The sequence below is a fragment of the Methanomassiliicoccus luminyensis B10 genome, from assembly GCF_000308215.1.
GTDB lineage: Archaea > Thermoplasmatota > Thermoplasmata > Methanomassiliicoccales > Methanomassiliicoccaceae > Methanomassiliicoccus > Methanomassiliicoccus luminyensis.
The window spans coordinates 1-57,671 of the sequence record NZ_CAJE01000017.1 but is presented as its reverse complement, the minus strand read 5'-3'; the positions used below and the strand labels follow the sequence as shown (position 1 = coordinate 57,671).

Here is a 57,671-nt window from a genome sequence, read left to right as displayed (position 1 = left end):
GGCTGTGGAGCTGTACGAGTGAGGCAAATGATCGAAGTGGAGCATCTGGACAAGGAGTTCGACCGGGGGTTCAGGGTGATCGAGGACCTGTCGTTCTCGGTGGGGAAGGGCGGCTCGCTCACCGTCATCGGCCCCTCGGGCTGCGGCAAGACCACCCTCCTGTACATCCTTTCCGGTCTCACCAAGCCCTCCGCCGGCAGGGTCACCGTGAACGGGGGGACGGTGGACGGCCCCTCCGAGGACGTGGCGTTCATCCTCCAGGACTTCGGCCTGCTGCCGTGGAAGACGGTGCGGGAGAACATCTGCCTGGGGATGAAGATACGCAAGGTGGCCGGGAGCGAGCAGAAGCTCCGCTCCGATGCGCTCATGCGCGAACTGGGCCTGGAGGAGCACCGGGATGATTACCCCGTCCGGCTCAGCGGGGGCGAGAGGCAGAGGGTCGCCATCGGCCGGGCGCTGGCATTGGAGCCGAAGATCCTCCTCATGGACGAGCCCTTCTCATCCCTTGATACGCTCAACCGGGAGAAGCTGCAGGACGCCCTGCTGGACATCCGCGGCCGGACCGGGCTGACCACCGTGATGGTCACTCACAGCATCGAGGAAGCGGTCTTCCTGGGGGACGACATCTTGGTGCTGGGCGGACGCCCCTGCTCCAGGAAGGCCCTGATCCCCAATCGCCGGGCGGGGACCAAGGGCTACCGGGAGGACGAGTCGTTCTTCTCCGCCTGCAAAGAGGTGCGGAGGGCGGTGGAAGCACTATGAACCGACAGAGGCTCCTGGGGTACATCCTATCGCTGGCCGTCTGCATCCTGGTGTGGAAGCTGGCCGCGGTGGTCATCGATTCCAACGTCCTGCCCGGGCCCGAAGAGACCTTCCTGGCGTTCTTCGACGCCGCCCAGACGGGGGCGTTCTGGTCCGACTTCTTGATAAGCACCTACAGGGTCGCGGTGAGCATAGCGGTCGCGTGGCTGCTGGCATTCCCCCTGGCCGTGTTCATCGGCTACCGGCGGAGGGTGGACCGGTACGTCAGCCCCCTGATCTTCCTGACCTACCCGATCCCCAAGATGGCCTTCCTGCCGGTGATCATACTCCTGTTCGGCCTGGACGACCTCTCCAAGATCATCCTCATCACCATCATAGTCTTCTTCCAGATACTGGTGACCACCAAGGAGGGGGTCAGCGGCATCGACCAGAAGTACATCGACTCGATGCGCTCGATGAACGCCAGCGAGGGGGACATCCTGAGGGAGGCGATAGTCCCCGCCGCCCTCCCCAGCAGCTTCACCGCACTGCGCATCGTCACCGGGACGGCGATATCGGTGCTGTTCTTCACCGAGTCGTTCGCCGGCTCCTCCGGCCTCGGCTACTTCATCGTGAACGCCTGGAACTGGGGGCAGTACACCCAGATCTACGTGGGCATCCTGGCCATGAGCCTCCTGGGCATCGTGTTGTACGAGGCCTTTACCTTCGCCGAGAGGAGGATGTGCCGGTGGAGGGAGGCGCCCGAGGAGGCCGCGGACAGCCCGCTCCTGGCCAAGGCCGCGACGTACGCCCGCATGATCAAGGTCAGTCATACCGTCTTCGCGCTGCCGTTCGGCCTGGCCGCCCTGGTGATCCTGGGCCGTGATCACGCCGTCACCTTCGAGATGGTGTTCTGGGCGATACTGGCCATCGTGGGCGCGAGGTCCGCGGCCATGGGCTTCAACCGCATAGCGGACGCGGCCATCGATGCCAGGAACCCCAGGACGAAGGAGCGGCACATCCCCTCCGGTTCGCTGACGACAAGAGAGGCGACCGCCTTCGTGGCGCTGTCCTCCTTCCTGTTCATCGGTTCGGCGGCGATGCTCTCATGGACCTGCTTCATATTGTCGTTCCCGGTGCTGGTCTTCCTGTTCGCGTACTCCTATGCCAAGCGCGTCACCTGGGCCAGCCACCTGATGCTGGGGCTGGCTATCGGCATGATGCCCCTGGGCGTCAGCATCGCTATCACCGGCGGGGCATCGCTGGAGGTGCTCGTGCTCAGCATGGGCCTGATGCTGTACATCGCCGGCTTCGACATCCTGTATTCCTGCCAGGACGTGGATTTCGACCGCAGGGAGGGGTTGTTCTCGATGCCCGCGAACCTCGGAGTGGACCGGGCGATGGCCATATCGTCCGCGCTCCACGCCGCGAGCGTACTATGCCTGGCCTCCCTCTATTGGCTGGTGCCGCTCAGCCCCGTCTACCTGGCGTTCACAGCCGCGATCGTGGTCCTGTTCGTCCTGGAGCATCGCCTGGTCCGGCCCGACGACCTCTCCAAGATCGACGTGGCCTTCTTCAACGTCAATAGCGTTATCTCTGTCCTGGTGTTCGCCTCCATATTGTTCGGGGTGGTGATGGCATGAGCGAGAGCGGCGATGTTGGAACGAACGGAGCGGCCATTGACAAGCGGCCGGAGACCATAGGGGGGCTGTTCGACGCCATCACCCCGACGTATGACAACCTGAACCGCATGATGTCGATGTCGGCGGACATCATGTGGAGGAAGCAGGGGCTCGACAGGCTGGACATCCAGAAAGGGGACGAGGTCCTGGACATCGCCACCGGCACCGGGGACATGGCCATCCAGGCCGCCGGGAGGACGGAGTGCTCCATCGTGGGCATCGACCTCTCCAAGAACATGATGCTGGAGGCCGAGAGGAAGTGGGGGCGGCAGAAGGTCAAGGGACGGTACTCCCTGGTGAAGGGCGACGCTCTGGCGATGCCCTTTCCCGACGGCACCTTCGACAAGGCCATGGTCGCGTACGGGATAAGGAACATGGTGGACATCGACAGGTTCGTGGGAGAGGTCCACCGGGTACTGCGCCCGGGCGGAAGGTTCCTGGTGCTCGAGCTCTCGGTGCCGGCGTGCAGGATCACCCGCCCGATATACCTCCTGTACCTGACCAGGATAATGCCGCTCATCGGGAGGTTCCAGTCCGGGAACCAGGCCGCTTACGAGTACTTGCGGGACTCCATCCTGACCTTCCCGGCTCCGGACGAGGTGGAGCGGCTCATGGAGCGCAAGGGCTTCAGGATCGTGAGCTCGGTGCCGCAGACGATGAACATCTGCCACCTGTACGTCATGGAGAAGGGCCGTGACAGCCGCGTTCCGTGACCTGAGGGACTTCCTCTCCCGCCTCGAGGCGGAGGGTGAGCTACTGCGTGTCAAGGCGGAGGTGTCCCCCGAGCTGGAGATAACGGAGATCACCGACCGCATGTCCAAGAGCCCCGGCGGCGGCAAGGCGCTGCTGTTCGAGAGGGTAGAGGGCAGCGGGTTCCCGGTCCTCACCAATGCCTTCGGGAGCGGGGAGAGAATGTCCATGGCCCTGGGGGCCCAGGACCTTGACGCGCTGGGTGCCAGGGTCTCGGGGCTTCTGGACATGAGGCCGCCCGCCACGTTCCGGCAGAAGGCCGCTCTCCTCCCGGAGCTGCTGTCCCTTTCGAAGTGCCTCCCCCGGGTGAGGAGGATGTCGCGGCCCCCCTGCCAGGAGGTCGTGCTGGAAGGGGACGACGTTGACCTCGGTCTGCTGCCGGCGCTGAAGTGCTGGCCCCAGGACGGCGGCAGGTTCATCACCCTGCCCGTGGTCTTCACCAAGAGCCTGGAAGGGAAGCGCAACGCGGGCATGTACCGCATGCAGCTGTTCGACCGCCGCACCACCGGGATGCATTGGCACGTGCACAAGGACGGGAGCCATTACTTCGACGGGTACAGGAGGGCGGGGAAAAGAATGGAAGTGGCGGTGGCCATCGGCACCGATCCCGCGGTCACCTACGCCGCCACCGCCCCCATGCCCCAGGGCCTCGACGAGATGCTCCTGGCCGGCTTCGTCCGCGGCTCGCCGGTCGACCTGGTGAAGTGCCGGACCGTCGACCTGGAGGTCCCGGCAACCGCCGAGTTCGTGCTCGAGGGATACGTCGACCCGGAGGAGCGGAGGACCGAGGGCCCCTTCGGCGACCATACTGGCTACTACTCGCTGCCGGGCGAGTACCCCGTATTCCACGTCACCGCTCTCACGCACCGCCGGGACGCCATCTACAGCGCCACCGTGGTCGGCCGTCCTCCCATGGAGGACTGCTACATGGCGAAGGCCACCGAGCGGGTGTTCCTCCCGCCGCTGCGCATGATCGTGCCGGAGATCGTCGACTACTGGATGCCCTGGGAGGGGGTGTTCCACAACATCGTGGTAGTAGCCATCAGGAAGGAGTACCCCATGCAGGCGAGAAAGGTCATGAGCTCGCTGTGGGGTAACGGCCAGATGAGCTTCGCCAAGATGATCGCGGTGGTGGACGACGCCTCCCTGCTCAGGGACAAGAAAAGGCTGCTCGCCCACCTCCTTGACGCCATGGACCCGTGGAGCGACCTGGTGGTGACGGAGGGAATGCTCGACGTCCTGGACCACTCCGCCCCCCATGCCCTGTACGGCGGCAAGCTGGGCATCGACGCGACGGCCCGGCTGGCAGGGGAGCCTCCCCGGGGGAAGAAGAGGTTCGGGCGCACCGGCTCCGGGGAGGAGACGATCGCTTCGCTCAGGGCCCTGGACCGGGGGTTCGTATCCTGCCGGGCCATCGCGCCCGGGTCAAGGAACCCCCTGCAGCTCATCGCCCTGAGGAAGGGAGGGCAGAGCACGAACCATTTCATCGGCAGGCTCGCCGAGGCCGGGAGGACCGCCGATCAGGGCGTGGTCGTCCTCTACGACGACATCGACCTCGCCGACGACTCCCTGGTCCTTTGGAGATCGTTCAACAACATCGACCCCCTGAGGGACATAAGGATCGGCGAGAGGAGCGTCATCGTGGACGCCACCAGGAAGGGGCCGGCCGATGGCTTCGCCCGGGAGTGGCCGGACGAGATCGAGATGTCCGCCGAAGTGAAGAAGAGAGTGGACCAGAGGGCCAAAGAGATCGGCCTTTGACCCCCCGCCCCGTACTTAAGAGGTCCCCGGGATCACGGTCGGTCCTTGGCATCGGCCGTGGGCGCCTCGCTCTCGATCCTGATGAGGTCGCCCTGCTTCGCGTTCTCGTACTCGGGCGCCCCCTCCTCCTTCCCCTGGATCTTCTTGAACAATATGCACAGCAGGAATATGCCGATGCTGCACAGAACGATGGCGCCGCCCGTGGCGACATCGTAGACGAATGAGGCCACCAGGCCCGCCACTACCGCCATGGCGCCGAGAACGACGCTGATGGCAACGGTCCCCCGGAACGACCTCGAGAGCTGCATCGCCGAGGAGGCGGGGATGATGATCAGGGCGGATACGAGGAGCGAGCCGACGATCTTGATCGACACCACCACGGTGAAAGCGAGCACGACGTTGAACGCCAGGTCGAGCCAGAACACCGGTATCCCGGACAGCCTGGCGCCCTGTTCGTCAAAGGTCATGTGCATCAGCTCCTTGAAGAACAGGAGCACGAACGCCAGCACGGCGAGGGACAGGCCGACGATCAGCGTGAGATCGCTGTTGGAGATGGTCAGGATGGAGCCGAACAGGTAAGAGAACAGGTCCACGCTGAAGCCGCCGCTGAGGCTCGCCAGCACTGAGCCCAGGCCGAGGCCGAAGGCGATCATGATGCCGATGGCCATCTCCGAGTACACGATCTTCTTGCGCTGCATGTAGGAGATGGCGAAGATGCCCACCAGCGACATCAGGAGGGCAGTGTCGAGAGGGTACACCGACATGAACAGGCCCAGGGCGATGCCGCCGAAGGAGAGGTGGGCGACCCCCTCGCCGATGAGCGCCGCCCGCCTCAGCACAATGAACACTCCCAACAAGGAGCACAGGGCGGCCGCGAACAGCCCGCCGATGAAGGCGCGCTGGAAGAAGGCGTACTCGAACATGTTGATAAGGTCGTTGATCTCCAGCATGTTCTCACCCATGGTTGTGGCCTACGCAGCCGTCGCGCTCGTGGTGGAACACGAAGGTGAAATGCTCGCCGTAGGCGTCCCTCATAGCCTGGTGAGGGTCCGTTCCCTCGGTGATCTCGGTGAACTCCAGCTTGCGGTTGACGATGGCCAGCTTATTGGCCTGGCACATCACGCTGGAGATGTCATGGGAGACGGTGATGACCGTCACTCCCCTTTCATCCCTCAGCTTCCGGAGCAGCTTGACGAAGCGGTCCTGGATGCCGACGTCCAGCCCGCTGGCCGCCTCATCGAGGATGATCAGCTCCGGCTCCCTGACCAGCGCCTTGGCGATGAAGATGCGCTGCTTCTGCCCGCCGGACAGCTCGCTGATCTTCTTCCCCCTCACATTGTCGATGCCGACCAGCTCCATGGCCTCGCGGACCGCCCTCTTGTCATCGGAGGAAAGCCTGCGCCCCAGCCTGTTGCGGGTGATGCACCCCAGGCGCACGATCTCCTCCACCGTGGCGGGGAACAGGGGATCGAACTGGATGGCGTGCTGCGAGACGTACCCGATCTTGTGGTGGTCCCTGAACTTCCCCAGCTCGGTACCGAACAGCTTCACCGAGCCGGAGGCGATCTTGACATTGCCGAGCATCGCGTTGAGGAGGGTCGTCTTCCCTCCTCCGTTGGGGCCGATGATGCCCAGCACATCCCCCTTCTCGACATCCAGCGACACCCCGTCGAGGGCGGTGTTGTTGCCGTACTTGACGACCAGGTCCCTGATCTCTACTACCTTTTCGACCATTCCGCTCACCACATGAAAAGGGGGATTTAAGTGCTTACTCCCAGGCCGGTCCGCAGCGCCTGCAGGTTCGCCCGCATTATCTCGAAGTAGTCCATGTCCGCGTGCGGTCCGGACCGCCCGTGTATGCCGTCGAGGATGAGCACCTCGGCGCCGGTGTCATGGGCCAGGCTCTCGATGGTAGTGTCCGAGTAGGTCGGCTCCCCGAAGATGTAGCCGATCCCGAGATCGTTGATGAGGTCTTCAAGCTCGGCCATGGCCTCAGGAGTAATGTCGCCCGTATCGGCGTATATGCCCATGACACTGTGCACGTTGAACCCGTACCTGGCGGCGAGGTAATTGAACCCCTCGTGAGTGGTCACGATATCGTCCTTGGTCCGATCGGCCAGGCCGTCCGCGAACTCCTGGTCCAAGGCGTCCAGCCGGGACTTGAGGTCCTCGGCGTTGGCCTCGTAGAAGTCGGCGTTGTCGGGGTCCGCCTCCACGAAGGCGGCCAGGATATTATCTACCTGCACCTTGGCGCTCCTTGGGTCGAGCCAGAAGTGGGGATCGTTGGGCCCGTGGTCGTGCTCCTCCTCTTCATGATCATGCTCTTCTCCCTCCTCGTGATCATGATCATGCCCCTCCATCAGGGACACGTTCTTGCTGGTGTCCACCACGACAACCTCCTTTTTAGTGGTCAGCTCAAGGAACTCATCCATCCACGGCTCGAAGCCCGCGCCGTTGTACACGAGGATATCGGCTTTGTCCACCTTCACCACGTCGGAGGGGCGCGGCTCCCATGAATGCGGCTCCGCGTTGTCGGGGATGAGCATGCTCACGTCAGCCTTGTCCTTCCCGATCTCGGAGGAAAAGTAGTACAGAGGATAGAACGTCGCCACCACCTGCATCTTGTCCGAGCTCTGTCCTGTGCTATAGTAGGCAAAAGCGAATCCGCCGGATAGTACCAGGGCACCGACGACGGCCAGTGCGATTATGGTGCGTGACTTCCTGTTTAAGGACATTCTCTCACTATGGCCATTAGATGATAATAATGGATATAGTCCTAACTATTAACAACGGCGTGAGCATACATAAATATGCTAATAACATTCACCTACCCATGCGAAATATGTCGATCGTCAGCGTCTCTCTGACCGACAAGAACCTTGAGGACCTTGACAAGCTCCAGAAGATGCTGGGGCTTGCCGGCAGGAGCGAGGCTATCAGGGTCTGCCTGAGGTCAGCCGAAGCGGAGATAAGGGAACGGGAGAAGCTGGAAGGCGCCATCGAGGGGATCGTCATCGCCGTGCACAAGTCCGGCGCGGGGCACGAGATGGACGAGGCCAGCCACCAGTACAGGAGCACCATACTTACTCAGGTGCACTCCCACCTGAAGAACGGCAAGTGCCTGGACGTGTTCCTGGTCAGCGGGGACGCCGGCGCCGTGAGGGACATGATGTCGGCCTTCCAGAAGAACGAGGGCCTCGAATACATCAAGTTCGTGCAGTCCTGAGGACGGACGGCCAGATCATATCAGGGCCTTCAGCGCTCCTGTCTCGCCGGGGAAGCCCCTGAGGAGCCGGTTCTTTTTCAGGTTCTCTTTGACGATCCACCGCACATCGGGGTCGTCCGCTCCCACCAGCTCGCGCAGGTAGCCGAACCCTTCTTCAGGGCATGCGCACACCGCTACGCTGAGGGAGTACCCGAGCGCCTGCCTCAGGGTCCTGAACCCTTCTGATCTCCGATGATCGGAAGCGAGCATGCGGGCGACGATCTTCCTGTGGATCTCCAAAGCCTCCGCGGCAGTGTTCGGGTCCTTCAGCAAAGCGGGCTCGGCCACTCCTGCGGCCGCCGCCCTCATGACCAGCCAGCGGTCCTCGGCGATCCAGCTGTCAAGCTCCTTCACTATCCTCGACCCCCGCTTCCCGATGATCCTCTGAAGGCCCATGGCCACGCCCTCCCGGGTCCTCCAGCGGGGGTCCTCCGCCTTCTCCCTCAGGCGGGCGAGCGCCTTCTGTTCATATCCTTCCTGCATCGAGCCTATCGCTCCGATGGCCACGGCCCCGCAGAACGGTATCAGCTCTTTGGGGTCGTTCACCGGCGCCTCGTCCGGGGACAGGGAGGACAAGCTGGAAGCGAGCTCCCACATCTTCCCCGGCTCCGTCCCGGAGAGCGTCCCCACCTCGTCGGCGAACGCATGGGCCAGTTCCAGGTTCCCCCGCGGGCCGGGGAGGCTGCTGTTCCTGGCCAGGTACTCGCGGGTCTTTCCATCGTCGGCGGTCCGGAGATATCCGGACAGCAGGTCCCTCACCTCTTTCGCGTAGCTTTCCTTCTTGCCCGTCGGCATCCCCCGGCACGGTACCATCATATGCCGTTCTTCTAGATTGGCATGGGGGCGGCGTCACCGCCTACCCTCGGATTATTCCGTTCCGACCTACCGGACGACCTACCAGTTATCTACCGCGGCATAATCTTTCACCTCGTGTCTCGCAAGATCACGTTCCCGACAGGGATAAGCACGACCTCCATCCACGCCGGGGAGGAACCGGACCCCGTGACCAAAGCATCCGCGCCGAACATCGTCATGTCCACTACATTCGTCACCGAAGCGAGCACCGGCTTCTCAGCGCGGGGCATGGAGGAGGACGCGGGCTGGGTGTACACCCGGTGGGGCAATCCTACCGTCCATCAGCTCGAGGTAAAGCTCGCCGCGCTGGAGAACGCCGAGGCCTCGGTGGCCCTCAGCAGCGGGATGGCGGCGATCTCCGCGCTGCTGTTCCACGTCCTCCGGGCGGGGGACCACGTCGTGGTGAGCGACGTGGCCTATGCCGCGCTGTCGGAGATGACCAACGATACGGTCCCCGGGCTGGGGATAGAGGTCACCAAGGTCGACACCTCCGACCTGGACGCGGTGAAAGGTGCGGTCAAGAAGAACACCAAGCTGATCTACATCGAGACTCCCTGCAATCCTCTCCTCCGCATCACCGATATCGCCGCGGTCGCCGACATCGCGCATAAGGCGGGAGCGAAACTGGCGGTCGATTCTACCTTCGCCACCCCCATCGCCACGCGCCCCCTCGACCTCGGCGCCGACTTCGTGGTCCATTCCCTGACCAAGTACCTGAGCGGCCACGGCGACGCCCTGGGAGGGGCGGTCCTCGGCCCCAAGGAAGAGCTGGCGCAGCTCCGCAGGACCGTCGGCATCCGCTTCGGCGCAGCTCTCAGCCCGTTCAACGCCTGGCTCATCATGCGGGGCCTTGCCACGTTCCCCCTGCGGATGAGGGCGCACCAGGAGAACGCGCTCCAGGTCGCCCGCTTCCTGGAGGGCCACTCCAAGGTAAAGAAGGTCATCTACCCCGGGCTGGAGAGCCACCCCCAGCATGAGCTGGCGAAGAGGCAGATGAAGAACTTCTCCGGCATGATCACGTTCCAGATGGAGGACGGCCCCGCCGCGGCGGAGGTCTTCGCCAGGGAACTGCAGATAATCCACTACGCCGTTTCGCTGGGACACCAGCGTTCCCTGCTGTTCTACCTGCCCACGGACGACATGCTGGAGACATCCTTCAGGCTCGACACTCCAGAGCAGCGGGAGTCCTGGGACCAGTACGCGGGGAAGGGCGTTTTCCGCTTCTCGGTGGGCCTGGAAGATCCCGAGGACATCATAAGGGACCTGGAGCTAGCACTGGAGAAATGCCCCGGCGGTCCATGATGCCGGACGAGTCGTCTGCATCCCCATGGCCGTGCCCCCTTCCCTGATTATCGGGGGGCGACGGGCCTGGTCCGGAAACCCGCCACTCCGATCAATGCGGCTCATTATCATCAAATATTAGAGTTAATAGTAAAATATTTACATACTTACTCAAATTACATCTTAGATGACGGGAGTAGCCCCCCGTCGTTTCATCGGTAAATGATGGCATCAACCATGGGGAGCGGCAGGGAGCAGGCAGCGGCGTGCCTCCCTGCGCCCTCCTTTTTTTCTGGCTTAATATGGTTTAGGGAACGGCCCCCGTTCACAGCCTGGAGAATGCCATGCCATAGAGAATGTCCCGCCAGAACAACAGGCCTGTCAGGCGCCCCTCCTCGTCCACCACGGGGACCCTGCTGATGCCCTTCTCCTTCATGATCCTGATCGCGGAGCTCAGGGGCGTGTCCCTGGTGACGGTGTGTACCGGTGAGGACATGACCTCGGATATCTTGAGGCTCATGAACTTGGCTTGATGTATCCGAGCGTGGCGGAGCAGGTCCCGCTCGGTGAAGATGCCCACCGGCCTCTCCTCTTCTCCTCTCTGTCCACCACTATGACGCTGCCACTGTCCCTCTCGACCATGAGATCAATGGCGGCGGTCACCGAGTCGTCGGGGGTTACCACCTCTTCCTTGGGGATCATGTAATCCTTTACCGTCTCGACCATGGTTCTCAGTAATGAAGTCGAGGCGGCCCGATAAAAAAGACGTCTACGCTGTATGTCGAAGGCGAAGTGAAGTAAAAAAGGACGAACGGGTCGCCCTGTTCGTCCTTTTCAAGGTTTGGCGTTCGTGCTCAGACCACTACATCGAGCATTCCCAGGATGCCGATGATCAGCGCTATCACTCCGATAATGGTCTGGAACCCTCCGAGCCACTTTCCGAACCTCTCCAGGTACTTGCCGAGCACAGGTATCATGTAGAAGACGCCGGTCAGCAAGATGATGCCTACCAGCGTAGCCACTATACCCTGCAGGGAAAAGAGATCTAGAATGCCAACGATCAGTGTTATGATGCCGATGATGATCTGGAACCCTCCGAGCCACTTGCCGGCCTTCTCCAGGTATTTTCCGATGCCGGGCAAAGCTCCGACGATCCCGACGCACAGCACCAGTCCACCGATCACATTCATTATTTCTACCAATTCGATTGCCATAGCAAATCTCCTTGGGTTTTCGTAACAAAATGTGGGATATTTAATAGCTATCATTTTTTTCTTACGCAAAATAATAGAATGACTGCGTTAAAACATTGATGGGAGCGACGATGCCGGTACTTTTGATCAGAGATTTAGGATATCCTAAATCTTAAATACGACGGAAGTCATCGCTGTTAGGAACCTTGCATGATCGTGATCGGCCGGATCGTGACAAGCATCCTGTCGACCATGAAATCTTATGTCTGGCAGGAGAAGGCGGCTTCGGGGACCCATGATATGATCCGCGATCGTGATGGCTTGGGCAGCAACGGACCATGTGCTGCGACCCTTGAGAAGGTCGCCCCGATCGTCGGGCCGATGAACGCACCATCCTGCGTACGGCCCCAGCCGCACCGGCGGCCATTGCCATTTCAAGAGGGTAGGTCATGAAACCAAGCGCACCATCGGAAGGGATGAACGGTCGGCATATCGCAGAGGTCGTTCTCGGCACTGAACCGGAATGCCGCCCCAGACGCCCAGGATGTCTGGCGACACGGAGGGCGGGAACATGGGTCTGATGAACATCTATGCCTACGCCCGCGACTCCAAGAAGCAAATGTGGATCTCGATCATTCTGCTCACCGCGGCGGTGGTCCTGGGCATTGTCCCGTATTTCCTGATCCAGGACATCATCGTGCGCTTCACCGGGGAGGGGGCGCTCGACCTGGCATACCTCGGCATAATCGCCGGAGCGGTCCTTGCCACCCTGGTCCTGAAAACGTACCTGCATCACAGGGGTCTTGCCGCGTCCCACCACCTGGCCTATGACACGCTCATGGGCATGCGGGAGAGGGTGGCCGACAAGATGATGAAAGTGTCCATGGGGACGGTGAACAAGCACGGCAGCGGCGGGCTGAAGAAGAACTTCGTTGAGAACATAGAGGACATGGAGCTCCTCCTGGCGCATGCTATGCCAGAGGGCATATCCAACATTATCACCATAGTTATCGTCACCGCGGTCCTGTTCATCCTGGACTGGCGCCTGGCCCTCGCGGCCATCGCGGTGTGGCTCATCGGCCTGGTCCCCGTCGTCCTCATGTTCAAGGACGGCATGAAAAGGATGGGGCCTTACTACCAGGCCTCCAAGGAGATGAACGAGAACATCGTCGAGTACATCTCCGGCATGGAGGTCATCAAGGTGTTCAACCAGACCACTACCTCCTTCAAGAAGTACACCGCCTCGGTCGAGAACTACAGGAAGAACACCCTGGATTGGTACAGGGTATCGTGGAACTACATGGTAGTGTACAGCATCATCCTGCCCTCGACCCTTCTGTTGCTGCTGCCCGCGGGCATGCTGTTCTATTCGGAAGGGACCCTCGCCCTCGGCACCCTGGTGCTGTGCATACTGCTCGCCATGAGCGTGGGAGCGCCGCTGACCCGGCTGGTGGAGTTCTTCCCCACCTTCCCCATTCTCCAGCAGAAGGCCCAGAAGATCGAGCAATTCTTCAGTGAGCCGGAGATCGAGAGCGGCAGGATCGCCAGCGTGCCGGAGGACCACACCGTCACCTTCGACAGGGTGACCTTCGCTTACGAGGACAAGGAGGTGGTAAAGGACGTCTCGTTCGTGGCGAAGGCGAACACGGTCACCGCCCTGGTGGGCGAGTCCGGAGCGGGCAAGTCCACCCTGGCCAAGCTTCTCGTCCGGTTCTGGGACGTCAAGAGCGGCGAGATCAGGATCGGCAGCATCAACATACGGGACCTTACCTTCGAGACGCTGATGAACTCGATCAGCTACGTGTCCCAGGACATCTTCCTGTTCAATACCACTATCAGGGAAAACATCCGCATGGGCAGGCCGGACGCCACTGACGAGGAGGTGCTGAAGATGGCCAAGATCGCGCAGTGCCACGACTTCATCATGGGAACGGAGCACGGATACGATACCGTGGTCGGGGACGCCGGGGACAAGCTGTCCGGGGGGCAGCGCCAGCGCATCGCCATCGCCCGGGCCATGCTCAAGAACTCGCCGATCGTCGTACTGGACGAGGCAACCTCGTTCACCGACCCGGAGAACGAGGACAAGATACAGGAGGCGTTGAACGGCCTGATCCGGGGGAGAACGCTGATAGTGATCGCCCACCGCCTGTCCACGGTCGCCGAGGCGGACAACATCATCCTGCTGGACGGCGGCAGGATATCCGCCCAGGGGACCCATGCCGAACTCCTTGCCATCTCGCCGACGTACCGGACGATGTGGCAGGCTCACGCCGAATCCATGGACTGGGACATCGCCGTCAAGGAGAGGAGCGGATCGACATGTTAGGCTTCATAAGAAGAATGCTAAAGTTGTCCGGTGAGCACGGGCGCAGGATAAAGATCGCTTTCGTCCTCAGCTTCTTCGAGAGCATGCTCACGTACGTTCCCGTATTCGCCTTCATCCTGGCGTTCACCAAGATCCTGGACGGCTCCCTGGTGGCTTCGGACGCATGGCTGATCGCCGAGATCATGGTGGGCGCCGTCATCGCAAGGTGCATCCTGAGGCGAGCCTTCGTGGTCCGGCAGAGCGGAGCGGGGTACGAGGTATGCGCCCGAGAGAGGATAAGCATCGGGGACCGCCTGAAGCGCTTCCCCATGAGCTATTTCACCGAGGGCAACATCGGCAACATCACCTCCGCCATCTCCATCGACCTGCTGTTCGTGGAGGAATACGGCATGGGGGCCATGGACAAGGTGGTCAACGGGTACATCGGCATAATCCTGGGATGTTTCATCCTGCTGATCATCGATTGGCGTGTTGCGCTCGTATCCATAGCAGTGTTCGCGGCGGCCATGTTCGTGCTGGGCAAGATCCAAAGGACCAACCAGGAACAGTCCGCGATAAGGCAGAGGCAGCAGGCCCGGCTCACTTCGGCGGTGCTCGAGTACGTTCAGGGGATCTCCGTCATAAAGTCCCTGAACATGTCGGGCGAGAGGGCCCAGGCCATCAAGCGCACTATCAAGGAAACGCGCGACCACGCCATCGACTTCGAGGAAAAGTACACCCCGCTGAGCACCATGTACCAGGTATGCTTCGCGGTCGGGGTGGGCCTGACCGTCCTGGCGACATCTGTTCTCTGCTTCAACGGGAGCCTGAACCTGTCCACGCTGCTCGTTCTGGTGATCTCCATATTCTACATCTACATGCCGGCCCAGGCCCTGGCGTCCCTGAGCGCCCAGATGAGGGTGATGGAGGCGGGGCTGGACCGGTACGAGGCGCTCAAGAAGGTCAGGATCATCGACGGGGACGGGAAGGACATAAAGTTGGACCGGTTCGACATCGAGTTCAAGGATGTTTCCTTCTCCTATGAGAACAACGAGACCCTGAGGGACGTCAGTTTCAAGGTCCCGGAGAGGAGCATGACCGCCCTGGTGGGGGCGTCCGGCTCCGGCAAGACCACCATCGCGAACCTCATCGTGAGGTTCTGGGACGTCCAGCAGGGCGAGGTGCTGGTGGGGGGCGTCAACGTTAAGAGGATGACCTGCGACAGCCTGCTCAAGAACATCAGCATGGTGTTCCAGAACGTGTACCTGTTCAACGATACCATCCTCAACAACATCAAGTTCGGCCGGTCCGACGCCACCTTCGAGGAGGTAGTGGCCGCGGCGAAGAAGGCGCGGTGCCACGACTTCATCATGGCTTTGGAGAAGGGGTACGACACGATGGTGGGGGAAGGCGGGGGCACCCTGTCAGGGGGCGAAAGGCAGCGCATCTCCATCGCCCGCGCGATCCTCAAGGACGCGCCGATAGTCCTGCTGGACGAGGCGACGGCCAGCGTCGATCCGGACAACGAGAAGCACATCCAGCAGGCCATCAACGAGCTGGTGAAGGACAAGACGCTGGTGGTCATCGCTCACCGGCTGTCCACAATCCGGAGCGCCGACCAGATACTGGTCATCGACGAGGGCAGGATCGTCCAAAGGGGCACCCACGCCGAGCTGGTAAAGCAGGGAGGCCAGTATGGCAATCTGTGGGAGAAGCGCCAGAAGGCCCGCGGATGGAAGATCTCGACGGGCCCGCCGGCCGGAGGGAACGGAATGCCTCCCTCTGCTAATGGCGGAAGAGCCGAGCCAGCCCTATCGCGGGCAAAGCAGGACGCGGCGAAGTGCGATCCCTGACGGCGGGGACCCGGGCCCCGTAAGCCCCGGTGGCCGAGCGGGGCCCGGAAGAGATCCTCGTGGACCGGTCAAAGCTTGAACCCAGGGACGTCGTCGAACAGCGCCCCGTACATCCTCGAGAACAGTGCGATGTACTCCTGGGCCTTCTCGGTGGTCCGGTAAGCCGTCCTGCCGTCCCGCTCCTCGGCATCGAGGTATCCCTTCGAGGTCAGGAAAGAAAGGTGCTGCTGCCCGATCTTCGAGTTCAGGTCGCAGCGGTTGATGATGTTGGTGAAGGTCCTGGGCTCGCGGCAGAATACCAGGACCTCCCAGTATATCTCGTAGGGGGTGCGGCGCCCCCTCATCTCAGTCGGCCTCCAGTTTCTTCTGGAGAGCATCCTCGATCTCCTCGGCCTCCTTCAGCCTGGCGTCCCAGGACCGGGAATATCTGGTGAAATAGCGGGCGACAAAGACGCTCGCCGCCCCCACACCCAAGAGGGCGATGCCGCCGAGCAGCGGAACGATGTTCTCTAAGGCGGCCCCGTCGGAAACGATCGAAGCCGCCGAGGCGAGCGTGGCGATGCCCCCTCCGATGGCGGCCAATGTCCCGGCCGCCGGTGTCAGCGTGGACATCCTGGAAATGATCGTCCGGTTGGAGCGGTAGTATGCCATCATCTCGATCATCAGGCCGGTGATGGTCTCTTCCCTGCGGTCCTCCTTTGTTCCCTCGTAGGCGGCCTTGAGGTCGCTGACTCCATCCATGACCTCGACCGTGTTGATCAGCCAGTAGAACCCTGCAGTGAAGATCCCCACGCCCAGGGCGGTGTAGAGGATGGGGAGCAACTGCAGGTCTCCCGAGAAGATGCTCTCTATCAGGTTGAGCGCGAGGCCAATTCCCAGCCCGAAGGTGATCCCGGCGATGCCGACGTTCACGATGGTGAGGCGGAAGAAGGTCTCCAGCTCCCGCTTGAACTTCATTTCCAAACCCGTTTCAGGCTCCATGGTTCTGAAAGATGATGTTCCGAGGGTATCTATCCCCGAGAAACTTAGTTACATATCCAAAGTAGCTGAGATCGTATCATCTTTTCAGGCGATGGGCTTATCGGGCGGTGGAGCAGCCTTGCGCGTTCCGATCCACATTGGGCCCAGGTGATGCGAATTCCGGCTTGGGGGTGAACGCCACCTCAGAGAACTGTGTGATCTGCGCGCCCGCTCCTTCCAAGGAGGACACCACCGCCTCTGAGATATTGCTCTTCAGCTCATCCGGTGAACCCCTGACCCTCGCGTTCAGAATGAGCCGCCCCTCTCCTTCGATATAGCGCCCCCCGCGCACTCCGTCGGTCTGCACGGAGCCAGCCACCATGCTCATCTTCACGCCCACGGTCTTCGATTCCATCAGGACCTTTACGTGGGCGGTCCTCTCGTCGCCGAACCGTTCTGCGACCGCCTTCATGACCGATGAGATGACGGAGTATGAGTCCAGCCTGCCGCCGCTGACAAAGTCCGCATGGGAATTGTACCAGCCGAGGGACGCCTTCTCCGCGGCGAACAGGCGGCCGTCCTGCGGCTTGCGCTCTTTGCTGCTGGTGAGGTCGGAAAGGACCATCTTGGCGATCTTGTCGAGGTTCTGTCCGCTGTGCGATGAGAACGCGATGATGTCGGCGCCGGGGTTCTTCGAACGAAGGATCCGCTCGATCCTCGCGAGCTCATCGGCATTCTCCAACCGGTCCGTTTTCGATACCAGGATGATCTCCGCTTCCTCCACCTGGTTCGTGGGAACACGGGCGCTGTCGTCCAGGTCGTAGATCGGTTTTCCGCGGGGCGGATCGGCAAGCCTGGTACCATCAACGACAACGAAGAAAGGGGCAACCTCGAACTGGTCGGGATATGCGTCCCTTATCTGCATGATGACGTTCGCGAGGATGTTCGTGGACGTGCCGATGGGCTCAGCGATTATCACGTCGGGCCTGCCAGTCTCCACAAGATCCTTGGCATGCGCTATGAACGTGGGGAGCTTGGTGCAGAAGCATCCCCCGCTCACGCCTCTGACATCGAAGCCGGCGTTCCTCACGAACTCTGTGTCCACCAAGACCTCGCCCTGATCATTGGTTATTATCGATACGGACAGGCCGTTCTCGGCGCTCAGCTTCCTTGCCAATGCCACCGCCAGGGTGGTCTTGCCCGCGCCCAGATATCCGCCTAGAACTACCAACTTGGATCGCTTCTCGTTACCTGCCTCCGTCCCGCGCTGCATGGTGATGCACCCGCTTGGTCCGATTTAAGGATACCTGACATAATCACTCGCTGAGCCTAGCGCTCTTTTGCGGGACCGGTCGAGCTCGGGCCACATCTTTCCATGATGCAGGGTGGATCCAGCGCTGTACGGACGAGAGATCATGACATTGCATGATGTGAGAATGCTGGTTTTGAGTTATAAACCAAATATTACAATCCCATGTAAAATATTAAATATTGCACTTTATACAGGGAGTCAGTCCGAATGGAATATGTGAGGATGATCTTGTGGAATTAGTGCTGAATAACAAGAAGATAGCCGCGCTTGTGGTGGTGTTCTTGCTGCTGGTCGCAGCCGTCACGTTCCTGGCGTGGCCGAAAGGTTCATCTGCAGTATACAGCGGCCCGTCCGTTGAAAACGACCTCGACACGATGACATGGGGGGACATATTCAAGGAGGCGCAGGGCCAGACGGTGAACCTGGCGTTCTACAGGGATACGTACAACGACCGGTTCTTCGATGAGATCCTCATCCCCCTGGCCGCCAAGTACGGTGTTACAGTGACCTACGGCGACGATCTGGGCTTCATCGGCGCGATGAACGACGCTCAGTCCGGCGGAGCACCCAAGTACGACATGTACTGGATGGGGGTCAGCGGGTACGATGCCTTTACCGGCCTGTGGTGGAACGAGGACTGGAAGAGAGCGATACCGAACGCGATCTTCCTCTCCGAGGGAACGGACAGCCAGGTCAGCTACTCGATCAGCGGCAACTCGACCGGATATGTCGGGAACGAGATCGAGTTCAGCGGCGGGCAGCTCATGCTCATGTACAACAGGGGCTGCGAGGACCCGGCCCTGGATTATAACGAGATGAAGCTGCAGAAAGGGACCACGGTCAAAACGATCACCCTTACGGAAGGTTCCGGCCCGGCGAACCTGGAGTGGGCCGGCATCGCGGACGGCGCGGCATATGCCATCGATGACGTCATGGCCCTCCTCAACAGCGACGCGGCCATTTCGGTGGTCTACGGCCTGCCCCATGACTATACCGAACTTTACAGCTGGATCAAGATATATCCCGGCCAGTTCACATACTGTGACACCAGGGGCGGGCACAACAGCTACTATATCGGGTATTCGTTCATGTATGGGGCCGCTTATGAGCTGGCCTGGGACGGGGAAAAGACCTCGTGGACCGCATGCACCGACCCCGCCGCGTACTACTACAGCCAGTACACCGATGGGGTCGATACTTCCGACCCATCTGCGGTCAAGGCCGCATACGCAAAATGGATCGACAAGCAGACCGAGGCGGTGGGGGATGGTGCGGAGGCCCTTCGGTCGGTCCTTGGGTACATGTTCATCTACCTCGACGAACTCGATGACTACACGTACAAGGTGGATGGGAGATCATGGTACGCAGAGTACACTAACGACATCTACAAGAAGTTGGTCGGGTACAACACGGACGACACCCGCATCAACGACGGCACCGTCCTTCTCTCGTTCACGGTCGTGGCATCGCAGGTCAACAGAGCCGCCGACATGTCCCTCGATGTCGGCATCTACTCCATGGACACCAGCGTCATGGAGCAGTATTGTTGGACCATCAACAACGACTCTAACTCCAAGGCGGGGTGCCTGGTCGTTGCCAATCTGCTCAATGATCCGTATGTCCAGGCCATGTGGTACAAGATAACGGGGGAGATCCCCAACATCGACCTCGACAAGTACCTCCAGTACATCGGCGGGGTGAACGGGCCCTACTACGAATCCCAGTATGAGCGGTACTTCGGCTTCATAGATGATTGGTCGTCGGACACCGCGCTCGTGGACCTGTTCGTGACGCCCGAGAGGCTTGCCGGGACCGCAGTGGATGCGAACCTGTCCAAGTTCTACATCACCCTGGGAGTGCTATGGGCTACGGCATTGGGCTACACCTGAGCACGAGCGGATGGAGCATGAAGGGGAACGCAAGAGGGGCGATCGCCGTAGCGCTGCCTCTTGCGTTCCTGCTTATTTTCTTTTTCCTCCCGCTGGCCCTCTCGGTCAAGAACAGCATGTACAACACGCATGCCGATTTCATAGGCCTGTCGACGTACGCCGAGGTCATCAGCGACCCTCACTTCCTGGATACTTTCCGCTACACCCTTGAGGTATCCGCGTTCTCCACCATCTTGGCCGTGGCCGCGGCGGTGGTGATCTCGATGGCCATAAGGGGCACCTTCGCCGGCAAGAAGCTGTCATTGTTCCTGTTCCAGATGAACGCGTCCATTCCGCACCTGTCGGTGGCGGCGATGATGCTGTTCCTGCTTTTGCCGTCCGGGTTCATGTCCAGCCTGGCTTATCAGCTGGGATTGATAGACACGTACGCGGCGTTCCCCACCATCGTTGGCGGGACCAGCGGCTCGGGGGTGATCATGTCATTCGCCTGGAAGTTCGCCCCCTTCATCGGCCTCTCCGTCCTGTCGGTGCTGCAGTCGGCGACCCCCGAATACGAGCAGCAGGCCGCCACCTTGGGCATGGGCCCTTGGGCGAGGTTCAGGCATATCGTCCTCCCCATGATAAGCCCCGCCATCATCTCGTCGTCGATCATCTGCTTCGCGTTCGCGTTCGGCTCCTACGAGGTCCCCCTGCTCCTGGGGCTCAACGACACCTTGGCCATCGAGTCGTACAACCTGTTCCGCAGCATCTACGGGATGGAGCACCTCGATCGGGCGTACGTGCTGTCGAACATCATAACCATGGTCACACTGGCCCTGACGATAGTGTACTTCTGGTTCGCGATTCCCAAGGGGAAAGGGAGGCGGACGGATTGAACCGGTACGCCAAAGGCGCGATCATCGTCATGATGACGGTGCTGGTCCTGGTCCCGATCTACCCCTTGATCGGATGGTCCTTCTCCAGCACATGGACCTTCCCCCGTCTGATGCCCAACAGCTTCACCGCCGACAGGTTCATTGCGGTCCTGACCACGGACACTTATGTTACGGCCATTTACAACAGCGTCGTCCTGGCGGTGACGGTGACACTGCTGTCATTGGCCTTGGGGTTCTATGCCGCCAAGACGCTCGGCATGAGGGATTTCAGGGGCAGGAGGGCGCTGGAGATACTGATGCTGCTCCCGGCGCTGGCGCCCGGCATCGCCATCCTGTACGGGGTCAGGGAGGTGTTCGTCAGCATGGGGCTGTACCTCTCGTGGGCCTCCGTGGTGATAGCCCAAACGGTGTTCACCCTGCCATACATCATAATGCTGCTGATACCTTTGTTCAGGAACTATGACGCCGACTATGAGCGCCAGGCCGCCACCTTGGGCATCAGCAAGCTGAACACGCTGATACACGTGACCCTGCCGTCCATAAGGTCCGGGCTGATCGTGGCGTGCATGTACACCTTCATGGTCTCCTGGTCGATGTTCCTGGTGGTCAATTTCCTTGCACCCGTGGGGTTCACGACCATAGCTACATTGCTGTTGCCGCTGATAGCCACCTGGTCAAGCAGCACCACGGTCGCCGTAATGACGCTATTGTTCATCCTGCCGGCCCTGTTCGTGTTCGTGCTCTCATCGAAGATGCTCGGCGATTCTGCCGAAATGGGGAGATACAATCCATGAGCTTCCTGGAATTGAAGGACATCTCGAAAAGGTACAAGAACGCACCGAGCGCAACGTTGGACGGGCTGGGCCTGTCCCTCCATGAGGGAGAGATCATGGTCATCCTGGGCCCCTCTGGCTGCGGGAAGTCCACTACACTCAAGATAATCGCGGGCCTGGAGGAGCAGGATTCCGGCTCGGTGCTCATCGACGGAGAGCGCATGGATGGCGTCAAGACGGAAAAGAGACCGATCGCCATGGTCTTCCAGAAGCCTTTGTTGTTCAGGCACATGACCGTCGGTCAGAACGTCGATCTCGCGCTCAGGGTCACCAGCAGGTACCGCAAGGAGGAGCTGGCGGCCAAGACCGCCGAGATGTTGAGGCTGGTGAAGCTTGAAGGGTTCGAGGATAGGAGGTCCACGGAGATATCGGGGGGACAGGAGCAGAGGGTATCGCTGGCCAGAGCGCTGATGACCAGCCCGAAGCTGCTGCTCCTCGATGAGCCCCTGAGCGCGCTGGATGCCGAGCTCAGGATAGAGATGCGCAAGAACATCCGGGAGATCTGCAAGAGCCTGAACCTGACCGTGCTGTTCGTCACCCATGATCAGCAGGAAGCGGTCTCCATCGCCGACCGCATAGGCCTTCTGATAGACGGAAAGATCGTCCAGTGCGGTGAGCCTGAGGAGTTCTATTGCCGGCCCGCTTCCGCCAAGGTCGCCAAATTCTTCGGTTGGAAGAACTTCATCCCGGCAAGGCAGGAGGGAACGTCCGTCACGTCATCCATCGGGACCTTCGACATCGAGGGCCTGCCGAACAGGACGGGCGACGCCATCCTCCTCATCCGGCCCGAGGGCCTGCTGTGCTCGGACCACGGGGCGTTCTCGGCGAAGGTGAGGTCCGTGTCATACCTGGGCGCAAGGTCCGAATACGTCATCGACCATAATGGGACGGACCTGAACATAGCCGTGTCAACCAGGTTCATCTATCAGCCCGGTGACGAGCTGAGGTTCGATCTCGATACAAAGATGATGTGGGCCGTGGAACCGGAGCCGGCCGCAGACAAGGTGACGGCCCCCGTCATCGAGAGCAGAGCGAGCGTCCTCGGTTCGTTCAAGGGCCTTATCTCCAGGAAGAGGTCGGTGGAGTGACATCGGGACAAACCTCCTGTGATCCAGGAGAGAGGCGCATTCGGGAAGTGAGCGGCACGACGAACGGGCAAGAGATAAAATTCCACGTCACCTGGCTCTGCGGAGGCGATTCCATGATGCTGACCCCCCGGACGAAGATCGCGGTCGACATGGCCCACGCCGCCGATGTCCTGAAGGACATCAGCAATAAGACCACCGAGATGCTCGTGCAGTTTGACTGGAAGGGCGTCCAGATAACGCTGTACAGGAGCGGCAGCATGCACTTCTACCATTTCATCGATGTGCCATTGGGGAAGCGGTACGCAGAAGAGATACTCGCGCACGTAAGAGGATGAACACCAGCGCCGAGAATGTTTGAGTATAAAATCAAAAATTGTTAATAGTTTTCAAATGTTGTACCCTCATTAGCCGGCCGCGGGACCGCCGCTGGCGCATCCCCCAGGATGCCCGGAGGAGGCTCTCTTGCAGAGATGGGCGGCACCGAATATCGGTGCCCTCTGCGGCGATGACGGCGATCGAGGAGGGGGACACATGAGCATCAATCCTGGTGGGCCAGCGGACCTGGGCGGCATTGTGGACAAGAAGGCGTACGAGATCATGATGAAGGGATATGGCAGGCAGCCCATGTCCAAGAAGGAGTGCTCCTTCCTGCTGGGGTTCCCCGATCATTCTTCCGAGGCCTATCTGGTGCGCATGCTCGCGAACGACCTGGTAAGGAAGGCCTCCGGCAACATGGGCATAATTGCGGCGCAGTTCGGGGTGATGGTAGGGCCGTGCCCCGGAAGGTGCAATTTCTGCAATTTCAACGCGGACTACACCAAGGCCAATAAGTTCGAGATGACCGACGATGAGCTCAGGGAGCGGCTCATCGGATTGGCCGAGTTCAATGACGTGTGCACCGTCCTTCTGATGTCCATGCACAAGTACGATCTCGACCGCCTTCTGGAGATGGTCCGGCTCACCAGGAGGACCATCCCGGAAGGGGTCAGGATCAGCGTGAACATCGGGGACACCGACTACGATTCCTGCGTGGAGCTGAAGCAGGCCGGAGTGGACGTGGGGTACCATGTCTGCAGATTGAGGGAAGGCACCGACACCTCGCTGAGGCCCCAGGACCGGCTTCAGACCATCCGGAATATGCAGAACGCGGGGATCGCGGTCTCGACCTGCTGCGAGCCGATAGGACCGGAGCACTCCGTCGAAGAGATCGTGGACAACTTCTTCCTCGGCGTGGAGATGGGATGCGTCAGCCTGGCGGTCATGAAGCGCGTCGCGGTGCCCGGAACGCCGCTGGCCCGCCACGGCATCATCACTGACGCTCGCCTTGCCCAAATGGCGGCGGTCTTCAGCCTGGCCACCGCCAGCTCCAGGAAGCTCCCCAGCGTCAATGTCCATGAGTCGTCGGTCCTGGGGTTCCTTTCCGGGGCCAACTTGCTGACCGCGGAATACGGCGGCAATCCCCGTGACGTCCTCGCCAAGACCGAAGCGGGAAGGGGGATGTCCACCGCGGCCTGCCGCAGGATGCTGTTCGAGGCGGGCTTTGACAAACTGCTCCGCGGGGACGGGAAAACCGTGAGGCTGGACATGGACTACCTCAGGGCGACGGGATCTATCTGACGAGGTTCCGGGGACGAACGGAGGGGGGGAACCGAGATGAACTCAAGGGAGCTGTTCAGAAGCCACATGATGTCGGAGGATGCCGGGAAGAGGCCGATCTTCCTGTTCGATCTTTCCCTGGGAATGGACGTGCTGAACGTCCCCACGCCCACGGTCTATCCCCAGGGGAGGCTGGACGGGGAGCTGGGGGGCAGGTCGATCCTGGCGCTCCAGAGGCATCTGGGCCACGACGCCGTGGTCGGGTCCTACCAGTCCATCGACTTCGCCGCGTTCGGGGGGAAGAAAGAATTCCCCGAGCGGGGGATACCATACGTCAGCAAGGCCCCCTTCGAGGACGCTACGTCGCTCTACAGGCACGACCCCTCGGAGATCGAAGGCTTCATGGGCGGCACCAAGGCATCGTTCTCGACCGTACGCAAGGGAGCGCCCGATGTCGCTCTGCTGATGAACATACCGGCGCCGATGAGCACCGCCGTTCCACTGAGGGGGTTGCAAACTTTCCTGATGGACCTGTACCTGGACCCCGGCCTCGCCCGCGACCTGATAAGGTTCGGCGGGGAGGTGTCGAAGATCACCATCGAAGGCGTCTCGGCGGAGACCGATCTGGACGCCGTGCTGCTCACGGCGGCCTTTGACAACATCGACCTCATCGGCCCTGACGCGCTGAGGTCGTTCTCCTTCGGCGAACTGAGGGGGTCGATGAGCAACATACGCAAGCTCGGCCTCCCCATCGTGTTCCATCCTCATTCGGTGTTCACCTCCGATGAGGCCGGCGCGCAGATACTGTCCGAGATGATCGGGATGGGCGTCGACTGCCTGTACTACGGGGAATCGAACGACCCTGGCAAGATGGTAAGCCTGATCGACGGCAAGTGCTCCATAATGGGCGGCATCGATACGTTCACGACCATCTGCCTGGGCCCGGACGACCGGGTGGCGAGGGACGTCAACGACTGTCTCGGCCATTTTGATGATGTAAGCTACATCTTCACCTGCTCCTGCTCCGTGGACAGGGGCTTGCCGCTGGGCCGCATGAAATTGATGGCCGATGCCGTGCGCAGCTACGTGCCTTAGAGAACTAAAGGCGCTTGGCATCGGCGCTCAGGGGGAAGCCCGATCTGCTCTCAGACCACCGTCTTGACGATCTCGGCAGAGCGCTTGCATATCTTGGGGCAGAACTTGGACAGGAGCTCCTTTTGGCGGGCCTCTGCCATGTCCTCCTGCTTCCGCAGGTCCAGTCCTCCGAGCAGCGCCGGGCACGTTATGTCCCCGAACTCTTCCGTGAACTCTTTCAGGAACTCTTCCTTCTTCGCCATGACCAGTCCCTTTTGGGCCGAGTCATTGGGCACGGTGTTCCCGTGAGCGTACCCGATAGCGAGGAACGCACCGGTGACGGCGCCGCAGATGCTTCCCTGCAGCATTCCCACTCCGAAGCACGAAGCGGTCTTTTTGGCCTGATCCTCGGTCATGCCGATGTCGTCCGCCACTTCCATGAGTGTGACCATCGCGCAATCAAAACCTTCCGTGAAACATCTGGCAATATCTTCTTCACTGCGCATTTTTATCCCTCGCGATGAAGGAACGACGTGTCCGTATTAAAAATGAGCGCCAAATGTAATATTGTAGTTGTGAATCGAACGGTAATAGGCGCTCTTGATGAAGATAGTTCAATATTTTAGGACCAGTTGCCGGCAGCTGCGGCACCTGTAGCCGAGCAGCTTCACATTGCCCAGCAGGTCCGGGCTCACGAGCTTCTCTTTCTCCGGCTTGCCGTCATGACCGCCTACCCATTTCGCCCCGCCGATGAAACTTTCTGCTATCAGCAGTCCAGGCTCCATTTCCTTGCCGCATGTGGGGCATTTCATCAGCTGCCTGATTTATTTCATGCGTATATATTATTAATATGGTCATGAGGGCACATCGCCGTAAGCTCCCTGGTCGGCAGGTCGTTCTGTAAGCCGGAATGACCTACTGAGGAAGGACCTTCAGCCGACGTTGGAGAGCTCACTTTGAATGAGAAGGTCCTGATTGAAAATGTACATTATAGTATGCATATAATTTCAATAGATGCGTTAATATGGGGAATTTGATTACAAATCTAGAAACCTTATATATCCACGTACTAGTTTTGATGAGATGATGTCATGAAGCGTCCAGAGTACGTATGCCACTTCAACGAAACGAGGATCGCCGGAGGCGGCTGATCATGCGCATCGGCATCGTCGCCTGCGAGATAATGAAGCGAGAGATAGAGAAGATCACCGCTGGTGACCCTGAGGTCGTTCACCGCGAGTATCTCGAGTGGGGCCTGCATGACTACCCCGACCAGCTGCGGTCAACGGTCATCGAAAAAGTGAACGCGTTGGAGGGTGAAGTGGACGTCGTGTTCCTCGGCTACGCGATCTGCAAGTCCCTCGACTCGATGCCGAAGGACATCAGGGTGCCGTTCGTCATGCTCCGCGAGGAGGACTGCATCGCCTCGATGCTCGGCCCGATAGAGTATGCCAAGGAACGCGCTGTTTGTCCGGGTACATGGTTCTCCACACCCGGCTGGGCAGAGCTTGGCATGGATGCGATCGTCAAGGACGATCAGATGCTCGGCCTTGAGGAGCAGGGGTTCACAAAGATCTACTTCGCCAAACTGCAGTTCGACGGCTACTCGCGATGCTTGGCGATCGACACCAGTGTCGGTGACTTCGAACGATATCACGCTTTGACCAAAGAGTTCGCTGACCAGCTAGAGCTGAAATGCGACGATCGCCAGGCCGATCTGGCGGCCATAAAAGGCGCGTGGCAGAATCTAAAAGAGAGAAGATGGCAACGCCCATCTGAAAAATGATGATCATCGGGCCCATTGCATCCCCAATCCCCTCAGACAATGGCGTGATGCTGAGCTCCTCTCGAGCGAAGCGGCCCGTACAGCACCCCATTGGTCCGCCGAACGCGCTCTCCGCTGACATAGCTGACCGTACTTCGGATTTTTCTGGGCGTTCTCCCGTTCAGCCTCATTCCGGCCCCATCTTCCCATGGATCACCTCATCGATACACTGGACAAGCCGCTTGTAGGCTTCCTTCCCTCTGCCGCTGAGCTTGATGCCGTCATGCCCGTTCGGCAGTTCTTCGATGATTACCAGGCCCTTGCTATCCATCCATTCGATTCTATCGCCCCAGGGAAGACGACGAAGCATTCAACCGCATTGATATTGTTCGCCCCATGACATGCGACGTTGTCGGTATGATGAAGCGGCCCGGCCTCATGCGTGGTGAGGCGCGCCGATGATGGGGTAGTGAAACTTCAGCAATGGCGCGCATTCTTCCGCAAGGTCCGAAAGGATAATTGTAAAACCATTAATCCCGGGACGTCAAATAGGGGGCTGTCCTTAATTCGGAAGGGAAGGAGGAACATCATGACCTACGCAACAATAAATCCCTACACCAATGAGCTTGTGAAGCAGTTTCCCGATGCGACGGACGAAGAGGTCGAACAGGCCATTGCCCAGGCCGACGCCGCATTCCGCTCCTGGCGCGAAAGCTCCTTTGCCGTACGCGCTGCGGTCATGAACAAGGCGGCCTCCCTACTGCGCGGGGCCAAGAACGATTATGCCAAGCTCCTTACCCTGGAGATGGGGAAGGTCACCGCCGAGGCGGAGGCGGAGGTCGAACTGTCGGCGCGGATCTTCGAATATTATGCGAAGAACGCCGAAACGCTGCTGCAGCCCGAAAAGCTGCCGGTGGACGATCCCGCGAAAGGTGAGTTCACGGTGGTCCATGAGCCGCTGGGCGTACTGCTGGCCGTCGAGCCGTGGAACTTCCCCTATTACCAGATCGCCCGCGTCATCGCGCCGCAGCTCTCCGCCGGCAACACCGTCCTGTTGAAGCACGCTTCCAACGTCCCCCAGAGCGCGGCCGCCTTTGAGAGGCTGATGCGCGAGGCGGGGCTTCCCGCGGGCGGTTTCAAGAACCTCTATGCGACCCGTGCGCAGGTCGAAAGGATCCTGAACGACCCCAGGGTCCACGGGGTCGCCTTCACCGGCGGGGAAGCGGCGGGCGCGGTCATCGCCGCTCAGGCCGCCAAAGCGCTGAAGAAATCGACCATGGAGCTGGGAGGCGCCGATGCCTTTGTAGTGCTGGCCGACGCAGACCTGGATAAGACGGTGAAGTGGGCGGTGTTCGGACGCCATTGGAACGGAGGGCAGGTCTGCTGCTCATCCAAGAGGATCATCGTGGTCGACGAGATCTACGATGACTTCATGGAACTGTACGAGAAGGGTGTGGCGGCCCTGCGGGCCGGCGATCCGTTCGACCCAGCTACCACGTTGCAGCCGCTTTCTTCGAAGAAGGCCGCCGACGATCTGAAGGGGCAGGTACGGCAGGCCGTGGAGCACGGGGCGAAGGCACGGGAGGTCGGGCCCAAGGTGCCGTCGAAGGGCGCGTTCTTCCAGCCGACCATCCTGACCGCGGTCGGACCGGACAATCCCGCCTACCGCTGGGAGTTCTTCGGCCCTGTTTCCATGATCTTCCGGGCCAAGGACGAAGCCGATGCCATAAGGATCGCCAACGATTCCTCCTTCGGCCTGGGAGGCTCGGTCTTCACGTCCGATGTGAAGCACGGTGCCGAAGTGGCCGCCAAGATATCCACCGGCATGGTCTTCGTCAACCATCCCACGATGGTCAAGGCCGACATCCCCTTCGGCGGAATACGCCGCTCTGGCTACGGTCGCGAACTGACCGGCCTGGGCATCAAGGAGTTCGTGAACCACAAGGTCATCGGCATACCGGACATCGATGCGGCGTTCTGACCTTTCCCGCCTTTGTTAAAAGGGTCCCCGCGTGAACGGGGATTCTCCTTTTTCTAATCATTTTTAGTATTTAGCAGATAGAATCATGAATGGGCTCAGCCGGGAGACCACTTATCTCCTGAGCCAGATGGCAATAACCGAGAACTAATCGTCCCCATATGGCGCAGGGCCAGTATTCCTGTTGATTTCTTTTAATTAAAAAATTTTAAATACCATGAATAACAAACATTTCTCGCTCTAGATAATCTACAGCATTGTCTAGGAGAGGTTCGATATATGAGAGCGAACAGTTTAGCGAAAGCGCTGAAGGGGCCCATGGCCAAACGGACGTTGGCGTCCGCGTTGATCTTGGCATTGGCCTTGTCGTTCCTGCTGAGCCCAGCGAACGTCAGCGCGGCAACGCATGATGTGAGCGGAACACTGCCTGGAGATACCGTGTGGGTTACAGGTGAGACCTATGTGGTCACCGGCCAATTGATAGTCCCGGACGGCGTTACTCTGACAATACAGGAAGGTGTGATCGTGCTGTTCGAGGCCGGCGCCGGGATATATGTCCAAGGCGGAAGCCTCGTCGTCGAAGGTACGGCAGCATCGCCGGTGCTGTTCGACGCCAACGCGGTCACGAACGCAACCGATTATTGGACGGGCATCACTGCCGTTTTGGGCACGACCTCCGCTCCCACCGTATCGATAAGCAACGCCGTGTTCCACCACGCACTGACTGCCGTCTCGGCCACCGGGGCCGAGGTCGATATTCGCGATTCCGAATTCTCGGAGAACTACTACGCGATATCGCTGACCAATTGTGATGAGCCCGTCATAAGTGGGAATGTCATTACCGACAATGACGCCATCGGCATCATGGCCACATATACTGGCTTCGATACCGAGGAGGTCACCATCGAGGACAACGTCGTAAGTGACAACGGGCAGAACGGCATCTATCTGGTTGGGTACAGCAGTGACATCGGCAGCGTAGAGGTCCGGAGGAACACCGTAGAGGGCAACCAGAACGTAGGCATCTACATCCAAGTAAGCGATGCGGACACCAACTTCGAGAATATCGTCATCGAGGACAACATCGTCAACGACAACGGCGGCTATGGTGTTTCCATCTATGCCTACAACGATCTCCCGAGCGTCGCGATGAGCGGCAACAATGTGTCGGGCAACTCAGGCTACGGTGTGCTCGTCAGCACTTCCGTCGGCGGCATCGGCAGCATCCTTGTCGAGGACAACACTGTCAGAGACAACGGCGGCTACGGTGTCGATATCCTCGTCGTCGAGGAGATAGGCACTGCCACGGTCAGGGGCAATGTGTTCGAGGACAACGCCTATGATGGCATCTACCTCAGCGCCTACGGCCTCGGGAACGTGACCATAGTGGACAATGTAGCCAGCGGGAGCGAGAACGGCAACGGGATATTCGTTTACTCCTTCGAGGGCATAGAGAATGTCTCCGTCATCGGCAACACCGCTGAGAACAACCGCTATGTGGGTCTCTATGTCGTCGGCACCGAGATCGGCGAGGTCGCCATCGAAGGGAACACCGCAAACGACAACAGCGACAGCGGCATCTACGTCCACGCCAGCAACGGCAGTATGGACGGCATCGTCGTAGAGGACAATGTTGCCAGCAGAAATTCTGTCTCTGGCATCCACATCTCCGTCGGCCCTGGGGGCGCTGAAATAGGCAGCGTCGTAATCGACGCCAACGCGGCGGAGAACAACGGCGGCGATGGGATCTTCGTGAGCGCGGCCGATGGCGATATCGGTGACGTCCTCGTCTCAGGGAACTTCGTCCACAACAACACCAATGCCGGGATATGCTTCGACGCCAACGACTATGGTGACGTTACTGTCATCGACAACAACGTCCAGCACAACGGCGGTCATGGTGTCTGCTTCGACGGAGCGAACTATGGCGACGTTACCGTAACGGACAACATCCTCTGCCACAACGGCGGGGACCCGTTCCGCATGAACGGAGCGGAGTTCGGTGACATCGTCGTCGAGCGGAACAACATCTGCGACGGAAGTGGGATCTGGATCGGTGGCGAGAACTACTACGTTCCTGAGCCGGGGCCTGAGCCGCCCCCCCACATGCCGTACAGCTTCTACTACTCCAGTGGTGTAGTATTTTTCGCAAGCTGGACGACAGTGGCCATGAACGTTGGCATGCCGGCGATCGAGCCGGTCGTCACGAGCCCGGTATTCTCCTTCCCCGCCTTCCCGTGGTGGTAGTTAGGCAGCCGCACCGATGAAGTGAGCTCGAAAAGAGGTCACGGACCTCATCTGAAACCTCTTCCCGCTCTTCTTTTTCTGATCCGAAACACCGTCCCGACAGTCCGTTCTCAGAGCTTATTGGTGTTTAGAAGTTGAGTGGGCCAGCCGGGGCCACTCTTGACGTTAGCTAGATGATGAAGGCAGAGGGACCGGGTCAAGGACGATTTCTCCGACCCAAAGATGATTTGCAGGCGCTGCCCCTTCGCGTAGCCGGCCCGGCCACGATTCAAGGGTATTCTTCGTGCTGTTCCTCTCCCTGTTGCTGAACCGAGCGAGGAAGGTCGACCTGCTGGGGAAGATATGGACGGACGCGATTTTGCGCATCCTCGGCCTGCTGAATGTGACCAGGCTGGGGCGGGAGCGGCGCGTCGACAAGATCATCTAGCTGCGGCGGGAGCTGCTCGAGGCATTGGGGGTCGAGGCCCCCGTCGCCTACTTGGTCCTTGTTATCATGGAGGGGGGAGTCTAGGCTCATTCTGCGAACGAAAAATAATATCTCTGCCGCGGCTGCCCATACGATGGTAATGCTCAGAATAACGATCCCCAGATACGGAAGGCTGTTCGGAACGTTCTCGTTTACTGTCGAGGCTTTTCCGTCGATTATCAATTTCAAGCATCCCAACCAAGGGATCTCTGCAACGGGAACAGATTCTATCATCTCATAGGTGACGAGAGGCGAGATGAACGGCTGATCGACATCGTCGTTGTTGTCCCCTTTTGTGATGTATCCAGCGGCCCCGATATCATTATTGGAGATTATCGGATCTAGATCGACAACCACATCTTTGCTGTTGTAGCCCATATCGAACAGCGTGAGCCTGCCTGACAGCGAATTCGGGTCCACGGATCCGGTGCTGCACGACCACATGGGGGCCCCGGCTTCGTCCAGATATTTATTCAAATAATAGACCTTGACCGCTTTGTTCCCGCCATCTGGCACTATTTCAATGTACATCAAAGCCCTATGTATTACGGGATTTCGATCATTCCCTCTTTCATAGACGATCACACTGCCATAATCTCCGAACTTGGAATAACCGATGCTGCGACCCTCAAGATACGAAACTATCGGGGTCTTTGATTTGTCGCGCACCAAGACCATGTCTCCCGTATCGATCGCTCCGAGATGAGAGCGCCCATCCTCGTGCTGCATGCTCTTCGAAGTGACCGTCGAATAGGGAGGATCGTGACCTGAGTATGTCATCACGCCTGCGTAGATGCCAAAGAACAGCAGAGCCATAATCGCTACGGCGGTGATCGTGCTCTTAATCTTCCCACCCATGTGCCCAGGCATGCTCTGGATAATTTAAGATTTTAACTATTACTGTATTGAATTGACCGATTCGAATTTGTGACCCAGCCATTTCACTGACACCACTTTATAGAAAAAAGAGGAGTTAAGAGGTTTGCAGAGGCGTGCTCATTTCTGCTTCGGAGTATTCCGCCTCCTTACCAGGAACAATGCCAGGACGCCGATAACAGCCACGATGGCCACGACGGCGCCGATGATGAGCACACTGTCGTCACCGCCCTCGCCTTTACCGGCCGCCATGTCGTCCGTTATCAGGACGTAGGAGGAGAGGTGCGCTATCCGCATCTCCGCGTACCCGTCGCCGTCCACCGTCACCGTCTGATCCTGGTTCACCAGCTCCGCCGACCCGTAGTAGAACAGCGAGAACGTCTGTCCGGCGTATTCCTTCCCCACGAAGTATTTTATTATGCTTTCATAAGGGAGGGTGCCGGAAGCTGCGAAGTTCAGGTAGATCGCTTTGCCCGCTTTCCCGTTCTTCTCGATGTACTCCTTCACCGCCTGGTCCAGGGCATCGCCGGAACCGTACAACGCGGAAGTTATGGCGAGGTTCATGTTCGACGCCGTCCCCATCGCTCCCGACGTATCGAACGTCCAGGTGTATATGACGGTGGCTCCGTCGTATATGGTCACCGACAGATGCTTTCCTGCCGATGACGCGAACGCCTCCGCCGGTATCTGGTACAGGCTGCCCTTGTCCATCCTGATGTTCACTCCGTCCGGGTTGTATCCCGGCCCGGTCAGGAGGTCGAGCAGCTTGTCGGCATCGATCTTTCCGTCGGTGAGTATATCATCGACGTCAACATCGATCGTTCCCACGAACTCGGCAGCTACGGTTATAACGGTATCCTCGGTGATGTTGTACAGGGTGTACACGTTCCCCACGTTGGTGAGCGTGCCCACGGTGGCGGATACTTGCATACGATATCCCTTGGCCGGAGATATCGTGAACGTGGCGTTCCCGTCGAACGCTACGTAGGGAAGCGGGTTCACGTCCACCACGATACCGACTTCAGGAGCGTTGAAGGTCACCTTCATGCCCCACGTCGTGTACACGAAGGTAGGCGAGTCCTCAAGTCCGGTAATGAATCCCTCTCCGTGCACCGAGTGTATGTTCACCACCTGATCCGAGCTCATGCCCTTGAACACATTTTCAGTGAACGCCGGCGGGACGGAGCCGGTGATGTAGATGTCCTTCAGGTTGGGGCAGTACAGCACTGCCCATCCGTCGATCTTCACGACCCTCGGACCGAGGACCAGCGTCTCGATCGAGCTGTAACCGAACGAACAGTACCCGGACGATCCGGAGGTACTTATCTCTGTCACCCCGGTGCCTATGACCACCGATCTCAGGTTCGGATCACTATCGAAGCTTGACAGCTTCTTGACCTCGTCCGGCACGACTATGTCCCTCAGTCCGGGAGCATAGCACTGCATCGTTCCAGTGGCATTGTACACCACGCCGTTCTTCACGAACAGGACGTTCTCTCTGGGCGCTTCCGCCGGAGCGATCTCTATCTTTGTCAGATTGGTGCATCCCCCGAAGGCACCACTGGTGATCTTGGTCACGGTGCTGGGTATGACTACCTGCTTCAGCCCTGTGCAGCCCTCGAACACCGAACCGGATATCTCCAACAGACCCTCCGGAAGTATGACCTCCTTCAGGTTGGGACAGGAGGCGAAAGTCAGGCCGCCCACATATAACGCCCCTTTGCCGATGGTCACGGATTCCAGCGCGGTGCATCTATCGAGCGGGTAGCCCCTGTTTTCGTAGTTTTCATAGTCGTACCTCACTATGCCGCTCCCGAACACGATCGACTGGAGCGCGCCCTTGTCCCTTATCGCGGGGATATATTTCACGGTGTCCGGTATGACGACATGCGTCTTGGTCATCGGTATGAACTGTATGTCGGTGAAATCCGCAGTGAATATCATTCCGTCATACAGCGCGAAGTGGGGGTTCTCATAGACCACATTTATGCTCATGAGGTTCGGACAGTTGGTGAACGCCTGCGGACCTATTGTCTTCACCCCTTCTCCGAAGACCACCTTCCCCAGCGCGGTGCAGCCGGAGAACGAGCTACCTGTTATAGCCAGATCGACACCGTCGAGGTAGACATATTGCAGAGCGGTACAGTCGATGAAGGCGTTGTTCAGGGTGTGTGTATATATCCCGAACTTAATCTCGTCGAGGCTGGTGCAGCCGTTGAACGCGTACTGCTCCACCGTGACGATATACCTCAGATCGATGCTCTCCAGTGCCGCGCAGCCCTGGAATGTACCTGGGTGAATGGTACTGAGGTTGTATCCCAAGGTTATGCTCTTCAGGTTCACGCAATTGGCGAATGCAGAACCCCACATGGTCTTTACCTTGTTGGGAAGGACTACGTTCTCAAGACCGGTGCCCCTGAATGAGTTAGCACCTATCGTAGTGAGCGTGCTCGGCAGCGTGATGGACCTCAGCGCTGTGCATCCATCGAATATCCCAAGTCCCAATCTACCGTCTCCAATAGATACTATTCCTTCGGGCAGCGTCACCTTCACAAGGTTCGTGTTGCCCGCCAGGGATATGGCGAGGTCCGGGACGTTCGCGGTGAACACTATCTCGGAGATACTGCAGCCGGTGAACGCATAGGTCCCGAACGAAGTGACAGCGTCAGGGACCGTGAACGCTCCGGTCCTTCCGCCCGGCAGGTACAGGAGCTTCAGAGTTTCCCCTGTCTTCTGATAGAGGACGCCGTCCATTACTTTGAACGGAGAGGACTCCGCAAGATCGAACCCTATGGCCTTAAGCGATTTGCATCCGTTAAACGTCAATTCGTATACGGTGCTCAGCCCCTCCCCTCCCGTCACCGTCTCCAACGCAGAACATCCCTGGAATGAACCCTGGTTGCTGGACCCCCATTGGCTGAGGCCCAGTCCGGTCACGGACGCGGGTATATCAATGGCCTTCAGCGACGTGCAGCGACAGAACGCATTTTGGTATATCTCCTTCAGCCCCTCAGGTAAGATCACGTCCGTCAGGGCGGTGCAGTCCTGGAATGTTCCCTCTAATATCTTTTCCAGTTTGATGGCCTTGCTCATGTCCACTGTTTTCAGGGCAGTGCACTTTTCAAATGCTCCCCTTCCGATGGAGTTCACTCCCGCGCCGAGGGTGACGCTCTTTAAGCCGGTGCCTTTCAGAGCGCTGTTGTCTATCGTTTGAAGCGTGGCCGGGAACTTTAGGGTTTCCAGCGCCTCGCAGCCGGCGAACGCGCTGGCTCCGAACGATATCACTTCGTCACCCATCTTGACTGTCGTGAGCGAAGAACAGCCCATGAACATCGCGGCCGGAATGGTCGTTGCATCGTCGTCCAGGGTCACCTCCTTAAGCGCCGTGCATCCGTAGAACATGTCTGATGCGTCGGTGATATCGACCCCTGTAAGGTTCATCGTCTGCAACGAGGTACAGCTTCTGAACGAGTACTCTCTGGCTATAGTGTTCAACTTACCTATGTCCACGTCGGTCAAATTCGCGCAATAGGCAAAGGTCTCGTATCCAATGCTCTCAACGTTGTTCAGGTCCAGGGTCTTGAGTTTTGATTTTTTGAACACATAGTCTCCCAGCTCCTTCACCTTGTCCGGCGCCTTGAACGTCTCCAAAGCGGCTCCCTGGAATGCTGAACCGCCTATCGTTTCGATGGAGCCGGGAAGGTCCACCGTCTTAAGCGCCGTGCATCCGTCGAACATCTGCTGCGGAATGGCAGTGGTGCCCGCGGGGATGCTTATGCTTTCAAGCGAGACGCAGTCTCTGAAAGCGGAATTGCCAAACGATGTTATGCTCTTAAGATCTATGAATTTGATCCCTGCCTTGTAGAATGCCCCCTGTCCGATTTGAGTGATGGTGCCCGGCAGTGTTACCGTCTCGAGCTTCTTGCAATTTGAGAACATCTGGTCGCTTATGGCGGTCAGACCGGTCCCGAAAGTTACGGAGGCGAGGTTGGAACAGCCGTAAAATGCAGATTTTGCGTTCGTGACGCTGTCCGGTATGGTGATCGAACTAAGGCCGGTGCAGCCCCTGAACACATTCTCAATGCTGGCAATGATCGTGCCGGTGGCGAATGTTACTGTTTCGAGGCTCGAACATGAGTTGAATAAGTATGTACCCATGGTTCCCACGCTTGCCGGTATCTCAATGGATCTCAGCTGGCTGCATCCCGTGAACGCGTAGTTCCCTATCGCTGTCACCGTGTCAGGCATCGTGAACGACCGCAGCACGCTGCATGCTCCGAAAGAATAGTTCCCTATGCGGGTTATCTTCGCCTCTCCGAACTCGACCTTCTGGAGTGAGATGAAGTCCTGGAACGCATAGTTGCCGATCGATGTGACTCCGTCGCCTATAACGACGGTCGCGACATCGTTCCTGATGTTGTACCACTGAGGCCTTCCGGAACCGTCCCATGCATCAGTGTAGTTGGGCATTGCGCCCTCGCCGGTTATAGTGAGGGTGTACGTTCCCTCATCGTATTCGTACGCGAAACTCTCTGCCGACGTGTCGTTCGACATCAACACTGCCAGTGCTCCCGCCACGAGGCAGAACACCGCTATGATGGCCATTGCCAGAAGCGGCCTGCCTGCTTTCGGGCTGTCGTATGCGCCATTCCTCGTCATCGGAATCAATCCTGCTCTTTCCAACATATCCTTGCGTTTAGTTGGATATATCATCCATCATATTGGATATGTAGGATGTATGCTCCATCAGCAGGGGCATATATTAGTTTTTTTACCAAAATCATCACGTGCATTATCTTTGCACATCGTGAACGTTCGTCGTCATGGCGAAGTTATCGATGCTCATGAGATCGATGAAGTACACCGACAGGAGATCCCAGACCGGGGAGTGATGAGGCCTGTGGCAGCTGTACCACTCCAGACATTATGGGAGATCCGCCTCGAACCTCTCGTACCATCCAGCCTGTCCATGAACCCCTCCTGGAGCGAGCGATTCCAGCGTTCGATCTTGCCGCACGTGGTCTGCCGGCGAACGCCGGCCGTGATGTGCTTGATTCCCAACAACTCACGGGTGCATCCGAAAACAGTCGGACGGCCGCCTGTTGTGTAGAAATGCAGCGTGGTCAGCCAACATTTGGCGAGGACGCTAAAGACACTCAATGTTACGATTAACAGTTCTGACACTACCTCAGCGGTGTCCGGCCTCAAGAGCTTCGACGCGATGGTGGATTGCGAGTGATCGTCGAAGAGCATCAATAGGGGCCTGGGCTTGACATCATCGGCCTCCCTGATATCGCAATGCCACAGCGAGTTCAGATGCTTGCGCTCGACGCTCGCCATACGCGACGCTTCCTAGGCCCCTGTCTCACGAGACCATTCTCGACTAGGACCTCGCGTACCTTCTGATGATTGAGGTCAATGTCGAGCATCGTCATGATCTTCTGCGTGCCCAGAAAAGTATATTTCATCCTTAGATCTGCGATGCTCTCGGCGAACCGCCTCTTCTCCCCCATTATGGTCCGGGGCCTCATCGACAGCGTGCGAACCACATCCCTGCACCTCGCATCGTTCCAGCGGTTCCGTCTCTTCGTTGCGAACGCCACCGGCACCCGGATCAGATATGCGGCGCGAGACTGCGTATTGCCCTTCCTGATCCGTTCTACAACGTACTTCCTGACCTTGAACCAGTCGCGTTGTTTATGCACATGCTTCGCCGGCTCGCACTCGAACACCTCGTTCATCTTCAATTCTCCAAACGATGTGAACGAGGTGTTCTCTTTTCTCACATCGCGAAGAGTTCCAGATTATAATTTCCTCGACCCTTCACGATGTCTGTTGATAGTACGCGGGCCACCTCCTCCATGTTCGTGAAGGACCTGGGATATGTGAGAGGAATTATAGCCCCATCGTTCAGAGAGTGATCCAGTAAGCTGTCGTTCGCCGGTTATTGGGCCAAGGAATCCACGGATGAGATGGGGAAGTGCAGGAGCTTAGGTGAGGAAATATAAATAGTTACAATGTATTTGGGAGAATACATCCAATTAACAGTATATCTGGGAGCATACATCCAACTTAAATGGCCGCCCATGGTGTGCGATTGTTCCTTCTCATCATCGCGGTTGGCAAAACAGAAATAAGAGGTAGGCACGTGGGAAAGGAAAAGATGTTCATCGTGGTGGCAGCCGTATTATTTGCGGCCCTCATCTCATTGAACACATCCTTCGCCTCTGGTGACGTGGCCGCAGAAGTCACCGATTCCGGCAGGGCTGGACAAAAGGCGACATGGGCGTATGAAAGCGATACCAAAACACTTACGATAAAAGGCGAAGGAAGCACATATGACTTCAAGCAGGGAGGCGCCTACGGGCTTCCGGGATGGAGGGACCTGTCTGTCGAGACAGTAACGGTCGAGACAGGCATAACGGGCCTGGGGGGCAACATCTTCGCATATAATCCGGAGATAAAAACGGTGACTCTGCCGGATGGGCTGCTGACAATCGGGGAGTCCGCGTTCTCGGGCACATCCATAATGTCGATAGATCTTCCTGACAGTATCGTTTCGATAGGCAACAGCGCATTCAGCATGACCATGCTGACCTCTATTATCCTACCTCCCAAAATGACGACGATCGGTTCCAACGCATTCAGCGGAACAGCGCTTAATGTGCTGGAGATACCGTCCAACGTTACCACGATAGGTTCAGGAGCATTCAGCGGGACCAAACTGGTATCACTGACGATACCGTCAAATGTAAACATCATAGGCGCTGGTGCATTCAGCGGCATATCAACTCTTGAAACGTTGAACATAGAAGAAGGCGTCAATAGAATAGAGAACGGAGCGTTCTCCGGAACTACCATGAGGACAATAACGGTGCCGAACAGCGTCGTTTCCCTCGGAAGCAGTGTGTTCAGCGGATGCACCGGTTTGGAAAAGGCCGTGATCGGGGACGGAGTGTCGATGATAAACACCGGTCTTTTTGGGGGCTGTACGGCGCTGACCGATGTAACGTTCGGCGATGGCGTCACGGGAATGGATACGGATGTCTTTCCCAGAACGACGTCTCTGAAATCGATAACCCTGCCTAAGAACTTCGCTTATTTTTTCACTGAATGGGATACCGTTACAACGGCCTTCACGGGTTCGTCCCTTCTTAATATCTATGTCGATGAAGGGAACCAGTTCTTTGAGAGTTACGAAGGTGTTCTGTTTACAAAGGGAATGGTAGAGCTCGTTGCATATCCTCCCGGAAGGATGGATCCCGTGTATGAGGTGCCAAGGTATGTCATCAGCATAGGGGACCTTGTCTTCTGGGACACGAACCTTCAGGAACTTGTGATATCCAATACGGTCCTGTCAATAGGAAAGATGGCCATCTGCTTGGACTCTGTCACAGTTCCGAACAGTGTCAAGAGCATAGAGGAGAAGGGCATTTCCGCGAAATATGTGAAGATCGGTAATGGAATAACGGCGATAACAGACAACATGTTGGACAGGAACCTGGAGGTTCTGGACCTGGGCACAGGAGTTGTCTCGATAAGCACGGAACTCTTCGCTTACGGAAAGCTGAGGGAGGTCAACGTGGACCCCGAAAACACTCAGCTGACTTCCGTGGGGAACATAGTATACACGAAGAACATGCGGGACATCGTTCTCATCCCCGCCGGGAAATCGGGACAGTATGTTATGCCCAACACGATCGAGTATATCCGGGGTGGGGTCTTCCAATACACCTCGATATCGGAGGTGGTCATGAGCGAGAACCTGAAGGGCATAGGCAGCGGGGCGTTCTATGGCAACAAGTACATCACATCGATAAAGATACCAAAGAAGGTCGCATCCATCGGAAGCGAGGCCTTCTCCGGTTGCGTGAATTTGAAGATGGTGTTCTTCGAAGGGAGTCAACCGCCCAGCATGGGGTATAACTCGTTCTACCTTGGCGATGTGGATAAGTGGGGCAGTCTGAGAGTGTATTCCGTCTTCCCGGCAGGCTTCATGGACCGTTATGCCGGGAAGTTCACAACGTTGTCATATTACGACTCAGAGGTCAGGCCGGTGGGTCTGCTGGAAGAGGTCAGAGGGAACACTACCCTCTTGGCGATCGGGATAGTGCTGTTCTCCGCGGCCCTTATCGTAGCGGAGCGTTTAATGTCAAAACGGAGAGGATAATACGACATCCGAACAAATGGGAGGAGATGATCAAAATGAATGCTAACACTTCAAAGCTCTTCGCGATTCTGGCGGTCGTGGTGATAGCGGCCTCGTCGCTGGCCTATGTGTATCTCAGTGACGATGGCGGCGAGGGGGAAAACGTTGGGAAAGGCGAAACTGAGGGCGGCTACATCAGTTTCTTCTTCTACGACAACTACGAATATGACCAAAAGTCGGGGCTGCTCGCTGAAAACACACATCTGGCCAACGGATTCTGGGTCAAAGGATACGGCGACACCAAGACAGAATGCTTCAAGGATGCATGTGAACGGGCAGGCATCGATGTCGTCATGACCGGCGACGGTCTGGGTGGGTGGGCCAACACGACGGATGGCAATTATGCACACATAGGGTGGGCAGGAGGAAAGTGGACCTCGGATATATGGCTCGGAAGTACGGAGACGTACAAAGTAAAGTACATGGCCATAGGTCATGGGAGATGGTCCGGGGGTAGCGGAGGCAACCCTCCGGCCCCGTGGCAGACCCCTGATGACATACAGTGGTATTTCGGGGAGTCCAAGGAACCGGGGACCGGCACCGGCGTTAAATTCTATTTCTACGACAACTACAACAATGACCCTCCGGCCGTCAAATCGCAACCGTATTCTTCACAGACGGACAGATTCGTGGCTGACGGATACTGGGTGACGGGATACGGGGGAACAATGGCCGATGCGTTCAGGGATGCGTGCAAAAGGGCGTTCGGCAACAATGTGATGATAGGATACAACGATGCCAGCGGCACGATAAACAGGATCGGCAACGTAGGGTCGCAACTCCATTCCCTTATGTGGAACGGGACTGCGTGGGAATCATGCAATCTCTCGGAGCTGTCGATAACTTCGGACATGTACATCGGAATAGGTCACGGGTCCAAGTCGGCCGGAGGCAACCCTCCGACCCCGTGGCAGACTCCTGATGATATGAACTGGGGCCTGTGAGGTGTTCGGATGGACGAAGGATGCGCTATAGAGGCACGTGGGCTGGTCAAGAGGTTCGGGTCGTTTACGGCGGTGGACGATCTGAGCATGAATGTGCGCAGAGGAGAGTTCATGGGTCTGCTCGGTCCGAACGGCTCGGGAAAGAGCACGACGCTGAAGATGATCACTGGCCTAATATGGCCCACGCAAGGCACAGTGATGATAAACGGTCAGGATATATCCGACCATCGCACCGCGCTTTCGGAAGTGGGGTGTGTCATCGAGACACCAGAGTTCTATGCGTCATTCACGCCTTCCGAGGCGTTGCAGTATGTTGGAAGGATCTATGGGCTCAATGAGCGGGAGATCGCCATAAGGTCCAGGGATGTGCTGGAAGAGGTGAAGATGTGGGAATGGCGCGACAAACCTCTGAGCAAATTCTCCAAGGGGATGAGGCAGAGGACCGTGCTAGCCCAATCCATGATCTCCAACCCCAGCATATTGATACTCGATGAACCCACCTCCGGTCTGGACCCCCGAGGGATGATCGAGATGCGTGCGGTCCTTTCCGAACTTAAGAGAAGGGACCGCGCGATGCTCATAAGCACGCACATGCTGAAGGAAGTGTCAGAGATGTGCGGATCTGTCAGCATGATCAGGAACGGGAAGCTGATAGCTTCCGGTGATGTCAACAAGCTCATCAAAGATTATGTGGACAGGTCCAAGGGAAGGGTGGAGCTAAGTGTACGCACCGTAAAACCGATGACACAGACATTTATAAAAGACATATCCGCAAGCACGGGGGTCAGGTCCGTGAACCTCATGGGGGATTATGAGGTAAGGCTTGATTTTTGCGGCTCCACCGACGATCAGTCCAGGGTGGTCGACATCGTTCAGGAACATGGCCTGAGGCTGATGGCAATGAACGAGAAGGGGTTGGATATAGAGCAGCTGTATATGGAACTGACCGAAGGGGAGGTAAACGTCGAATGAAGCTGCCCGGAATTAACATGTCCGACATGTTCGGCCGAATGGAAGAGAATGTGTATGACAATTATGGAGCGAACAAGCAAAGAGACGAGAAATATGAATTAACCAACAAGGCAGGGCAACTTTGGACCGTCTTCCTGAGCCAGATGAAGCTCTTCACAAAGAGCTATCTGCCGATCCTGATGATCGTATTCGTGGCCCTTATCCCCGTCTTGATATATTCCGGCGTACTTGACAGCGCCATAATCAATCCCATCCGCGAGGAGATCGGCGATACGGGAGAGACATACGTCGCCATATGCCTGGGTTTGCTGCCGGTGATGATGGCCCTGATCTCATGTATGATATGCGGGTCCATGTTGCCCTCTGAGTTCAGGTACCGCACGGCGTATCTGAACTTCCCGTTGCCGCAGTCCAGGATGACATTCTATCTGGGCAAGTTCCTCGCGGGATACGCATTGGTATTGGCAACGATCCTGTCGGCGTTCGCGGTGTCCATATTGATGGCCACGTTTGCAGGATACGATTCCGTGAGTTCGGCGGCCATAGGGGAGGCGATGCTTCTGAGCATTGCGGGGAGTTTCGCATTCTGCAGCATCGCATACGGGCTTAGTGCATTCATGTCCCACGGTTCCACGATGTTCCCCTTCGTACTGATATTCATCATGATACCCGCATTCACTCTGATAATGGCGGACGCAGGGGGGTTCGGGGATCTCGTGGGATACGTGCCGAGCTTCGCCGGGGACCTCGCACTTGCGTCTCTGGGGTCCGACCAGACGCTGTCCGTATCGTTGTTGCTTACCAATATCGATGTCCAAATGACCGCATCTGTCCCGCTTGCGGCAACGGCCAGTCTTATTTGCGGCGTATTGTTCCTTCTGATAGGGATGTCCAAGACAAGGAGTAGGGAGATATGATGAAAAGAACCGTGCCGGCGCTAGCAGTGATAATGACGCTAACGATGCTGACGGTATGCTTCTCACCTTATTCGGAGGGAGCGACGGACGTACAGAACCAGAAACAGATGAACGTGAAGAATGTCTACTGTTCAGAGTTCATAAGTTTGGGCACACTTCCCTCATATGAAGAGAACTCCTACTACTTCTTCATAGTGGGTTCAGACAACCACAAGGAGTTCCTCAGGTACGTGAACGGGGAGACGTCGGTGTTCCTGCCGGCCCACGACTTCGCCGTCATACAGAAAGGGGACCGAGTGGCAGCGTATTTCTTCAGTTCGGAAACCTATGCCAACGGATACGAGGTGATACTCGAATTCTATAATTTCTCCGGGACGTTATTTGAGGGATACCTTCAGCTGACGTTCGAGAAATTCGTGGGTGTGGATAGCATACAGCATTTCTTCATGAAGGGCTCGACGGCGATTATCAAATGGTCGACCAAGCCGGCGAAGATGACAGCATACTTCGATGGAGAGAACATAGCCAGGCTGGCAAAGTACGATGCAGAGACAGGGACGTACGAGGTGACGGTGGACATTGAAGAGAACGGCGTGTACCCGCTGTGGTTCGTGAACGATTCAACGAACACCATAAACGCAACCGTCTACTACAGCATCGAAGGATTCGAGAGTTCAGGCAGCACATGGATCGCGATCCTCTCGATCATCATGGTCGCGGCCGTGGCGACGCTGCTGGCAATGTCCTTCGTAAAACCCAGATGGTCGAAGCCCCTGGCGCAGGAAGGGGATCCGTTGCAGGGGGACGAAAAAGAAAATGCGTAAGATGGCGGTGTTAGCTGCAGCATTGCTCCTTGCAACAGCACTCCTGTCCCTTCAACCGGTGGGATCGTCCGCCGAGCCCACATTCGACGAATGGAATACCTTCGACGAGAGCACCTACCAATACACGACGCACTTGCAGAACGGGCGTTACTGGTCGGAGATCACCGCCTACTCGGGCACGGCGGAAAACCTTACCGTACAGTCGTCCATGGAAGGATACCAGGTGACTTCGATAGGGGATTCCGCGTTCTCCGGGAATACATATCTCAAGACGGTGATAATACCAGAACGGGTAACTGTCATCGGTAAGAACGCATTCAGCGGATGTATGCAGTTGAACGACATCTATTTCATGGGGCCCATGCCGGAGATCGGGCAGGGCGCGCTCGGCAGCGCAGCGGCCCACTACCTGTCCGCGCATTCGGGATCGTGGGACGGATATTCTGGTTCAAAGTCCCAGACCGAAGAATATTCGGACGGTTCTCTGAAATATTACATCGTCAACGACACGGCGCACGTGTGCGGCTGGATGTCCGGCAGCAGGGTGGAGATACCAGCATCCGTCACGAAGGACGGAATTGTATATGAGATGAGATCGGTGGCACCGTGGGCGTTCTACGGCAATTGGAACATCACGGAAGTCTCGATCGCCGAAGGGGTGTCGATGATAGAGGAAAGGGCGTTCATGTACTGCAAGAACCTATCCTCCCTTACCCTTCCTTCCACGCTTCTGGCCATAGACGACGAGGCGTTCAGGATGGAGATCCCTTCATCCAGTGCCGGGTCGGAAGCGTCCCTCGAAGTTCTGACCCTTCCGTCCGGTCTGGAGTATATGGGCTTTGAAAGCTTCAGAATGAATTGTGAGATCACGGCCGTGACCGTTCCGGATTCCGTGACAACGTACAAAGAAGGCGTGTTCAGGGCGTGTTACAAGCTTGAGAGCGTGACGCTCGGCTCGGGGATAGACGCTATACCGGATTGGTCCTTCGACAACTGTTATGCGCTCAGAACCGTCACGGCATACGGAACGATCGGGTCGGTGGGGAACAGCGCATTCCTATCCGACAGCAGCCTGACTGATCTGAACCTTGTCAACGGAGGCGTCACCGAAATAGGGAGCAATGCGTTCTCGGAATGCACATCCCTGATCTCCTTCCCGATGCAGGGCGTCGAACGCATAGGGTCCGGGGCATTCTACAACTGCGTGGCCTTGGAGGAAGCGGTGCTCGATTCCGCGGTATCCATAGGGGATGGGGCGTTCAAAAGTTCCGGTGTGATGACCGTGAGCATCGGGGAATGCACCGGAACCATCGGAAGGGATGCATTCCTGTCCTGTCCCCGGCTGACGGACATAACGGTCGACAGCCGCAACACGGAATTCCTTTCCATCGATGGAGTTCTGTTCAGCAAGGACATGGAATTGAAATGTTATCCTTCGGGAAAAGCGCTCTCGTCATACACGATACCGGACGGAACGACGGCCTTGGGCGACAACTCCATGCAGGGTGCGAAATTCAGCAAAGTAACAATACCTTCCACGATCACGGAGATAGGCCCCCGCGCTCTTTCCTTCACGTCGCTTGCGGAAGTGACGATACCTTCGAGCGTGAGGTATGTGGGAGACCGGGCGATGTACGAATGCAGCGAAATGCGATATGCGCACTTCGAGGGAGCCCCTCCTGAATTCGGGGTACACGTGTTCCGCGGAGCGCATCCGGATTTCACCATATTCTATGATGAGGAACACTCTGCGTCATGGGAGGATGCGGAGAGCATATCGCAATACGAGGCGCGCATATGGGAAGATCAGGAAGGAGAGGGGGCCTCCGCGATCATGATCGCGGCGATCGCAACAATAGCGCTATTGCTCGCGGCAACGGCGGTATGCCTCAGAAGAAGATGAATCACCTTCTGCTCTTTTTGGAGATCGCCACCTCTATTCCTACCAAGGATACGGACAGAATGACAATGGCCACAAGTATATAGGCAGTGTTGCGGGCCATCTCGTCGACAATGCTGGCATATGATGCCTCGGAGTCGTAGTACGCTAGGTCCGTATCTCCAGAATATCTGTCCAGGAACCCGGGGGTCATGGCCGAATACACCCTTACGGCCTCGGACCCCCCGGTGTCGAAGGCGTTCCTGCCTATCGTCGGGAGGGCCCCCCCTTCAAAGTGGATCATTGTCATATTGGAACAGCCTGCAAAGGCATCATCACCTATGATCTTCACACTAAGAGGTATCTTTATGCTTGTGAGGGAGGTGCCCGCGAACGCGCCCCTGCCTATAACCGAAAGATCGTTGCTCAGGGTAACGGAAGACAAGGAAGAGTATCTGAACGAGTTATCGCTTATATGCGTGACGCTGTTGGGCATTATGAAATGGCCAGTCAAAGCGCCAGGAACGACGAGCAGCTGTTTGATGTTGTTGTTGTAGAGTGCACCGTTAACAGACGCGAAATGAGGGTTGTTGAGATCGACGGTTATGCTCTTAAGGTAGGGGTTCTGCCTCATCGTTTCATAATCCAGATGTGTGACGCCGGCGCCGATGTGTATATTGATCGCGGAACCGAGGGACGGAACGATAGTGCCGTCAACGGCCTTCATTCCGCTTCCGATATACAGATATTCAAGCACGCTTCCGGTGTCCACACCGGACTTGTCGATCTGGGTAACACCGTCGGATATGGACAGATATTTCATTCCGGTGCACTGTCCGAAGGCGTTCTTACCGATATATCCCACCGAATCTGGAAGCACGACCCTTTCCAGTGAGATGCACATGTAGAACGCAAAAGGGGATATGGATTCCACGCCGTCCGGTATATAGTACTCCGCAATCCCGGAGGTGGGGAGGAATCTGACGATCTCGCTCTTGTCATTGTTGAAAAGTATGCCGTCCGAGCTGGAATAATATTCGTTGCCGGGTTCCACATCGATACGTTCCAGGGAATCGAGGTACCTTGTTGAGAAGGCCTCCGGGGATATCCATGCCACCTTCCCCGGTATGCACAGATCCTTGAGGCCGGAGCCGCTCGTAAGCCATCTCTCGATCGCGGTGACGTTCTTTCCGATGGTGAACGATGTCAGGACAGGAGTGTCCGCCACAAGGCCTTGGGAAAGGATGCGGACCCCGTCACCGATGACGACGGTGGCAAGGTTAACGTTCTTGGCGAAGGCGCTGCCGCCTATCGTCTCCACGGAATCCGGAACGGTCACGGCCGTTAGCCTTGTACCGAAAAATGCCAGCGTGCCTATGCTGGTGAGCGTATCCGGCAGGTCGATTAGTGTTATGGAAGTGCCGGAGAATGCATTGGTACCTATCGACTCAAGTCCATCAGGGAGGCTTACGCTCGCAATATCCGGATTGTACCGGAGAGCGCTGTCGCCCACTCTCGTCACGCCTTTCTCTATGATCGCGCTCCTGAGGTTGAGCTCGGACCACGGGGGAGCACCGGCCCGGGGGTCGTTGGGCGGGACATCGGGATCGTCATAGTCATACATGGGGCCGCTGCCCTCAAAGGTGATGCACATGGAGTTCAGATCGATGTCATAGGTTACATTGGCCCCCGCGCTTCCATTGGTCACCGGCGGCGGCCTTTCGAATCCGTCCACCGATGGGATCATGCTCGCTGAAAGAAGAAAGAACAGCACTGCGACCGAGGTCATGCCGAAGATGATGCGCCGAGGGGAGATGCGCTCGGGTGCGGAACCGCCTCTGGACATTACGCCCTTATGCCTGTCTGCCGCCATAATATATTCCTCGCCGGGCACAACCGTTCCCAAGCGTAGATCCGAGTTATCAGCTTGACTATCAAACCCCATCGATGTCCCCTACTGCCTCATCACTGCCCGTTGCAGCCGCCGACAGTGGATTGCCTGGAAGCGAGTTCGTAGGGTTAAGGAATGAACGGCATGCCGCTCAAGATGCGCCTTCAAAGAGTGGGTAGAAAAGCCGAATGTATATAAAGAGGGACGGGATTGGCGGCCTCTAAATCCGCAAGGCGCTCATCTCATGAACCCCTCCGATCTCCCGGTCTGATGCGCCCTTGTGTGCGATTGGTGCGATGAAGGCATTGGTGGAAAATGATTCTGCGGTACCTTAAGGCCAGAGAGTGGGGGCTGATCACCGCCATCACGGCGTTCATTGTGGTCCAGGTATGGTTCGACCTGATGATCCCGGATCATATGTTCACGATCACCAACCTGATCCAGACCGGAGGTACCATGGAGGAGGTCATGGGGGAGGGAATGATCATGCTCGCCCTCTCTTTCGGAAGCCTTCTGATGGCAATGGCAACAGGTTACCTGGCCGCCTATGTCGCCACGAGCCTATCCAAGCGGCTTCGTTCCATGGAGTTTGGCAAGGTCCAGTCGTTTTCCTCGAACGAGATCGGCAAATTCTCAACGGCAAGCCTGATAACGCGCGCGACCAACGATATCACGCAGGTGCAGATGGCCGTTGCGCTGGGGCTGCAGGTGATAATCAGGGCACCGATCCTGGCCGGCTGGGCGATCATTAAGATCTCCGGAAAAAACTGGCAATGGACCGCGGCTACTGCTGTGGCTATCGTCGTAATGATCGTGGTCATCTCGGCGCTGATGTACTTCGTGGTCCCCCGATTCAAGAAGATCCAGTGGCTAACCGATGAGGTCAACCGCGACATAAGAGAGAACCTCAAGGGCATTCGTGTCATCCGCGCATATAACGCGCAGGAATATCAGGAGAAGAAGTTCGAAAAGGCCAACGAGAACCTCACATCCAACAACTTGTTCACCAGCCGTGCCATGGCGCTGATGACGCCAGTGATATCAACGGTGATGAGCATGCTGTCCCTTTCCATCTATTGGATAGGGGCGATGATCATTGCGGCCACCGTAGGCATCGGGACGCAGATGATACTGTTCTCGAGCATGGTCACCTTCCTCTCGTACGCCATGCAGGTCATCATGGGCTTCATGATGCTCATCATCGTGTTCATAATCCTGCCACGGGCAGTTGTCGCCGCCAGGCGTATCGAGGAGATACTGGATACGGAACCGACTATAACGGATGGGCAGATCACGGAATCGCCCGGAACGGCCAACGGCGAGATAGTGTTCGACAAGGTGGGGTTCAAGTATCCTGGTGCATCCGACTATGTTTTGAAGGACATCAGTTTCAAGGCAGAACGAGGGGAGACCGTGGCGTTCATCGGCTCTACCGGGAGCGGGAAGAGCACCATTGTTAGTCTTATCATGCGCTCATACGATGTCACCGAGGGCTCCATCACCATCGACGGAGTGGATGTCCGCGATTACACTCTCAAGGCCCTTCATGGGAAGATAGGATATGTGCCTCAGAAGGCCAGCCTGTTCTCGGGCACCATCGCCTCCAATGTCGCTTATGGCGACAGGACGTCCGAGAACATGGAAGAGGATGTGAGGGGAGCTGTCGAGGTCGCCCAGGCAACAGAGTTCGTGGAGGCCACGGAGGGCGGCTACAGTGCCACAATAGCTCAGGGCGGGACGAACATCTCGGGAGGCCAGAAGCAGCGCCTCTCCATCGCTCGCGCGGTATATCGGCGGCCCGAGATATTCATCTTCGACGATTCGTTCTCGGCCCTGGATTATAAGACCGACCGCCAGCTCAGAAGCGCCCTCAAGAAAGAAACGGCCGATGCGATCAGCATAATCGTCGCCCAGAGGGTCGGCACGATACTGGATGCCGACAAGATCATCGTACTGGACAATGGATATATCGCGGGCATAGGCAAGCACCACGATCTACTCGGCACCTGCCCGGTGTACAAGGACATTGTCTACTCTCAACTATCCGAGGAGGAACTCTGCAGATGATGCAGGGCGGTCGTCCGGGAGGACCCGGTGGCAGGCACCAAGGGGGAAAGGCCAAGAGCTTCAAGGATGCCTGGCGAAAGATGCTGGCCTACATGAGGCCATACGCTGTGGCCATCATCGTTGCCTCTGTCCTCGTGATCATTGGGACCGCGCTTACCGTCATAGGGCCCGACAAGCTCAGCGAGATAACCAATCTGATCTACGGCGGGATGACGACCGGCTCGTTCGACCTCGCCGGGGTCGCCAGCATCGGCATGTTCCTGGTAACGATCTACATCATCTCGGCAGTGACGACCTACGGCCAAGGATACATAGTGGCCACGGTGGTCCAGAAGCTGTCGAAGCGCCTCCGCACCGACATATCGGAGAAGATCAACCGCCTTCCGCTCAGGTATTTCGATCGGACCAGCTACGGCGATGTCCTCAGCCGCGCGACCAACGATGTGGACACCATCGGTCAATCGATGAACCAGAGCCTCGGTACGCTTTTGAGCGCTTCCGCGATGCTCATAGGCTCGACGGTGATGATGCTCATTACCGATGTCACCTTGGCCCTGACCGCCATCGCTTCCGCGCTGGGCGGCTTCGGATTGATGATGCTGGTGATGTCCAGGTCGCAAAAGCACTTCGTCCGCCAGCAGGCCTCGCTGGGCAAGATAAACGGCTATGTCGAGGAGAGGTACGCAGGGCACAATATCGTCAAGGCGTACAATGGCGAGGAGGCTGCCCAGAGGGAGTTCGACTCCCTCAACAGCGAACTCTTTGACAGTGCGTTCAAGTCGCTGTTCCTCTCCGGCATGATGATGCCCATCATGGGGTTCATCGGAAATCTGGGATATGTGATGGTGTGCATCGTTGGCGCTGTTCAGGTCATCAACGGCACCATACTCATAGGCACAATAGTCGCGTTCATAGTGTACGTGCGCCTGTTCACGCAGCCCCTCACGCAGCTGGGACAGGCCATGGCCAGCCTGCAATCTGTCGCCGCAGCTTCGGAGCGGGTCTTCGAGTTCCTCGACGAACCGGAGCTGGAGAACGAAGACGGAAAGACGCTGGTCCATAGGGATGTGAAAGGGGATGTGGAGTTCAGGAACGTTTTCTTCGGGTACACTCCAGAGAAGGAGATCATCCACGATTTCTCCGTCAAGGTGAAGGCCGGAGAAAAGGTGGCGATAGTCGGCCCGACCGGGGCCGGCAAGACCACCATCGTCAACCTCCTGATGCGCTTCTACGAGGTGAACTCGGGCGATATCCTCATCGACAATGTATCGACGAGGCAGCTCACGAGGGAGAACGTGCATGACATGTTCTGCATGGTCCTTCAGGATACCTGGCTGTTCCAGGGCACCATCAGGGAGAACATCGCCTATTGCAAGGAGGGCGTCACCGATGAGGAGATCGAGAACGCCTGCAAGGCCGTCGGCATCCACCATTTCATCAGCACATTGCCGGATGGCTACGATACCCTGCTCGATGACGAGTCCAAAATGTCCATTGGACAGAGGCAGCAGCTGACCATTGCCCGTGCGGTGGTGCAGAATGCGCCCCTCCTGATCCTGGACGAGGCCACCAGCTCCGTGGATACCCGGACCGAGCAGATCATCCAAAAAGCGATGAACGACCTCACGGTGGGAAGGACCTCCTTCATCATCGCTCACCGCCTTTCGACGATAAAGGACGCTGATGTGATCCTCGTCATGAGAAACGGAAGCATCGTGGAGAGCGGGAACCATGAACAGCTTCTGGGCCAGGGCGGGTTCTACAGCGAACTGTACAACAGCCAGTTTGAGGAATGCAATTGAACACGGTCGCTCAAGAGCGCCAGAGGTCCTATCGACGTGGTCGATGTGGCGGTCGGCAGCACTATTGGCGCTATGGTCCATGACTGCCGCTCATGAGCCGACCCTCGTTCGCCAACGTCAATGAATCGTACAACCGCATGTTCCTTGATGAACTGACTATAAACGGAAAAACCGTTTGAATTGAATTTCAAAAATAGTTATCTGGATAGAAGGATGAGTGGGCTCAGCCGGGGCTACACATCGAACGAGCCAGATGATATGAATTTATGTTCGATTCTTTCGACATTACTCAGAGCCAGCTTGATAAACGTATTGCCTCTCAGTATTTGGTGAGGCTCTCTTTTCTTTTCATCATATGAAAATCGAGCCGAGTGCGATAGGGCTCCGCCCCCATTTAATATTAGCAACATAGGGTTGAATCAGAACGTTAAAACAAATTTCAAGAGGTACTTTCACGTGCTGCCCCTTGAAGACCACATCATAACTCCTTAGCGCGTTTTATATCCATGTCTGGAGATCAAAGGTAGGTGATTTTCAGGTCAATTAGTTTACACATCGGCGAATATGCTTTTCTTTGTATATGTCAAATTATGCATATAAGGTTATATACAATATATGGCATATTCATGGATAATGCAAAAATACATATTAGAGAAACTCAGAGGTGAATTTCTAAATAGGGGGTCGTTGGACGCATTGCCCGAGAATATTTGGAAAGGGATGAGCTCCTTAAACACTTACGGTACGAACGCAATAGAAGGCAACACTCTCACCTATGATGAAGTAGAGACGGTCCTCCTTGATCAAAAAGGGGTCGAAAAACCGATCGCAGATATAATGGAGACCCTGCAACACGAGAAGGCTTTTAGGAACCTGATAAACCGAAGAGCACGGCCTATCGATCTTATCAACATACTTGAACTCCACGAAGAGATTTTCAAGGGACTGATGGCCGATGCAGGCCAATGGAGACGCACCAATGTAGTCATTCGTGGGGCTCAGTTCTCTCCGCCCAGACCAGAGAAGGTCGTTATGCGAATGGAAGAACTGATCAAGGAATATGACCAGAGGGACTTGGAGGGAGAGGAACCATTCACGTTAGGGTCTTGGATGCATCATGGTTTCGAATCGATTCATCCCTTTAGCAATGGGAACGGTCGTGTGGGGAGGTTATTGTTGAATCTCCACCTCATGAAGCATAACTGGCCGCCAGTTAACGTTCTTCCGGGTGACCGCGAAGCATACTTGAAATCGCTCCAGGCAGGAAATCGCGGTGACCTAGCACCCTTGACCGATTTCATCATGGTCAGAACAGGCAGCTCGCTCCTAAACCTCTTGTCCCAGGTGGGAACCATAGAAGACGAGCTGAAGCCCTTGGTCAAATTCCAGGGTGGCGAGACATATTCGGCAAAGTACCTGGCCCTGAGGGCAGATCAGGGGGAACTCCCTGCAATTAAGGTAAAGAACAGATGGCAATCGAGCGAGAGGGCCCTTCAATTATATATCGAGGTCGTTGGAAGAAAAGCTTCAGGCGCTCAATGATGCTTCCTGAGCTCTTTATCAGCTTAATAGAATAGGCGTTGCTCCGACACCATTGAAAAAATCACCGGGATCGATATTCGTAGAATCTCATTCCAATGCTGTCTCATGGATATCCGCCCGATATAAACTAGAGCCCCTGTTCGAAAATACAGAGGTTGCGGTTACCTTGCCCAGCATCCGGCGATCGTATGGGAATTTCAGCAGCTCAAGGGGCAAATGCCATAATGTTCAGCATTTTCGTGTTTTAATGTTCAATGAACGTTCATGATCTTTTGGGCCGTTCGGCCAACTAGGCCGCGAGCCATAAAAATTGTTCATGGGTCGTCAATAAATTCGTTCGATGTTCGAACGCGCGGTGATTCCCGGTGGGACCGAACCATGGCTATGCCAGATATTGCGCACCATTTTCCAATGCCGGTAGCAAAATCCATGGCCAGTAAATCGATGTGTAGCTATAGTTGGACCCATCAGGATTGCTGTCTGGACAGGAAGATGAGTGGGCTCAGCCGGGACCGCACATTCTTCGAGCCAGATGATGAATATCGAAATTCAATCATCGAACAGAGTCAACTCAAACCCTTTCTTTTCCTTATCCACTATTGGATTAGGTCATTTTCACTATCCTTAATACATCATGCTTACTCGACTATGCCAAACCGGGATCTAGCAGCAAACCGACTTTACGGCAGATGAAGAACATGGAAACCGCTTCTAGGAGATTGAACATAGATGAGTCAAAATTAGGATTGGTTTCGCTCGGGATGCCTTTGAAGGAAAAATCATGTTTAGCCTTCCTGTATACATGATTGATTTTTTCGATTAATTCTATATTTGTTGCATCTAAGAGCTTTTGGTTTTTCGCCTTATGTAAAGCCGCCCCCAGTGGAGACTCGTCGGCATCAATGTTTTTCGCTTTCAATTTTTTCTTTAGGACGATCTCAACATGTGCACAGCTCTCCTGAATGGAAAATCGAGCATTGAGCATTCTATGAGGTGCGATACAGCTTAAAATAGCATATTGCAACGGTCGAAATATCTCTCGATCTTTCTCATCATGATATGCGGCTGTATCATTTTTAAAGGTTGTACCGTCGGGTCCTCTCTGTTCTTCATAAACCCAGATTAGATCTGCAATGCTATCTCCCCCAATTTTTTTATCAATATCATTGACCATTTGCTGTAGATTCGGTACTGATTGCTTATTGTTTCGTTCGCCTGATAACCTTTTAATATCAAGGATGATGGATTGGTCAAAAAGCATGCTTAACAAGTCAAGTATTTCTCTGTGATATATTCCATCAATGGACCCCATACCCAAATATCAACCACGGCTTCTTGAAACATGTAGTTGTACCTTCGAGAGCGTGATGTTTCATTGTTCCTGTTAACTCAGTTCAATTTCATTTATTGTATTATTGGCTTCACTCTTCTGAATCCGACATTATACTGATACTAGACCACACTAGAAATTTTTGAGCCCAACATCGTAATCCATTAGGTAGAGAGTACAAACTTATTTGTAGACAAGTATTTTTCTTTTTAAGGGAGCGTTTGTCCATAGCCTTTTGAATCAAGCATAGAACGAATTTCACTCTCATTTAATCCCAGTTTGTAAAATCCAATGATGGATTCCCTAAGATATTGTCTAAGGTCTAAAACATCTTTTTCCTTTATGAGACTATTATTGCCACTTGAAAGAAGTAAAGCCCTTTTTTTATATAGCCCTTTCATCCGAGTAGATACCATCCTACATTTTTCGATATCACTACCGCCTAAAAGAACCGCACAGTTTCTAGATGTTCTTGAACGTAAGTCACCAAATCCCGGATTGTACAGCGCTTCGATGCCATTCATTAAAACAAGAAATGGTAGAGACATACCATGAATATGGGCAGACGTATAATACGATAAGTCAAAATTTTCTAACGCTAGTTGAACGGTACCACTTTTAAATGGGATGACGACATTTCTAATAAAATCTGTCAGATCTCTTTTCTCGGACTCCGTAATTATATAGTTAGAAAAATCGATAATTCCTCTGTCTTGAACGCTCTGAGCCAAGAGTTCTTTTTTATCCATTCGGTTCAAGTAGCAGTAAGAAAATTGAAGAGAAACTCCACCTTCCTTAAACAATCTCATTTTTTGGCACAAGTCTCTCACGCCATCATCCAAACAATCCCTTTGTATTGAACCAAGTATGGATAAAAATTGATAATAGTCAGAAGCTTCAAAAAAATCATCCAATTCCTCTTGGCTCGGATTATCCGGATATTTATCTTCATCTGGAATGTCAGAGTCCGTTACGATGCTATTGTGGATAACATATACTTTCTTTTCGTCGTAGTTGATGCATCTAAACTCCTTTGCTTTTCCGTGCGCTACTTCCTTTGGAAGCCCTTCTAAATCAGAGATTAAGCCAGTAAATTCGTTAACATCCATTTGTTCGAACTGAAAGCCATCATCCAGGGATAGATCAAGAATAGAATGGTTGGCGTTGGATATGACGCCTAAATACTCTATTTCCGAACGAATTGCTTCATCCGGTAATCCCATCAGGGATTTAACTCCAACGAGGGACATAGTTAATGAGAAAATAGCCATTACGGCTTTCAACCTGTCGAATGGATGTTGGAACGAGATGAGACATCCTTTTATCACATAGTCCTAGATAACCATCAATGCACTCCTTTGTTACGTTCATAGGTTTTCTTACCGGTGTTGATAAAACAATCTTGGACGTTCCATTAGACCATGATTTCACGATTTCCAGGCTCGGGATAACAGATGCACTTCCTCTCCTCGCTGGGGTGATGGGCACTACACCAGAATTGGTTGAGAGGAGTATAATGCTGAACGATTGGGTCAACCATGAAGATGGCTCTCTTTATATGATCAGAAATCGAATCAATCCACCTCATGACGAACAAAACAATAAAATGGATTCATGGCTCACCCAGCATAGAGTAGAGTTTGAGGATAGACTGGTTTATGGTTATTTGGATTCAATCATCAAGCTGTTTCGACTATATAAGCCAGGTAATATTGCACTGCCGGCTATGTGCTATTGTGTAAACGAAGATTTTACAAAAATTTATCACCGAACTGAAAGACAACGAAAACTCCTAACTCACCCGAGATTTTCATTGACAGTAGAAGAAACTCAAAAAATAACCAGCTTTGTTAAAAAGCATGAGTCACTTTTAAATAAGGCGAACCTAAAGAGTTCAGTAGATGCGTTTAACAGATCATATCAACTTCAATTCGAGAATCCAGACTTGGCTTTTTTAGCGCTCATTACGGCTGCTGAAAATTCGTTATCTGATGGATACGAAATTGGATATAAGACCTCAAGAAATCTTGCCGTTTTGATAGGCAATGATTTTGATGATTCAAAGTATATTTTTAAGAGGGTAAATGTGTTCTATAAATTGAGGTCACATACTGCTCACACGATGAATCCAATCAGCAATAGGGGTGGTCTAGTAGTTACTTCTCCCATTATTGAAGAACTAAGAGATTTTATTAGAAGAGCCATTATAAAAATTGATGATTTTCAATTGGAAAAAGGAACCTTACTGGTATTTTTGGAAGAGAAAGGTTTTGGACAGGTTGCCTCCGACTCCTCTGGCCTTGAGCACGTCGTATAATATTTGGAAAGTGAATTTTTATTTTAATCTGGTATTGTTCAAAGAAGAGTAGACCACATCATGTGCATTACATAAAAGATAACCCATTAATAATCCTTTTTTATTTTAGTATGGGAAATCACGTGGTTAAGGGTATTAAAAAGGCTTCTAGCTCTGACACCATATTGGATGAGCAAAACAGAAGAATCATCAGAAACCATCTAAAAACTCTTTTGAAGGAGATAGAACGACAGGATAGCTGGGTTAATGCAAACAACCTCACTGAGCAAACAAGTAAGTTAATCAACGAATCTAAAAAGTTGATACAAGGTTCGGGACATGATATTTCA

Annotated in this window: 49 protein-coding genes (1 of these 49 running past the window's edge); 30 read left to right on the top strand and 19 right to left on the bottom strand. The window is 56.3% G+C overall.

Annotated elements, in window-relative coordinates; genetic code table 11:
* The 5 genes in view from WYS_RS10230 to WYS_RS10205 are tightly spaced (at most 5 nt apart) and all read left to right on the top strand, a layout consistent with a single transcriptional unit that may run on beyond the window.
* Positions 1 to 22 carry the final stretch of an ABC transporter substrate-binding protein gene (locus WYS_RS10230; RefSeq protein ID WP_019178075.1) on the top strand. Its footprint begins 929 nt before the window's first position, so 22 of the gene's 951 nt are visible here — the last part of the coding sequence; the start codon falls outside the window, past its left edge; its stop codon occupies positions 20 to 22.
* Between the two features lie 5 nt (positions 23 to 27).
* Positions 28 to 762: an ABC transporter ATP-binding protein gene (locus tag WYS_RS10225; protein WP_019178074.1), complete on the top strand. Its 735-nt coding sequence runs from the start codon at positions 28 to 30 to the stop codon at positions 760 to 762.
* Complete coding sequence (locus WYS_RS16375) at positions 759 to 2,384, top strand: UbiA-like polyprenyltransferase (RefSeq protein WP_019178073.1); 1,626 nt, start codon at positions 759 to 761, stop codon at positions 2,382 to 2,384. Before WYS_RS10225 ends, WYS_RS16375 begins: the two co-directional genes overlap by 4 nt.
* Positions 2,381 to 3,136, top strand: a complete 756-nt coding sequence (gene ubiE / locus WYS_RS15055; RefSeq protein WP_019178072.1) for a bifunctional demethylmenaquinone methyltransferase/2-methoxy-6-polyprenyl-1,4-benzoquinol methylase UbiE — start codon at positions 2,381 to 2,383, stop codon at positions 3,134 to 3,136. The genes WYS_RS16375 and ubiE overlap by 4 nt, the downstream gene beginning before the upstream one ends.
* A complete protein-coding gene (locus WYS_RS10205; RefSeq protein ID WP_019178071.1) occupies positions 3,117 to 4,934 on the top strand; it encodes a menaquinone biosynthesis decarboxylase in 1,818 nt (605 codons plus the stop codon). Before ubiE ends, WYS_RS10205 begins: the two co-directional genes overlap by 20 nt.
* A 32-nt stretch (positions 4,935 to 4,966) precedes the next feature.
* Here the strand turns inward: WYS_RS10205 and WYS_RS15050 are convergent, their stop codons facing one another.
* From WYS_RS15050 to WYS_RS10190, 3 genes are read right to left on the bottom strand one after another with little or no spacing between them, the layout of a single operon-like run.
* On the bottom strand, positions 4,967 to 5,896 hold the full coding sequence (locus WYS_RS15050; RefSeq protein ID WP_019178070.1) for a metal ABC transporter permease: 930 nt from the start codon (positions 5,894 to 5,896) through the stop codon (positions 4,967 to 4,969).
* Positions 5,889 to 6,668 (bottom strand): metal ABC transporter ATP-binding protein, encoded by a 780-nt coding sequence (locus WYS_RS10195; protein ID WP_019178069.1) that lies wholly within the window; start codon positions 6,666 to 6,668, stop codon positions 5,889 to 5,891. Before WYS_RS10195 ends, WYS_RS15050 begins: the two co-directional genes overlap by 8 nt.
* 26 nt (positions 6,669 to 6,694) lie before the next feature.
* Positions 6,695 to 7,669, bottom strand: coding sequence for a metal ABC transporter substrate-binding protein (locus WYS_RS10190; RefSeq protein WP_019178068.1), 975 nt, complete (start codon positions 7,667 to 7,669; stop codon positions 6,695 to 6,697).
* Between the two features lie 107 nt (positions 7,670 to 7,776).
* On the opposite strand from WYS_RS10190, the gene WYS_RS10185 reads away from it, so the two are divergent.
* A complete protein-coding gene (locus tag WYS_RS10185) occupies positions 7,777 to 8,160 on the top strand; it encodes a CopG family ribbon-helix-helix protein (RefSeq protein ID WP_019178067.1) in 384 nt (127 codons plus the stop codon).
* 15 nt (positions 8,161 to 8,175) lie between these two features.
* Here WYS_RS10185 and WYS_RS10180 read toward each other — a convergent pair whose 3' ends face one another.
* Positions 8,176 to 9,015 carry a hypothetical protein gene (locus WYS_RS10180; protein WP_147654301.1) on the bottom strand — a complete coding sequence of 280 codons (840 nt, stop codon included), beginning with the start codon at positions 9,013 to 9,015 and terminating at the stop codon, positions 8,176 to 8,178.
* A 114-nt stretch (positions 9,016 to 9,129) separates the two neighbouring features.
* On the opposite strand from WYS_RS10180, the gene WYS_RS10175 reads away from it, so the two are divergent.
* Positions 9,130 to 10,356: a trans-sulfuration enzyme family protein gene (locus WYS_RS10175; protein ID WP_019178065.1), complete on the top strand. Its 1,227-nt coding sequence runs from the start codon at positions 9,130 to 9,132 to the stop codon at positions 10,354 to 10,356.
* Between the two features lie 304 nt (positions 10,357 to 10,660).
* On the opposite strand, the gene WYS_RS15045 is transcribed toward WYS_RS10175, so the two are convergent.
* The 3 genes from WYS_RS15045 to WYS_RS10160 all read right to left on the bottom strand — a co-directional run bounded on the left by WYS_RS15045 (position 10,661) and on the right by WYS_RS10160 (position 11,549).
* The gene (locus WYS_RS15045) at positions 10,661 to 10,855 is read right to left on the bottom strand and encodes a CBS domain-containing protein (protein WP_019178064.1); all 195 of its coding nucleotides are present in this window, start codon (positions 10,853 to 10,855) and stop codon (positions 10,661 to 10,663) included.
* Positions 10,852 to 11,061 (bottom strand): CBS domain-containing protein, encoded by a 210-nt coding sequence (locus WYS_RS10165; protein WP_019178063.1) that lies wholly within the window; start codon positions 11,059 to 11,061, stop codon positions 10,852 to 10,854. The genes WYS_RS15045 and WYS_RS10165 overlap by 4 nt, the downstream gene beginning before the upstream one ends.
* Positions 11,062 to 11,189: 128 nt before the next feature.
* Positions 11,190 to 11,549, bottom strand: coding sequence for a hypothetical protein (locus WYS_RS10160; RefSeq protein ID WP_201798826.1), 360 nt, complete (start codon positions 11,547 to 11,549; stop codon positions 11,190 to 11,192).
* A gap of 550 nt (positions 11,550 to 12,099) precedes the next feature.
* On the opposite strand from WYS_RS10160, the gene WYS_RS10150 reads away from it, so the two are divergent.
* The gene (locus WYS_RS10150; RefSeq protein ID WP_049796335.1) at positions 12,100 to 13,857 is read left to right on the top strand and encodes an ABC transporter ATP-binding protein; all 1,758 of its coding nucleotides are present in this window, start codon (positions 12,100 to 12,102) and stop codon (positions 13,855 to 13,857) included.
* Positions 13,851 to 15,689 (top strand): ABC transporter ATP-binding protein, encoded by a 1,839-nt coding sequence (locus WYS_RS10145; RefSeq protein ID WP_049796331.1) that lies wholly within the window; start codon positions 13,851 to 13,853, stop codon positions 15,687 to 15,689. Before WYS_RS10150 ends, WYS_RS10145 begins: the two co-directional genes overlap by 7 nt.
* A gap of 68 nt (positions 15,690 to 15,757) precedes the next feature.
* Here WYS_RS10145 and WYS_RS10140 read toward each other — a convergent pair whose 3' ends face one another.
* The 3 genes from WYS_RS10140 to WYS_RS10130 all read right to left on the bottom strand — a co-directional run bounded on the left by WYS_RS10140 (position 15,758) and on the right by WYS_RS10130 (position 17,922).
* The gene (locus WYS_RS10140) at positions 15,758 to 16,033 is read right to left on the bottom strand and encodes a winged helix-turn-helix domain-containing protein (protein ID WP_019178058.1); all 276 of its coding nucleotides are present in this window, start codon (positions 16,031 to 16,033) and stop codon (positions 15,758 to 15,760) included.
* A 1-nt stretch (position 16,034) separates the two neighbouring features.
* The gene (locus WYS_RS10135) at positions 16,035 to 16,646 is read right to left on the bottom strand and encodes a hypothetical protein (RefSeq protein WP_019178057.1); all 612 of its coding nucleotides are present in this window, start codon (positions 16,644 to 16,646) and stop codon (positions 16,035 to 16,037) included.
* Positions 16,647 to 16,767: 121 nt separating this feature from the next.
* Positions 16,768 to 17,922 carry a GTP-binding protein gene (locus WYS_RS10130; RefSeq protein WP_019178056.1) on the bottom strand — a complete coding sequence of 385 codons (1,155 nt, stop codon included), beginning with the start codon at positions 17,920 to 17,922 and terminating at the stop codon, positions 16,768 to 16,770.
* A gap of 269 nt (positions 17,923 to 18,191) precedes the next feature.
* Here WYS_RS10130 and WYS_RS10125 point away from each other — a divergent pair, with 269 nt between their 5' ends.
* The 7 genes from WYS_RS10125 to WYS_RS10095 all read left to right on the top strand — a co-directional run bounded on the left by WYS_RS10125 (position 18,192) and on the right by WYS_RS10095 (position 25,337).
* A complete protein-coding gene (locus WYS_RS10125) occupies positions 18,192 to 19,850 on the top strand; it encodes a hypothetical protein (protein WP_147654299.1) in 1,659 nt (552 codons plus the stop codon).
* Between the two features lie 17 nt (positions 19,851 to 19,867).
* A complete protein-coding gene (locus WYS_RS10120; RefSeq protein ID WP_162137731.1) occupies positions 19,868 to 20,725 on the top strand; it encodes a carbohydrate ABC transporter permease in 858 nt (285 codons plus the stop codon).
* A complete protein-coding gene (locus WYS_RS10115; protein WP_019178053.1) occupies positions 20,722 to 21,519 on the top strand; it encodes an ABC transporter permease in 798 nt (265 codons plus the stop codon). The genes WYS_RS10120 and WYS_RS10115 overlap by 4 nt, the downstream gene beginning before the upstream one ends.
* The gene (locus WYS_RS15040) at positions 21,516 to 22,646 is read left to right on the top strand and encodes an ABC transporter ATP-binding protein (RefSeq protein ID WP_019178052.1); all 1,131 of its coding nucleotides are present in this window, start codon (positions 21,516 to 21,518) and stop codon (positions 22,644 to 22,646) included. Before WYS_RS10115 ends, WYS_RS15040 begins: the two co-directional genes overlap by 4 nt.
* A gap of 113 nt (positions 22,647 to 22,759) precedes the next feature.
* Positions 22,760 to 22,981 carry a hypothetical protein gene (locus tag WYS_RS10105; protein WP_026069007.1) on the top strand — a complete coding sequence of 74 codons (222 nt, stop codon included), beginning with the start codon at positions 22,760 to 22,762 and terminating at the stop codon, positions 22,979 to 22,981.
* 196 nt (positions 22,982 to 23,177) lie between these two features.
* Positions 23,178 to 24,263 (top strand): hypothetical protein, encoded by a 1,086-nt coding sequence (locus WYS_RS10100; RefSeq protein WP_019178050.1) that lies wholly within the window; start codon positions 23,178 to 23,180, stop codon positions 24,261 to 24,263.
* Between the two features lie 36 nt (positions 24,264 to 24,299).
* The gene (locus tag WYS_RS10095) at positions 24,300 to 25,337 is read left to right on the top strand and encodes a uroporphyrinogen decarboxylase family protein (protein WP_049796330.1); all 1,038 of its coding nucleotides are present in this window, start codon (positions 24,300 to 24,302) and stop codon (positions 25,335 to 25,337) included.
* A gap of 50 nt (positions 25,338 to 25,387) precedes the next feature.
* On the opposite strand, the gene WYS_RS10090 is transcribed toward WYS_RS10095, so the two are convergent.
* Entirely contained in the window at positions 25,388 to 25,768 is a 381-nt protein-coding gene (locus WYS_RS10090; RefSeq protein WP_019178048.1) for a C-GCAxxG-C-C family protein, read from the bottom strand.
* A gap of 162 nt (positions 25,769 to 25,930) precedes the next feature.
* Positions 25,931 to 26,128 carry a PF20097 family protein gene (locus WYS_RS10085; RefSeq protein ID WP_019178047.1) on the bottom strand — a complete coding sequence of 66 codons (198 nt, stop codon included), beginning with the start codon at positions 26,126 to 26,128 and terminating at the stop codon, positions 25,931 to 25,933.
* A 341-nt stretch (positions 26,129 to 26,469) separates the two neighbouring features.
* On the opposite strand from WYS_RS10085, the gene WYS_RS10080 reads away from it, so the two are divergent.
* Entirely contained in the window at positions 26,470 to 27,102 is a 633-nt protein-coding gene (locus WYS_RS10080) for a DUF1638 domain-containing protein (protein ID WP_147654298.1), read from the top strand.
* A gap of 166 nt (positions 27,103 to 27,268) precedes the next feature.
* Here the strand turns inward: WYS_RS10080 and WYS_RS15035 are convergent, their stop codons facing one another.
* Positions 27,269 to 27,412, bottom strand: coding sequence for a hypothetical protein (locus WYS_RS15035; protein WP_155897743.1), 144 nt, complete (start codon positions 27,410 to 27,412; stop codon positions 27,269 to 27,271).
* A gap of 258 nt (positions 27,413 to 27,670) precedes the next feature.
* On the opposite strand from WYS_RS15035, the gene WYS_RS10070 reads away from it, so the two are divergent.
* Positions 27,671 to 29,062 carry an NAD-dependent succinate-semialdehyde dehydrogenase gene (locus WYS_RS10070; RefSeq protein ID WP_019178044.1) on the top strand — a complete coding sequence of 464 codons (1,392 nt, stop codon included), beginning with the start codon at positions 27,671 to 27,673 and terminating at the stop codon, positions 29,060 to 29,062.
* A 276-nt stretch (positions 29,063 to 29,338) separates the two neighbouring features.
* On the top strand, positions 29,339 to 31,306 hold the full coding sequence (locus WYS_RS10065; protein ID WP_081579949.1) for a right-handed parallel beta-helix repeat-containing protein: 1,968 nt from the start codon (positions 29,339 to 29,341) through the stop codon (positions 31,304 to 31,306).
* 268 nt (positions 31,307 to 31,574) lie between these two features.
* Here the strand turns inward: WYS_RS10065 and WYS_RS15030 are convergent, their stop codons facing one another.
* The 3 genes from WYS_RS15030 to WYS_RS10045 all read right to left on the bottom strand — a co-directional run bounded on the left by WYS_RS15030 (position 31,575) and on the right by WYS_RS10045 (position 38,389).
* On the bottom strand, positions 31,575 to 32,630 hold the full coding sequence (locus WYS_RS15030; protein ID WP_019178042.1) for a hypothetical protein: 1,056 nt from the start codon (positions 32,628 to 32,630) through the stop codon (positions 31,575 to 31,577).
* 138 nt (positions 32,631 to 32,768) lie between these two features.
* Positions 32,769 to 37,307 carry a leucine-rich repeat domain-containing protein gene (locus tag WYS_RS10055; RefSeq protein ID WP_019178041.1) on the bottom strand — a complete coding sequence of 1,513 codons (4,539 nt, stop codon included), beginning with the start codon at positions 37,305 to 37,307 and terminating at the stop codon, positions 32,769 to 32,771.
* Positions 37,308 to 37,960: 653 nt separating this feature from the next.
* Positions 37,961 to 38,389 carry a hypothetical protein gene (locus WYS_RS10045; RefSeq protein ID WP_147654297.1) on the bottom strand — a complete coding sequence of 143 codons (429 nt, stop codon included), beginning with the start codon at positions 38,387 to 38,389 and terminating at the stop codon, positions 37,961 to 37,963.
* A 407-nt stretch (positions 38,390 to 38,796) separates the two neighbouring features.
* Here WYS_RS10045 and WYS_RS10035 point away from each other — a divergent pair, with 407 nt between their 5' ends.
* From WYS_RS10035 to WYS_RS10010, 6 genes are read left to right on the top strand one after another with little or no spacing between them, the layout of a single operon-like run.
* Positions 38,797 to 40,818, top strand: coding sequence for a leucine-rich repeat domain-containing protein (locus WYS_RS10035; RefSeq protein ID WP_162137730.1), 2,022 nt, complete (start codon positions 38,797 to 38,799; stop codon positions 40,816 to 40,818).
* A 26-nt stretch (positions 40,819 to 40,844) separates the two neighbouring features.
* Complete coding sequence (locus WYS_RS10030; protein ID WP_019178037.1) at positions 40,845 to 41,801, top strand: hypothetical protein; 957 nt, start codon at positions 40,845 to 40,847, stop codon at positions 41,799 to 41,801.
* 9 nt (positions 41,802 to 41,810) lie between these two features.
* A complete protein-coding gene (locus WYS_RS10025; RefSeq protein ID WP_019178036.1) occupies positions 41,811 to 42,773 on the top strand; it encodes an ABC transporter ATP-binding protein in 963 nt (320 codons plus the stop codon).
* Positions 42,770 to 43,690 carry an ABC transporter permease gene (locus tag WYS_RS10020; protein ID WP_019178035.1) on the top strand — a complete coding sequence of 307 codons (921 nt, stop codon included), beginning with the start codon at positions 42,770 to 42,772 and terminating at the stop codon, positions 43,688 to 43,690. Before WYS_RS10025 ends, WYS_RS10020 begins: the two co-directional genes overlap by 4 nt.
* Complete coding sequence (locus tag WYS_RS10015) at positions 43,690 to 44,514, top strand: hypothetical protein (protein WP_026069004.1); 825 nt, start codon at positions 43,690 to 43,692, stop codon at positions 44,512 to 44,514. Before WYS_RS10020 ends, WYS_RS10015 begins: the two co-directional genes overlap by 1 nt.
* Entirely contained in the window at positions 44,507 to 46,417 is a 1,911-nt protein-coding gene (locus tag WYS_RS10010; protein WP_019178033.1) for a leucine-rich repeat domain-containing protein, read from the top strand. The genes WYS_RS10015 and WYS_RS10010 overlap by 8 nt, the downstream gene beginning before the upstream one ends.
* 1 nt (position 46,418) lies before the next feature.
* Here the strand turns inward: WYS_RS10010 and WYS_RS10005 are convergent, their stop codons facing one another.
* A complete protein-coding gene (locus WYS_RS10005; RefSeq protein WP_187120179.1) occupies positions 46,419 to 48,287 on the bottom strand; it encodes a leucine-rich repeat domain-containing protein in 1,869 nt (622 codons plus the stop codon).
* A gap of 312 nt (positions 48,288 to 48,599) precedes the next feature.
* Here WYS_RS10005 and WYS_RS10000 point away from each other — a divergent pair, with 312 nt between their 5' ends.
* The 3 genes from WYS_RS10000 to WYS_RS09990 all read left to right on the top strand — a co-directional run bounded on the left by WYS_RS10000 (position 48,600) and on the right by WYS_RS09990 (position 53,695).
* Positions 48,600 to 50,351, top strand: coding sequence for an ABC transporter ATP-binding protein (locus tag WYS_RS10000; RefSeq protein ID WP_019178031.1), 1,752 nt, complete (start codon positions 48,600 to 48,602; stop codon positions 50,349 to 50,351).
* Complete coding sequence (locus tag WYS_RS09995; RefSeq protein ID WP_019178030.1) at positions 50,348 to 52,153, top strand: ABC transporter ATP-binding protein; 1,806 nt, start codon at positions 50,348 to 50,350, stop codon at positions 52,151 to 52,153. Before WYS_RS10000 ends, WYS_RS09995 begins: the two co-directional genes overlap by 4 nt.
* Positions 52,154 to 52,768: 615 nt before the next feature.
* Positions 52,769 to 53,695: a Fic family protein gene (locus tag WYS_RS09990; protein ID WP_081579946.1), complete on the top strand. Its 927-nt coding sequence runs from the start codon at positions 52,769 to 52,771 to the stop codon at positions 53,693 to 53,695.
* Positions 53,696 to 54,341: 646 nt separating this feature from the next.
* Here the strand turns inward: WYS_RS09990 and WYS_RS09985 are convergent.
* Both WYS_RS09985 and WYS_RS09980 read right to left on the bottom strand, forming a co-directional pair.
* On the bottom strand, positions 54,342 to 54,956 hold the full coding sequence (locus tag WYS_RS09985; RefSeq protein WP_147654295.1) for a hypothetical protein: 615 nt from the start codon (positions 54,954 to 54,956) through the stop codon (positions 54,342 to 54,344).
* Between the two features lie 278 nt (positions 54,957 to 55,234).
* Positions 55,235 to 56,308: a hypothetical protein gene (locus WYS_RS09980; RefSeq protein WP_147654294.1), complete on the bottom strand. Its 1,074-nt coding sequence runs from the start codon at positions 56,306 to 56,308 to the stop codon at positions 55,235 to 55,237.
* A 65-nt stretch (positions 56,309 to 56,373) separates the two neighbouring features.
* Between WYS_RS09980 and WYS_RS09975 the strand changes: the two genes are divergently transcribed.
* Positions 56,374 to 57,342, top strand: a complete 969-nt coding sequence (locus WYS_RS09975) for a hypothetical protein (protein WP_019178026.1) — start codon at positions 56,374 to 56,376, stop codon at positions 57,340 to 57,342.
* A 110-nt stretch (positions 57,343 to 57,452) separates the two neighbouring features.
* Positions 57,453 to 57,671: hypothetical protein (locus WYS_RS16465; RefSeq protein ID WP_238540780.1), on the top strand; the 219-nt coding region annotated here is incomplete at its 3' end.

What these genes read in the sequence shown, in the direction of transcription:
- WYS_RS10225 (WP_019178074.1), top strand. Translation starts at nt 28, where the DNA reads ATGATCGAAGTGGAGCATCTGGACAAGGAGTTCGACCGGGGGTTCAGG.
- WYS_RS16375 (WP_019178073.1), top strand. Translation starts at nt 759, where the DNA reads ATGAACCGACAGAGGCTCCTGGGGTACATCCTATCGCTGGCCGTCTGC.
- ubiE (WP_019178072.1), top strand. Translation starts at nt 2,381, where the DNA reads ATGAGCGAGAGCGGCGATGTTGGAACGAACGGAGCGGCCATTGACAAG.
- WYS_RS15050 (WP_019178070.1), bottom strand. Translation starts at nt 5,896, where the DNA reads ATGGGTGAGAACATGCTGGAGATCAACGACCTTATCAACATGTTCGAG.
- WYS_RS10195 (WP_019178069.1), bottom strand. Translation starts at nt 6,668, where the DNA reads ATGGTCGAAAAGGTAGTAGAGATCAGGGACCTGGTCGTCAAGTACGGC.
- WYS_RS10190 (WP_019178068.1), bottom strand. Translation starts at nt 7,669, where the DNA reads ATGTCCTTAAACAGGAAGTCACGCACCATAATCGCACTGGCCGTCGTC.
- WYS_RS10185 (WP_019178067.1), top strand. Translation starts at nt 7,777, where the DNA reads ATGTCGATCGTCAGCGTCTCTCTGACCGACAAGAACCTTGAGGACCTT.
- WYS_RS10180 (WP_147654301.1), bottom strand. Translation starts at nt 9,015, where the DNA reads ATGATGGTACCGTGCCGGGGGATGCCGACGGGCAAGAAGGAAAGCTAC.
- WYS_RS15045 (WP_019178064.1), bottom strand. Translation starts at nt 10,855, where the DNA reads ATGAGCCTCAAGATATCCGAGGTCATGTCCTCACCGGTACACACCGTC.
- WYS_RS10165 (WP_019178063.1), bottom strand. Translation starts at nt 11,061, where the DNA reads ATGGTCGAGACGGTAAAGGATTACATGATCCCCAAGGAAGAGGTGGTA.
- WYS_RS10160 (WP_201798826.1), bottom strand. Translation starts at nt 11,549, where the DNA reads ATGGCAATCGAATTGGTAGAAATAATGAATGTGATCGGTGGACTGGTG.
- WYS_RS10150 (WP_049796335.1), top strand. Translation starts at nt 12,100, where the DNA reads ATGGGTCTGATGAACATCTATGCCTACGCCCGCGACTCCAAGAAGCAA.
- WYS_RS10145 (WP_049796331.1), top strand. Translation starts at nt 13,851, where the DNA reads ATGTTAGGCTTCATAAGAAGAATGCTAAAGTTGTCCGGTGAGCACGGG.
- WYS_RS10140 (WP_019178058.1), bottom strand. Translation starts at nt 16,033, where the DNA reads ATGAGGGGGCGCCGCACCCCCTACGAGATATACTGGGAGGTCCTGGTA.
- WYS_RS10135 (WP_019178057.1), bottom strand. Translation starts at nt 16,646, where the DNA reads ATGAAGTTCAAGCGGGAGCTGGAGACCTTCTTCCGCCTCACCATCGTG.
- WYS_RS10130 (WP_019178056.1), bottom strand. Translation starts at nt 17,922, where the DNA reads ATGCAGCGCGGGACGGAGGCAGGTAACGAGAAGCGATCCAAGTTGGTA.
- WYS_RS10120 (WP_162137731.1), top strand. Translation starts at nt 19,868, where the DNA reads ATGAAGGGGAACGCAAGAGGGGCGATCGCCGTAGCGCTGCCTCTTGCG.
- WYS_RS15040 (WP_019178052.1), top strand. Translation starts at nt 21,516, where the DNA reads ATGAGCTTCCTGGAATTGAAGGACATCTCGAAAAGGTACAAGAACGCA.
- WYS_RS10105 (WP_026069007.1), top strand. Translation starts at nt 22,760, where the DNA reads ATGATGCTGACCCCCCGGACGAAGATCGCGGTCGACATGGCCCACGCC.
- WYS_RS10100 (WP_019178050.1), top strand. Translation starts at nt 23,178, where the DNA reads ATGAGCATCAATCCTGGTGGGCCAGCGGACCTGGGCGGCATTGTGGAC.
- WYS_RS10095 (WP_049796330.1), top strand. Translation starts at nt 24,300, where the DNA reads ATGAACTCAAGGGAGCTGTTCAGAAGCCACATGATGTCGGAGGATGCC.
- WYS_RS10090 (WP_019178048.1), bottom strand. Translation starts at nt 25,768, where the DNA reads ATGGTCACACTCATGGAAGTGGCGGACGACATCGGCATGACCGAGGAT.
- WYS_RS10085 (WP_019178047.1), bottom strand. Translation starts at nt 26,128, where the DNA reads ATGAAATGCCCCACATGCGGCAAGGAAATGGAGCCTGGACTGCTGATA.
- WYS_RS10080 (WP_147654298.1), top strand. Translation starts at nt 26,470, where the DNA reads ATGCGCATCGGCATCGTCGCCTGCGAGATAATGAAGCGAGAGATAGAG.
- WYS_RS15035 (WP_155897743.1), bottom strand. Translation starts at nt 27,412, where the DNA reads ATGGATAGCAAGGGCCTGGTAATCATCGAAGAACTGCCGAACGGGCAT.
- WYS_RS10070 (WP_019178044.1), top strand. Translation starts at nt 27,671, where the DNA reads ATGACCTACGCAACAATAAATCCCTACACCAATGAGCTTGTGAAGCAG.
- WYS_RS10065 (WP_081579949.1), top strand. Translation starts at nt 29,339, where the DNA reads ATGAGAGCGAACAGTTTAGCGAAAGCGCTGAAGGGGCCCATGGCCAAA.
- WYS_RS15030 (WP_019178042.1), bottom strand. Translation starts at nt 32,630, where the DNA reads ATGGGTGGGAAGATTAAGAGCACGATCACCGCCGTAGCGATTATGGCT.
- WYS_RS10055 (WP_019178041.1), bottom strand. Translation starts at nt 37,307, where the DNA reads ATGACGAGGAATGGCGCATACGACAGCCCGAAAGCAGGCAGGCCGCTT.
- WYS_RS10045 (WP_147654297.1), bottom strand. Translation starts at nt 38,389, where the DNA reads ATGAACGAGGTGTTCGAGTGCGAGCCGGCGAAGCATGTGCATAAACAA.
- WYS_RS10030 (WP_019178037.1), top strand. Translation starts at nt 40,845, where the DNA reads ATGATCAAAATGAATGCTAACACTTCAAAGCTCTTCGCGATTCTGGCG.
- WYS_RS10025 (WP_019178036.1), top strand. Translation starts at nt 41,811, where the DNA reads ATGGACGAAGGATGCGCTATAGAGGCACGTGGGCTGGTCAAGAGGTTC.
- WYS_RS10020 (WP_019178035.1), top strand. Translation starts at nt 42,770, where the DNA reads ATGAAGCTGCCCGGAATTAACATGTCCGACATGTTCGGCCGAATGGAA.
- WYS_RS10015 (WP_026069004.1), top strand. Translation starts at nt 43,690, where the DNA reads ATGAAAAGAACCGTGCCGGCGCTAGCAGTGATAATGACGCTAACGATG.
- WYS_RS10010 (WP_019178033.1), top strand. Translation starts at nt 44,507, where the DNA reads ATGCGTAAGATGGCGGTGTTAGCTGCAGCATTGCTCCTTGCAACAGCA.
- WYS_RS10000 (WP_019178031.1), top strand. Translation starts at nt 48,600, where the DNA reads ATGATTCTGCGGTACCTTAAGGCCAGAGAGTGGGGGCTGATCACCGCC.
- WYS_RS09995 (WP_019178030.1), top strand. Translation starts at nt 50,348, where the DNA reads ATGATGCAGGGCGGTCGTCCGGGAGGACCCGGTGGCAGGCACCAAGGG.
- WYS_RS09990 (WP_081579946.1), top strand. Translation starts at nt 52,769, where the DNA reads ATGGCATATTCATGGATAATGCAAAAATACATATTAGAGAAACTCAGA.
- WYS_RS09985 (WP_147654295.1), bottom strand. Translation starts at nt 54,956, where the DNA reads ATGCTTTTTGACCAATCCATCATCCTTGATATTAAAAGGTTATCAGGC.
- WYS_RS09975 (WP_019178026.1), top strand. Translation starts at nt 56,374, where the DNA reads ATGCACTCCTTTGTTACGTTCATAGGTTTTCTTACCGGTGTTGATAAA.